This window comes from Aliivibrio sifiae (assembly GCF_002954715.1).
GTDB lineage: Bacteria > Pseudomonadota > Gammaproteobacteria > Enterobacterales > Vibrionaceae > Aliivibrio > Aliivibrio sifiae.
Genome location: NZ_MSCP01000002.1, coordinates 793,595 through 843,393 on the forward strand (window position 1 = coordinate 793,595; position 49,799 = coordinate 843,393).

The following is a 49,799-nucleotide window of genomic DNA, read 5'->3' on the forward strand; positions in this document are numbered from 1 at the left end:
TTCCTGTCAATGAGATATGTCGCTATTTAGTTGACTGTGGACAAATTACGCCATTGTTCCATGGTTGGATGGGAATTAGTGAAGATGCAAATAATAGTATACAAAATGCATCATGTAACGGACTTGGTTGGTTTGATTTTAATACCGTATGGATAAAACCTAGCTTTTAATCATTAACATTGGCGCTTAATAAATAATTGGCCAATGATATGAACTTTTAATACATCATTGGCTAATTTATCTTTGTTTATGCTTTTTTCTGATAAAATTCACGAATAGTTTGAGCCAGCTTTGCTTTTGTTTCTGATGTTATTGAGCAAATACTTTGTTGTGGTAATGCCTTTGATAACTCTAGCACAAGCGCATTTATTGGCTCAGGAGATCCTGCTTGCCAAGTATCCAATAAATCATGATTGATATGAGAAGGCAGAGAACCTAATGTACCGACATCGTTTTGGTTATGTACTAATAACCCTGCGGTAGTTCCTTTATCTAAGGTTAAAACTTGATAAAAATAGAGGGTGTGATAATCCAGCTGCTGTTGTTTTTGAGCCTCAGTTGGAGAGGTTGCAGATACCAAGTGGGAGCATAAGATATGGGTATAGGTATTAATAACCTTTGTTACAAATTGATGAGCAAATTCAAGACCATCTTCTTCTATAGGATTAAATTCCTCTAAGTAAAAATGACTGACTCCTCTGCGCTTATTTAATGCTGGTATATCAAAGTATTGATTGCCTAGCTTTGTTCCTTGAGAGTAATATCTTTTCGACGCTACTTTTAGTGTTTGGTCAAAATATTCTTTATCGTCTTTATCAAAATGGGATGGATTGAGATCTGCCATTATTCTCCAATAACTAGAACCATCCTTGAGCACAGTCCAACTAAAATGCATATGTATAGAAGGAGCAAGTGGGTGTGATGGATGAATTATCGTAGAAAGGGCAGTTGCGCTGTCATAATGCTTGTCTGTTTGGTTTTCATAATGAATTTGTGACACATTAATGGATGCTCGATTGAATAATCCACCGTCAAGCGCCTCAAAACGTTTGCCACCACCATTAATTCCATTATCTCTTAACCATTCAACAGGGGTAAATTCAGTATTAATTGAAATCAGATTACTTGCTTTGATTAGTTCTGTTTTAAAATAGGATTGAACCTCAGTCAGAAGATGTAATATTTTTTGAGCTTGAGGGTGTTGAGCATAAATTCGCATGGAAGATCCTATAAAAACAATAAACCAAAAAAGGTTGAGGAATTGAGTGTAAGATAAAGTCCTTATCGATAGCAACCTGAGAGCTTGAAATTATAGATGGCAAAACCAAATAAAAAAGGTCCAACAAAAACGGTGCAGATTTATTGTTCAAAATGCAGAGCTTTGCTTTATAAATATAGGAAGGGAGGTAAGGGGGCTTTGGTTAAGTGTTTTATCGAACGTATTGTTGAAGATCATACTAAAGCGGTGTGTATATGCCCAGAATGTGATGTTGTATTTGGCAGAGAAATGTTAATAAGAGGGACGCCAGCTTATAAGATAATTGGTGGAAAAGTAACAATGAAGTGACATAAACTATTCGTATTCCAACTGATTTATAATATACTGATTAAATTGATCTTTATTTTTACTGTATTTCATAGGACTCTCTGTTGATAGATAAGCGCTTGCTATTTTCTTTGCTATTGATGACAAGCTTCTCTTCACATGCTGTGAGTTTAGCTACAAAAATCGATAGCTTTAAAAAAGCGTTTAAAAAAGAACAAGCTGTCGAAATATATGACATTCGCCTGATACAAAAAGAATATCCCACAGTATTATTGTCTCCAGATACACTTTTGCCACAAACGGCCTCATACCCTTATAGTCAACTGCAACAATTATATCGAAATGCTCAGACTTGCACTGGGCCATGGCCGGTTAGTCCACTTGTAGGGGAGCCGTTAGTCCTTATTCGTGCATTATGTAAAGGAATTAAATTACCAACAAGTTGGTTTGCTCGATCTGGAATGATCCATCCTGGTGGTGGTTCATATGCTTATCGTTATGTTCAGATCCATCCTAACCGTTTGGGTCAATTAGAACCCTATATGCATATTAAAGAGCGGACGTTAGGGGCTGAAGGGACACTATTACATCATTTACAAGAGATGGATGATACGGCTATCAGAGCTATTATTAGCGGTTCAGATACTATCATCGCTGATAAATTGCTGTGGATAAGGAAAGGCAGTCGATACTACTTGTATCCAATGAACTTAAAGCAAAAGAACTTAGATAAGTTTGAACTGGATATGGTTGAGTTTAAAGAAGGTGACAACTGTTACGTTCGAAATGGCAATGTGTGTTGGCAAGAAGAAAGTAACTCTAAAACGCTTTCTTACATTGTCTTGTTTTTAGTGTTTGTAAATTTATGTTTAGCGGTTGGTTGGGGTATATCTCAATGGAACGGTAAGCGAAGAGAAATGAAAAGTCGAATGTTAGTACTTCAAATACTAACACATGAACTAAGAACGCCAATTGCGAGTTTAGGCTTAACGGTTGAAGGTTTTAGAAGACAATTTGAATCATTACCTGAATCGTTGTATGACGAGTTTAGACGATTATGTGAAGATTCTAGACGGTTACGCCAATTAGCAGAAGCAAGTAAAGATTACTTACAATCAGACGATAAAGGATTTGCAACAGAATGGATCCCTTCGGTTGAAGAATGGCTAAGTTACCGATGTATGGAGTATAGCCAACCAGTACAATTTAAAATAAATAAAGACTCAGCCATAAAAGTAAATATTTATTGGCTGGGCAACTGTATAGATAACTTAATTAGTAACGCACATAAATACGGTATTCAGCCTGTAATTCTAAGTGTTACTGTAGAGAATAAAAACTTAAAAATTGAAGTCATTGATGGCGGACAACTAACAAAAGCAAATTGGAAAGAATTAAAAACACCTTTTGTTAGCAAAGCAGGGTTAGGTTTAGGTCTAACGATTGTCGAATCAATGATCAAAAGAATGGGCGGCACCATGACTCTTCAAGGGCCACCAACGACTTTTATACTGGAGATTCCTTGTGAAACAGACAATCCTACTTGTTGAAGACGATAAAAATTTAGCTGATGGCTTAATCGTTAGTTTGGAAGAAGCGGGATACCACTGCCTTCATTCAGAAAATGCAGCAAATGTATCAGGCTTATGGGGTGATGCCGATATTGTTATTCTCGATCGTCAATTACCAGAAGGAGACTCATTAACTTGGTTACCTCAATGGAAGCAAATTAAAGATGTTCCTGTGATTCTATTAACCGCATTAGTATCTGTTAGAGATAAAGTGACAGGTCTAGATTCTGGTGCAAACGACTACTTAACTAAACCTTTTGCTGAAGCTGAATTGTTAGCACGTCTACGAGCGCACTTACGCTCTCCAGAATCTGATGATGCTAAAACAAAATTGGTTGTAGGTAACTTATCAATAGACACGTCGACAAGAGATGTTATCAATTCGGGTGACAACGTCACGTTAACAAGAACAGAGTTTGATTTACTGCTCTTTTTAGCTACAAATTTAGGCAAAGTGTTTACGCGAGATGAATTACTAGACCAAGTATGGGGCTATAACCATTTCCCAACAACGCGAACGGTTGATACTCACATCCTTCAATTACGTCAGAAGATTGTAGGAATAGAGATAGAGACGCTTCGTGGTGTTGGCTACAAAATGAAAGCATAGTAATGGTATTGCGTCAGCTTCCACAAAAAATAGCCATTTTTATTATAGGCTTTTTTTGTTTATCTCATGGAGCCGCAGCAAATTCGGCAGATTGGTTTAATGAACAGTCTGCACTTTTTACTGCCCATAAACAATTTCTTGAAGGAAAGACGCTAAAAGGCTTTTCGACTGCGATTGAAGTGCTACAAAGCTCAACAGATGACAATATTATTCAAAATATTGATAAACTCATGGGCGTCGCTATTTCAAATAATTGTGGTCGTGATCTCTCAACAATAGTGATCCCTAAATGGTTAACATCGTTGAGTGTTCAAAGAGTTATAATACAAAGTCCAGGCCGATTGCATCACCGAATGATGGTTCAGTTTGATAGTGAAAAAAGCATTTCATCTATTTCTTTTATTAAATGGCCAGATGAAGAATTGCTAATTAATCCATCAATAAAAAAGGTACCGACGCAAGACGAAGCTGTGACGCAATATATCTATGCGAGTGAATCACTTAATAATCGAGTAAAGAATGGCTTATATAAGTTAATTATTACCGCTGATGATAAAGAAAAAACGCAATGGGAAACATGGATAGTACTAAGCACCCCTAAAACAGAAATGGCAGTATCTTGGTTAGGTAAAGAAAAATGGAAAACAACACAGACAGGGTTATTAAAGTCGAATTGTCCATTACCTGAAATGTCAGTCGCTATTTATGACCATCAAGACAATGAATACATAAAGTTGTGGGAAGAGTCGTATGAAGAGAAGTTTCCTAAAAGCTTACCTTCAACGAATGTATTACCAGGAAGCTATATTTTAAGTGTTTCATTTAACCATAAACGCTTTCAAGGTCCCATTTCGATTCAAGAAATACAAGCAATAACTAAAGTCATCAATTTTGATGCACCAGAAAATGTAGAGAGCAACTAATGTTAGATTTACCAACGTTAACTCATGAAGAGCAACAACAAGCGGTAGAAAAAATCCAAGAACTAATGCGTCAAGGTGTTAGTAGTGGTGAAGCCATTAAAATGATTTCTGAGCAGATACGAGCAGAAATAGCAGAGAAAGCGAAGAAATAAAATGAAACCGAGGCATAATGTCTCGGTTTTTTATATCCATTCATGATTTGTTTGTATTCTTCTTATCTATTTTTAATATGGATATAAATAGTTAATTTCCCCTAAAGTTACAATGGATAGAGTCGATAAAGAATTAACTATCTTTATTAGGCTTATAAAAATGAAACAGTGGATAAAAATTGGCTTACTTTCGTGCGCAACAGTAGCTTCTTCATCAACATTAGCAACTAACTTTAGTGTTGATGGTCGTATTGATGCGATGGGTGGGGCTGGTACAGCGTCTGCTGATTATCTTACTGGTGTTTTTTATAACCCAGCATTAATTGCTATTTACAGTCGTAAAGATGATGCTGGTCTTCTGCTACCAAGTTTTGGTCTTCAAGTCGTTGATAAAGACGATATGATTGACGATCTTGATAAATTAATAAACGCTTACGATAAGATGGATGTTCCAGGGGCAACTAAAGCCCTTTCTGATTTATCAGGAGATACGGCACAAATACAAATGGGGACAGCAATTGCAGTAGCTATCCCAAATCGCTATTTATCTATGAACTTTTATGCAAAGGCCTCGTTAGAGTCAGTTGCTATAGCTGATGTAGAGAGCCAATCTTATGGTACTTTACCTGACCCAGCACTGGCTAATGTGCTTGATATATCATATGCAACAGTGGATGCCGCAGCTATTGGCATAACAGAAATTGGGGTTGCTTTTGCTGGGTATACTAATTTTTTAGGGCAAAACTTAACTATTGGTATCACTCCTAAAATTCAACAGAGTTACACGTTTAATTACAGCGCATCTGCCGTCGATTTTAAATTTAAAGATATTAAAGACAATTATGAAACTGGCGAAACTAACCTTAACTTTGATGTTGGTACAGTATGGTTTAATGGTCCGTGGCGATTTGCACTTGCTGGTAAAAATTTAATATCACAAGAAATTAAAACAAAAGAATCATCAATAACTTTCGGTTTATCTGACGCTGAAATAGGTAAACTTATTGGTAACTCTGGTTATACTGGTGGACCAGGAAAGCAAACTCGTATGACCCAATATACGTATAATATGGAACCAATCTATACTGCTGGTATTGCTTTCATGACGAATTACTTCATTTTGACTGCTGATGTTGATCTTAATGAACAAGAGCGTTTTATTGAATTAAACGATAATATGCAGATGCTAAGAATTGGTGCTGAATTTGATTTGCTTTATCAAATGCAATTACGTGGTGGGTATAAAACGGATTTAGCGGGTACATATGATGATGCATTTACTGCTGGTATTGGTTTCTCACCATTAAATATGTTTCATTTAGATCTAGCAGCAATCTATTCGGTCGATTCAACTTATGGTGTATCAGTCAATATGGCTTACGAATACTAAATCTGTAATAATGGGGTACCTTACTTCAATAAGAATTCATTATGACTAAAAAAGCAAAAATTGGCATCGTAACAGTTAGTGATCGTGCTAGTGTTGGTATCTACGAAGATATTTCAGGCCCAGCAATCATTGCAACACTGAATGATTATCTAACGTCAGAATGGGAACCAGAGTACGTAGTTATCCCAGATGAACAAGATGTGATTGAAAAAACACTGATTGAATTAACGGATGATAAGGGGTGTTGCCTAGTCGTAACAACAGGCGGAACTGGACCTGCTAAACGTGATGTGACACCAGAAGCAACAGAAGCTGTGTGTGACCGCATGATGCCTGGCTTTGGTGAGTTAATGCGTGCAGAGTCATTAAAGTTTGTTCCTACTGCAATTTTATCGCGCCAGACGGCAGGTTTACGTAAAGATTCGTTAATCGTCAATTTACCAGGTAAACCAAAGTCTATTCGTGAATGTTTAGATGCTGTTTTCCCTGCTATCCCATATTGTATTGATTTGATGGAAGGTCCATTTCTTGAATGTAACGAAGAAGTGATTAAACCTTTTAGACCAAAAGCAAAGTAACGATCGTATTTAAAAAATGTAAAGCCAACATACCTGTGTTGGCTTTTTTTGTTAGCAACCTTTTTCTTTTCGTAATTTCTTTAATGCCTTTTTCTCTTTAAGTCTCTCTTTATATTCTTTTCCTTCACTAAAGCTCAGTAATTTATTCACGTGAATAAGGGTTCTATTGAGAGTCTCGCAGCGCTTTGGTTGGTGCTCTTGATAATATTTTTCAACACTTTTAGCAAGACTAAACGAAGAAAAGAGTAATAGGAGTAAAACACTAATAGTTTGTTTCATAGTTACGCTCAAAATGAGTTAATTAATGATAAAGGATATCGTATTCGAAAGATAAACATCTCTTCATTATCATCGTTTTAAGTTCGATATAAAACATTCAAGAAATTAATGGTAATTGATAAAAAGATAACTGTTACAGTGATCACTTTGTCGATTAATTATTTCAAATCAAATGAACCGTATGGAGTGTTTTTAGTTATACTGTTGTTCAGTAGCCTAGTTGATAATATCAAATAGCGCATCTTTAGATTTGATGGGAATTTCCTCTAAATTACGATTCCATTAGACATTACTCCTAAAGCATAAATGTTGATGTTAGAAGGGAATATTAATGAAATGGATAGAAAAGGTATCGCTACGGAGGCGATTATCCCTGCCAATTATTGTATTTACCGCCAGTCTATTCATTATACTGCAAGGGTATAATTACGTATCGACTTATGAAACTCAAAAAAAGAATCTGATAAATAGAGTTAAAGTATTATCTAACGGTGTCAGTATTAATTTGCAATCCTCTTTACAGAGTAATGACAAAGTACTAGCAACGGAAATTCTACATGCTTTCAGTGTTGATGATGAAATTTTACAAGCGGTGTTAATTAAAAATGATGGGGCTTTATTCGCAGAGTTTCGTAAAAATGAACGAACTATTCAGGAGCCAGAGCCACTAGTACAAGAAAAAATAACAAAGAAGGGTTATGTTATTGGGCAGGATGCCATTTATGTACTCATGCCAGTGGCATTAAAAAATGAAAAAGTAGCTCAGATACGATTGATTGTTTCAAAATCAGAACTGGATACGACAAGTAGGCAGGCTTTGCAGGTTACGCTTATCTTGTGTTGTCTTATTGTTGTATTTTGTTATCTCTTTATATCAAAAATAAGACATTGGATAACGACGCCTGTAACTAACCTTAATAATGCAATGAGAGGGATTATTGAGCGTGGTGAATTTAATCAACGTCCAGAAGTTACAACTCAAGATGAACTAGGTGATCTTACATTATCATTTAACAGAATGGCAGGTAGATTAGAAGATCGTCAAAAACAATTACGCTTTGTTCTTAATAAAGTTGAACAAGAACGAGATTTTGGAAAACAAATTATTGCAGCAGTTCAACATGGACTTTTTGTTGTTGATAAAGAAGGGAAAGTTCTTCTTTCTAATGACGCTTCTAAAAAATTATTTCCTAAAATAGCTAGCGAGACTAAAGTTGATGTCTATTTTCTGGATATTTTAAATCCGCTAGAGAGAAACACGTTATCCCATATTCTTCAAACAGTTAATGAGATAGATGACTTACTTGTAAAAACGTTTGATGGTTATACATTACAAATCACGGTAAGAGTCTTGTTAAATAAAGGGCAACTATTATTCTCAGTGGTAGATGTAACGGAATCCGTTAAAAGTCGATCTCAGCAAAAGCTAGCCGCTAATGTATTTAAAAATAGCCAAGATGGTGTTTTAATTTTTGATTCATCAGGTAGCCTAACGTTAATTAACCCTGCATTTACGGATATTTTTGGTTATGAACCAGAAGAACTGATGAACTTATCGATGCAAGAGCTATTTGATGGGCATCACTTTTCGATATCTAAGGAATTAATTACTGAATCGATTTATCGTTTTGGACAGTGGCATGGCGAAGTATTAGAAAGGGATAAGCAAGGCGAAGAGTTCCCCTTGTATATCAAAGCAAGTAAAGTTATTGATGGCGATCAACATGGTGAAGAGAGCTACATTTTTATTTTTACCAGTTTATTTGATACTAAAGAGAAAGAGCGATTAGATTATTTAGCGCATCATGACACATTAACGGGTTTACCTAATCGTTCTAAATTTTATCAAACAGCAAATAAAGTCATTACGATGAATCAAGGCTCAGTAGGGAATATTGGTTTATGTTATTTAGACTTAGACGGATTCAAAGCGGTTAATGATACTCACGGACATGATGCTGGAGATGAAGTGTTAAAAGTGGTGGCAAAACGACTTGAACACTCGATAAGAGAGAAAGATCTTGCGTGCCGATTAGCTGGAGATGAGTTCGTTCTTTTTATAAATTCAGTCATTAATAAAGACCAACTTGCTGAATTATCAAATCGTGTTATTGAATCAATTCAACAACCTATTTACTATCAAGATAATATATTGTCTGTTGGTGCGAGTATTGGCATTACTATTGCGAAATACAGTGATAAAAAAGAGGTCGATTGTTTATTGAAAGAGGCAGATAGCGCTATGTATGAAGCAAAGCTTTCTGGTAAAAGGCAATACATCTTTCATAATAATGAAAGAATGTTTACAAAGTTGAATTAAAGCTATTTATATTCTTTTTATTGATGGTATATTAGTCAGGTTGATTACTTAATACTAAATAGGACAGGTTAATGGAAATTTTATTGTTAGTTGCATTCGTTATTGCTGGTGCGATTATGGTAAAAAAAGAAAAAGCAGAACAATCTAAATAATATAGATAACCCTTTTAAAAACATTTTATATCTATATAGAAACCAAGATAAATTAGACATTTATCTTGGTTTTTTTTCATTTATGCCAATTCATTTAACTGAAGGTACATTTCTACAATGCCGTCAGCCATTTGTACATCAATATTAAACCCAAAGTGCTTAGCTAAACCAATCATTCCTTGATTTGATGGCATTGTCATTCCCGTCATTACCTTAATACCTTGCTCGCGACAGTAACGAATAATTTTATCCATCAAAATCTTTCCTAGTCCTAGTCCTTTTAAATCAGATCTGACTAATACCGCAAACTCAGTATTGTTATTATTGGGATCGGATAATGCTCGTGCAACAGCAAGTATGACTTCTTCACCTTCAATTTGCTTTGTAGCGACAAAAGCCATTTCTCTATCGTAATCAATTTGGGTGAAATTGGCTAAAGCTTCATGGTTAAACTCTCCAACATCAGAAAAGAATCGTTTATATAAATCTTCATGCGAAACTTGAGAAATAAAATCAGCATGTTTGGGCTCGTCTTCAGGAAGAATAGGGCGTAGTAACACAGTGCTGTTATCTTTTAGGTGTGCAAATTCTTCGAGTTCATTAGGATAAGGGCGGATAGCCAAGCGCTTATGAATATCCCCAGTGAAGTGTTGTACTTTCATTGATGAGTCTATGATAGTGAGGTCCATACCAGAAATGAGCAATGGATGAATATCCAGTTCAACAATTTCAGGACAATCAAGTATCATCTGAGACAGACGTACAAGAAAGGCACTTAGATCAAACAGACTCATTTTAGTTGGGGAATTTCTATTTTGAATGATGTTTTCTTTAATCGCGTATTTTATTAAATTTTCAGCTAACGCCATGTTAAGTGGTGGTAAAGCTACCGCAGCATTGTTATTGAGATCCCACTCAGATCCGCCTTCCCCTAATAAGATCACAGGTCCAAAGACAGGATCTTGACACACTTTAATTCTCAGTTCTTGTGATCCTGCTCGCTGAGCCATTTTTTGTACGCTTAGTCCTGAGATCCTTGCCGCGGGGTAACTCAGAGAAACTCTGTCAATAATAGACTGTGCCGCTGAGATCACTTCTTCTTTGGTATTTAGATTAAGCATTACCCCTTGAACGTCTGATTTATGAGCAATATCAGGTGAGCGAAGCTTTACTGCTACAGGGTAACCAATACTTTCTGAAATATAGCCAGTTTCAACTGGCTCCTCTGTGATCCAAGTATCTAAGGTTTTAAATCCATAACATGAGTAGAGCGCTTGTGTTTCATGCGTATCTAATTCGACAAGATCATGAGATACACAATCGTCTAGCCACTCCCTTGCCATTTGTGCATCATGCTTATTAATATGACCAGAGGAGACGGGTGTTTCAATTAATAGTTTTTGATTTCGGTTGTATTCAACTAAATGGAGAAAAGCAGACACAGAGCTTTCAGGGGTTCTATAGGTTGGGATACCTGCTTGAGTAAAGCTTAATCGTGCTTCTTTTGAAGAGGTTTCCCCTGACCAATTAGTTAATATGGTGAATTTTGATTTTCGTTTATGATTTTTAATTAACTCAATTAACTTAGACGCGGTTCTACTTGCATTCGATATAGCTGAAGGACTGTGCATGATTAAAATCGCATCGCAATCGTCACTGTCTAAAAGCGCATTAACAGTATCGCAGTAACGTTGTTCATTTGCGTCACCACCAATATCGATAGGATTAGAATGCGACCAATTCTGTGGCAATTTTTGATTAAGTGTTTCAATTAATGGTTCTGTTAATTGTGCTAGCTTACCACCTTGTTGCATTAAACTATCGACCGCCATAATGGCAGGACCGCCGCCATTAGTAACAATGGCTAAGCGATGCCCTCGAAAAGGGATAGGATGAGCAAGAGTTTCTACTGCTGCAAATAATTCATGGGTATTAGATACTCTTAACATGCCAGCACGTCTTATTGCTGAATCATAAACCGCATCTAAACTTATTTCTCCATTAGTATGCAGTTGGGCTGCTTTACTTCCCGCAATAGAACGGCCGCTTTTTACAACTAGAATTCGTCGGTTTCTAGCTGCCGCTCTTGCAGCAGACATGAAGCGACGAGCGTCTTTGATTGAATCGATATAAAGTAAAATTGCGTCGGTTTTAGAATCAATGCATAAGGTATCGAGCAGCTCACTAAAATCGATATCAATTCCATCACCAAGAGAAACAAAGGCGGAGAATCCAATCTCTTTTTCTTTAGCCCAATCTAAAATAGTGGTACAAACCGCCGCAGATTGAGAAATAAATGCAATGTTTCCTTTATTTGCATTGATAGGCGAAAAAGAAGCATTAAGGTTCACCCAAGGAAGAATAATCCCAAGACTATTAGGGCCTAAAATTCGCATGTTATATTCAGACGCAATGCGTGCTGCTTCGTAAGGTAAAGGTTCTCCAATGCCACTACAATGCAAGTTCATATCAGAAGAAAGGATAATAACAAGCTTGACGCCTTTTTTTCCTAATTGCTCAAGTATCTTTATATTTTCTCTTGCGGGAGTACACAAGATTGCAAAATCAGGAGTAATTGGAAGTGATTCAATATCGTTATAAGCTAATATCCCACAAATAGAATGATAATGTGGGTGGACTGGCATTATCGGGCCGTCAAACTCCCCATCAAGTAGATTACGCATAACAATATGCCCAGCTCGATCTTGATGGATTGAAGCGCCAATTACCGCAATAGAGCGGGGCCGTAACAGTGTTTTTAAATCCGACATTGTGACTCCCTTAATCCTTATATAAGAATAAGATAGCTGAGATTAAATAATTTGGCTTTATAGAGTCATATAAACAAAAGCTAGCGCACAAAAACACACCATTTATCGCTTATTGGAGATAAATTCTGGAGTAATTGAACAGTTACAAGGCTAAACACTTGATTGTCAGTTATATCAGGTGCAGAATTAGGAAATCAGCATGACTATAAATTGTGAATTAAAATGAAAAGAATCATTCCTATTACGTTAACCGCGCTGCTAGCAGGATGTACAAGCAGTTCGTATACCACAAACATTACGGCAGAATCTTCGGAAGAAGTGTATCAAGTAACTCAGCCTATTGAGCAAGAAGACACTACTTTCCAAGAGACTGAAGTTGCTGTAGTTGAGCAGACTGATGCAGAGAAACCAGTTGTTAAACTAACTCCAGAAGATACAACAGCCGTTGCTGAATCTGATGCCGCAATTAAGATTTTGCCACCAACACAAAAACAGCAAGAAATGCATAACCGTTATGGTTACACATTACAAATTTTAGCATTGAGCCGTAAAACAGATCTTACTGCCTATGCAGAAAAACTTGCAGGTGAACAGCCTGTATGGATGAACCGTAAAACAGTAAATAATATGCCTTGGTATACCATTTTATACGGTGATTTCGCTACACCAGCAGAAGCTCGTGAAGCAATTAAACAATTGCCAGCAGACATTCAAGCATATGGCCCGTTTGTACGCAGCATTAATAGCATTAAAAGTTCAGACAACCCTGAATTACATAAATTAAATTAATATTGAATCGGTGTGCATATAAGCACACCGATTGTTTTTTATAGTGAATATTATGACTCATATCCTTTTACTTTGTGGCGGTAGTGGTACTGAACACGAAGTTTCATTGGTTTCTTCAAAGTACATATCTCAGCAGCTTTCTGAATTAAATACCTTTCAAATTACGCATTTAGAAATTAAAGATGGTGCTTGGTATCATATTGAATCAGGTTTAAAGTACGAGTTACGCTCTGATAAATCATTACTTTGTGGTGATGATAATTTGGGCTTAGTTGATTATGTTATTCCTTGCATTCATGGCTATCCTGGTGAAACAGGTGACATTCAATCAATGCTTGATATGTTTGGTATTCCCTACCTAGGATGTGATGCTGAATCAAGTACAAACAGTTTTAATAAGATCACATCTAAATTGTGGTATGACGCACTTGGTATTCCAAATACACCTTATTTATTCTTGACTGAAAATAATGATGAGACACACCAATCAGCAGTAGCTGCATTTAAAGAATGGGGTGGATTATTTGTTAAGGCTGCTTGCCAAGGTTCATCAGTTGGTTGTTACAAGGTAACGTCTGAAGATGAGTTATCGCAAGCAATCAATGATGCGTTTGGTTATTCTCAACAGGTTCTGGTTGAAAAAGCAGTAAAACCAAGAGAATTAGAAGTCGCAGCTTATGAAATTGATGGACAGTTATTTACCACACCTCCAGGTGAAGTAACAGCTCCAGATGGTGCATTCTATACGTATGATGAGAAATACGGCAGTGGCAGTCATTCAACGACGAGTTTAACAGCAACAAATTTGTCTGATGAGCAAGTGGCTCTGATTAATAAGTACAGCCAAAAAGTCTTCACTCAAATGAAATTAAAAGATTTATCTCGTATTGATTTCTTTTTAACTGAAGATAACGAAATATTCTTGAATGAAGTGAACACCTTCCCAGGAATGACGCCGATTTCTATGTTCCCGAAATTATTAGAGCATAATGGTGATTGCTTCAAAACATTCTTAGAAAAAGCGATTTTAAACGCAATAAACTAAGAATAGTTTGCAGTTAATTATAATTAAAGCCTGATACTTATCAGGCTTTTTTAGTTTTAAAACGAGACTTTTGTCGTTCGGAACGTTCAATATTACCTATGTATTGATTTGGCATCGCAGGGCTTACCCATCTACCCATTTCTTGTATCTCATGGATAGAATATCCACTTTTTGCGAGTTCTTTTGTTGCACCTACACGTGCAGATAATCCTGAAAACTGAATATCTAGATCCAATAATTCATTAGCTCGGCGAAAAACACGATAGATTGACGAATCGTTTAAATGTTTGTCAGATAGATTCTGATGGCGATCAATCGCTCTAAATAAATACCCATTAGTTATTTGTGATGCGTTAATCCAGTTTATAAGAAGGTGACTTGTGCCTTTCGAGAGTGGGTAATAACATTCCTGCAATTTTACCACCCCATTATTAGCTTCATCAAAGCACACATCAGTTAATTGTAAATCTCTGAGTTCTCCACGTTTTAGAAGTAGCTCAAACATTAAATGCCAAATACATAAATCACGAATATCTTTTAATTCCACAGAATGAGAAAGCAAAGCTTCTAATTTATCGAGCATTACACTTGTAATACCTTCAGTTTGTTTATTATCATCTTTTTTATCTAAACGTATTTTGCCTAAAGCTACTTTTACCTGTGCTGTTTTGGTTGGATCTTTAAAATCAAATGCAGTGTGTATGTGAGAAATAGAAACAAGTGAGCGCTTAATAGAGGATAGTTTTTTATCTTTTGCTTGTTTCTCTATAAAGATTCTAATTGCGGTGGTGGAGGCGGGCAGTGCAACTACATGGTGTAGTTGACAAAATAGAACAAAGTTATTCCAGTCATTTTTAAATGAGAGCAAACTATTATGTGAATATCTCTTGTTCAAATGAGTATCTAATGTCTCGACATCTAACTCAGTTGAAAGGAATATGCTTTTTATCATCCTAATGCACCATAACTTATTTTTTATAGGCTAAACTATACCATAATAAAATTGACATAAGATCACGAAATTTAAGTTTTTAACTAGTATAAAAGAATGAAATAATCGAATCTAGTTACTAGTAATCAGGATACGACAAAGAGTAATAAGTATGAAGAAGTCATTGTACAGAGGATTCTTTATTGAGAATAAAACCGACATTCCTGATGATTGGAAAGTATTAATAAAAAACAAAGTATTGCATGGCCATTTAAGTGCAGTAAAGAAAAGTATCGATTGGTGGAACGATACCGGTTCTATTATTCAGCCTAAAGAATTTGGTGATATGGGTGAAACTGCCGTTAACGAACAAAAAAATAAAAGCCAAGCTGAAGAATATAAAGGGTTTGCCATTAAAAATGATACTGGCGAAGCGAAGAATTGGTATTGTTTATATCATGGTAAGTTAGCGAAAGGTTCATTGCCTGCAATAAAAAGGTTTTTGGATAAACACGAAAAATAATTTACAATTCCACATTATTAAAAAAACGAGATTAATTATGTCTTTAGTATATTCAACGGATGTCGGCCGTATTAAACAAGAAGAAGTAAAACAAGAGCGCCCTAAAGGTGATGGTATTGTTCGCATTCAACGTGAAACCAAAGGCCGTAAAGGTAAAGGTGTCTGCGTGGTTACTGGACTTGATATGGACGATACACAACTTAAACTTCTTGCAGCACAACTTAAAAAAGTATGTGGTTGTGGCGGCGCTGTAAAAGATGGAGACATTGAGATCCAAGGAGATAACCGTGAAAAGATTAAAGACTTTTTAATCAAGCAAGGCCATACAGTTAAACTTGCTGGCGGTTAGTCTTAAAATGAATGCTAATAATCAAACGATGAATACGAAGTATTATTGAATGATTATTAGCTATTTTATGGTAAATAGCGTTATGGTTAAATTACTTGCTATTAGAAAGAATTAATAAAGAAAGGGAAGCTGGATAAATAAAATCCTTAGCTCCGTCATATCTCATTTAACATAATATAAATAATGCGCACTTCAAGGTGTTTGTTATCAAGACTAACGTAGTCTTGATAACTCTACTTATTTTCTATTAATGTGAATGTCCATTGCAGTTTGAGCTTTCAAATAAATCAAAATGTGGCATTGAAAGATTTATACTATGACTTAAATGACCATTAAAAGCATAAGCTGTACCAACACTTAATCCAAGTACTACTGCTATTATTAACAATGTTTTCTTCATTATTTATTCCTTTTTTATGCAGATTATTTGCTTCATATTCATTATGTACGATATTTTTCTGCATAAAAACGTATTTACCTTGGTTTACATAAGAATGAGATTTCTTGTCAAAAACTGAAAAAATTAACCGATTTACTTCATCTAGTTTACTAATTTGAAAACCATCGTTTACCCATTAGATACCAAATGCAAAAGTTATTGGAAAAATTACAGTATTCTCACCGCTTTCCTTTTTCTTGTGGTATAAACTTGGCATAATACAATCACAACTAAACAAACAGGCATACATAATTATGAGCACTGCAAAAACTCTATTAACTCGCTGCGATTCTAAATGTGAACTATGTGGTTCAACTAACTCTCTAGCACCATTCGCAGTTCCGCCAAAAACTGATATCAATGTTGATAACTGTGTAATGATCTGTGATACATGTACTGCACAAATCGAAGACTCAGCAACAATGGATGTTAACCATTGGCGTTGTCTAAATGATTCTATGTGGAGCCAAGTACCTACAGTTCAAGTTATGTCTTATGTTTTACTAAGCAAACTAACGTCTGAATCTTGGGCTCAAGATGCTCTAGATATGATGTACGTTGAAGAAGATGTTAAAGAATGGGCTGAGAAAGCACTTCTTTCGGACGGTGAAAAACCACGTGACATTAATGGCGTTGAACTTAAAAAAGGTGACGACGTAACTGTTACTAAAGACCTTCCAGTTAAAGGTACTAACCAAGTTATTAAACAAGGTACAGTTATCCGTGGTATCAACCTTACAGATGATCCTCGTTTAGTTACAGGCAAGGCAAATGGCGGTCAATCTATGTATGTAATCGCTGAATTCTGTCGTAAAAAGTAATTCGTTACTTCATAATCTGACAGACAAAAAAGACGCTTGAGTGCGTCTTTTTTTATACCTAATATTTATTATTAACTTAATCCCTACTCCATTCATACACATCTTCATTACCTTTGTTTTTGAAAAAGTTAGAATGCTGCTGTACGAATTGATCTTTCTTTAATTCTTTAATTGGCCAATTTGAAAAATCTTCTGATGATGAGAACTCTGCCGTTTCTATTTTAAATTTTGAGAGCTTTTTGGCTGTAGTTCTAAATAAATACGACTGCCCATTGTCCTCACACACAAATTCTACGTTATTAATTGTTCGGTGGTTCAGCTTTACAGTTGCTGACATTATTGATTTTGGTTGGCAGTTCTTCTCATGAATTACAGCAACTTCAAACGTGTTTGTGTAAGTTACATCAACATAAGTAGCAATTTTATTGTTCTTATCAACACGCCTGAATAAAAGTTGTTTGGTATCATCGGTTCTTGCAGTTTGAATACCATTAGAAAATGGCTCATAGTAAAGCCAAGACCAACTCCATTCCATATTTCGTGCTAAGTAATTAAGCTGCGATGAAGAGTGCTGCCATAAGGCACTTAATATTAAAATTGCGCTCGTTATGATGATAATAGAAATGGCTTTTAGCATTAGAGTTACCGCCAGATAGGTGAAAGCTAGATCTTAACATAGGATGACGTTACTAACTATTTTATTCACCATTATGCATGGTTAATCAAAATATTTTGTATTACCCGCGAAGATTTTCTAACTAAATGAATATTTATTGTAATTTTAATTTTCAAATGTAAAAAAGCCGAGATAAATAATCTCGGCTTTTTATTAAATCAGACTAACCATTAATACAAAGATTAAAGGTGCTTACTGATCTCCACACAACTTTCTTTAGCATCACCGAAAAGCATCTCAGTGTTTTCTTTAAAGAACAATGGATTTTGAACACCAGCATAACCTGTGTTCATTGAACGTTTAAATACGATAACGTTTTTCGCGTTCCAAACTTCAAGTACTGGCATGCCAGCTATTGGGCTGTTTGGATCTTCCATTGCTGCAGGGTTAACTGTATCGTTCGCACCAATAACAAGAACAGTATCTGTATCAGATAAGTCATCATTGATCTCGTCCATTTCAAGAACGATATCGTAAGGAACCTTAGCTTCTGCAAGTAATACGTTCATGTGTCCAGGTAGACGGCCCGCAACTGGGTGAATACCAAAACGAACATTAATACCTTGCGCACGAAGTTTTTCTGTAATTTCATGAACTGGATATTGAGCTTGAGCTACTGCCATGCCGTATCCAGGAGTGATAACTACTGACTTCGAGTTTTTAAGCATTTCTGCTACTTCTTCAGCTGTTGTTTCACGGTGTTCACCTTGCTCTTCATCAGAATCTGAAACAACAACATCTTGACCGAAGCCACCAGCAATAACACTGATGAAAGAACGGTTCATTGCTTTACACATAATGTAAGACAGAATCGCACCTGAAGAACCAACTAACGCACCAGTAACAATCAGAAGATCGTTTGATAGCATGAAACCTGCTGCTGCTGCTGCCCAACCAGAGTATGAATTAAGCATAGAAACAACCACTGGCATATCAGCGCCACCGATTGAAGCAACTAAATGATAACCAAATGCAAAGGCAATTAAAGTGACTAAGATAATTGCGAACATACTGCCTTCAACACTAACAAAGTAGTAAAGAAGTGCTGCAGAAGCAATTAATGCGATTAAATTTAATTTATGACGGTGTGGTAACTGAAGTGCAGACGAGCTGATCACTCCGCGTAATTTACCAAATGCAACCAAAGAACCTGTAAATGTTACAGCACCAATGAAGATACCTAAGAACACTTCAACTAAATGAATATTTAGTAATGCGCCTGTAAGCTCACCATGATCGATATAACTGTTGTAACCAACAAGTACGGCCGCCATACCAACAAAGCTGTGAAGAATTGCCACAAGTTCTGGCATTTCTGTCATTTCAACTTTCTTCGCATAATAAATCCCAATTGCGCCACCCATTGCCATAGCAACGATGATCCAACTTGTACCCGCCGAATCAGGACCAAAAATAGTCGCGATTAAGGCAATAGCCATACCAGTAATACCGTAGTAGTTACCGTTACGTGCGGTTTCTTGTTTAGACAGACCGGCTAAACTCATGATAAATAGAACGGCAGATACAATATATGCTGCTTGAACTAATCCTGCTGACATTATTCTACCCCTTACTTATCTTTACGGAACATTTCAAGCATACGCTTGGTTACAGCAAATCCGCCGAATATGTTAATACTCGCGATTAGAACTGCAATAAATGCTAAGAATGAAACGACACCATTGCCCTGACCCACTTGCAGTAACGCACCTACAATGATGATGCCTGAGATCGCATTAGTTACTGACATTAACGGAGTATGTAGTGAATGACTAACATTCCATACTACATAATAACCAACAACACATGCCAAGATGAATACCGTAAAGTGAGCTAAAAATGCAGCTGGAGCAACTGATGCTACCCAACCAAATGCAGCAATACCTGCACCGATCATTCCGAACTTTTTAACAGGAGACATCGGTTCTTCAACTTTCGGAGCTATCTTAGCTTTTGGTGCTGCTTTTGCTTGAGGCTGAGCTGAAACTTGAATTGGTGGTGCAGGCCATGTTACTTCGCCTTCTTTAACAACAGTTACACCACGAAGAACGACGTCCTCAAAATCAATATTGATGTTACCGTCTTTTTCTTTACATAAAAGTTTAAGAAGGTTAACTAAGTTGGTACCGTAAAGTTGCGATGATTGCGTTGGTAAGCGACCAACCATATCGGTGTAACCCACAATTTTTACGCCATTTTCAGTTGTGATTACTTGGTCTTTTACTGTGTACTCACAGTTACCACCATTAGCGGCTGCCAAGTCAACAATCACACTGCCCGCTTGCATACTATCAACCATTGCTTTAGTAATTAACTTTGGTGCTGGGCGACCAGGAATAAGAGCGGTTGTAATGATGATATCAACATCTTTAGCTTGAGCAGCATATAGCTCTTCTGCTTTTTTGTTAAACTCATCAGACATTTCTTTTGCGTAGCCATCACCAGAACCAGAATTTTCTTTGAAATCAACTTCAAGGAACTCTGCACCCATTGATTGCACTTGTTCTTTAACTTCTGGACGAACATCAAATGCACGAACAATAGCACCAAGGCTACCCGCTGCACCGATAGCCGCAAGGCCAGCTACACCAGCGCCCGCAACAAGTACTTTAGCTGGTGGAACTTTACCTGCAGCCGTAATTTGACCTGTGAAGAAGCGACCAAACTCATGCGCAGCTTCTACTACTGCACGGTAACCTGCGATATTAGCCATAGAGCTTAAGGCATCTAACGCTTGTGCACGAGAAATACGAGGAACAGAATCCATCGCTAGAACGTTAATGTTCTTCGTTGCTAATTTAGCAAGTAACTCTTCATTTTGAGCAGGCCAGATAAAGCTAACTAAGCTTGCGCCATCTTGAAGAAGTTCAAACTCATCAACACCGGTTTCTGCGTTAACTTGAGGAGCATTAACTTTAAGGATAAGTTCTGATTTCCACACATCATCACAAGACACAATTACTGCGCCTGTTTTTTCAAATGCAGAGTCATCAAAGCTCGCTAAAATACCAGCATTAGTTTCTACAGCGACTGTAAAACCAAGCTTTAAAAGCTGCTCAACCGTTTTTGGAGTGGCAGCAACACGGGTCTCCCCCGCGAGTACTTCTCTAGGTACACCAATTTGCATAGTTATTCCTTGGCTATTGGCATGAATTGATTCCTTCGTTTTATCGAACAAAAGGGATTAATTCAAGTGTTTTGTAATAAAATGACATAATTTCATTACATTAAAATTGATATCTGCTTATTCTCACCTCTATTAGGTAAAAAAACAACATTTTGATGACAAAGCAGAGGTCGAACCACTTTTTGTTACTGATTGATTTTGAAGAATAAGTATAGAGTAAAAAACAAACGATATTCTAATTCATATCAATTCTATTACGTTTATTTAAAGATTGACTCGCCCATCTGATCAATTAACATTTTTGTTTTTCGCAGCATTAATTCATCAGCATCGTTTTTCGATGAAATAACATCAGAACGAATAAAACGGTGTTCTTTTAACTCTCCATTTATCTCTTTTGTTACTTTACCAGCGATGCGAAATTGAGAGCCATCGGCCTCTGAATTAGGATAAATAAGAAAGGTTTTATATTCGATTGCTTCGATGACTGGTTCTTGCTTAGGTGAAGAACCAAATAGACGTGAAAAAAGCCCCATTTCAGTTTCCTTTTTGAAATAAGGCTTAGTATACCCCAACAGTAAGCGATTTAAGTAACAACTATTTCGTTATAAGTTAGGTGATATTGATACCAATGACTCTTAGTATTTAATCGTTATTCTTTTTCGTCAAACATTTCGCTGATTGGGGTGATACGAATTTCAATACGGCGATTTTTTTTACGTCCATCGGCATTCATATTAGTTGCAATTGGCTCTGCTTCCCCAAAACCATAAGTATTAATTCGATTAGAATCAACGCCCTCTTTAGTTAATAAATCGAGAACTGAATCAGCTCGTTTATTCGATAATGAAATATTAAATTTTTTACTACCTTGACTATCAGTATGTCCTGCAATAAAGACTTCTGATTCTGGCTTATCTTTTAATAACTTAGCCAAGTTTGATAAGACATTTTTACTTTCTTCTTTTATGGTTATACTGCCTGAATCAAAACTTTTATCGCCATTAAGAAGAAGGATAATCTCATTATTAGTTTGAGCAATACTTCCCATATCACTTGTGATGAATTGATTTAATTCTTCATTGTGATAATCAACAAAACTTTCGATTGTCGGTGTTTCTTTAATTCCAGCGGTTTCATCTTCGGATGTGCTTTGACAGCCAACTAAAAAGCTTGCCGCAATAATCAATCCCAGTATCTGTTTTTTCATTATATAAATCCCTAGTCCAACTATGGGATAATCTAACAAACTTCGATTACAGTTTCCTGCTCAGTAAAAATGAAATCGAGAGACTTCAATTTGATGTGAAATTGTGCTGTTACTCAGTATCATAATTAAGATTTATTTCGTTTACTGATAAAAAACAAAACAGCATAAAGTAGGCACAATCCATAAAGTCCGCTTATATTAAACAGCACACTCGGTAAACCAGCACTCTGTTGGTTTAATTTCAAAAAGCCATTGATAGCAAAACCACTTGGTAGCAAATGCATTAGGTCAGTGATTAAGCTAGGAATAAGCTCTGTAGGCCAAATAAATCCAGCACTAAAAACAATAGGCATAGAACTAAACAGTACCAATAATAGAAGGCTTTCTGGTGTTGGTAACCATCGAGCAAGTAACATTCCCAATAGGATGACGGCAGAGATAAATGGAACTAATAAAATGATTAATTCTAACGCCGTGGCAAAGCGACTAATATCATAATGATTAAAGACAGCCCCAAAGTAGAAACATGCCAGTATTAATTCAGAAAATAAAAAAATACCAAAACGTACAGCTAAGTGTGACATCGTATTTTCAGATACCTTGCTCGCTTTTTGTCTTACCCCAACAGCCATCAACAACGTTTGTTGTAAAATCAGCACAAAGACGGCAGGCACAACATATTGTACATAACCCATATTGTGATTAAATACAGGAACATAATTTGATTTAAAAGGTTGGAATGTATCTATCGCTGTATTAATGGGGGTTCCATCAATAGTCATGTGTGCGACACGATATTCAGCTGCAAGGGTTCCCCCTGCTTTCATTAAACCTTCAATAATTGTTCCGTAAATCAAAAAATACGATGCATCACCAGCATAAGCAACCGTTGGTGCTTGGCCAAGTTGTAAGTTAGCTGAAAAGTCGTAAGGGATAACGAGAAAGCCACTCACTGTATTATCTAAAAATTGTTGCTTTGCTTGATTTATGCTTTCAGCTTGTTCAACGACATTAAGTTGTTGAGATTCATTGGCCATACGAATAAATTTTCGACTTAAGTCTGACTTATCCATGTCGACAACGGTGATTTTTTGCTCTTCAGGGCTTTGGTTTAAATAAGGCAATGGGTATAAGAATGCGTAAAATAACACACCACCTATCATCGCGAGTACAATCGTACTATTACTAAAGATAGCTTTTGCTTCATTTTTAACTAACGTGAGAAATGACATGAGTTACTTCCTTAGTCGCGAAATAAGCAGTAGTAAAGGCAATGTAAATAACAAAAGACTGCCAACATGAGATAATGTTTGATTAAAAACATAGCCATAATTAGCTTGTTCAATTTGAGAACGAACAAAATGGCTTGCTGGTAAAATAGAATGCCAGAATGTAGCTAGGCCGTTCATATCGGTAACCGGAAAAGTAACGCCAAGAAAGGCAAAACTAGGCGCAGTATAAGCGCCAGAAATGCTCATCGCTTTGACTATATCGTTTGTACCATAGCCAATAGCAGTACCTAAACTAATACATGCGAGTGTCATTGCACTCATCGTTATAAGGAAGGTGCCTACTTGTGCATCAAAGGGGAACTGTACAATACCATACAAGAAGTAAAACAGAACGGCTCCTAATGACATCCCAATAATAAAATACACAGCGATAAACTGCGCGATACTGCTCAACGTTTGTGAATCAAACCATTCTCTGATATTTTTTTTATTACTGAGCATCATTTCATTTTTCATTGCCCAAATCATCCCCACAATAATAGCCATTTGCCAAATCGCAGGTAAAATTGCGGAAACCAAAAATTGATTATAACTACTGCCTAAATTAAAAAGAGGCGTTACTTGGACTTTGATCGGTACTGCCGAATTGATTGCATGAGTCCACGTTGATTTCTTGGTACTTAATGTTTTAACGGCTGCTAGTTTCGCTTGAGTCGTCATATCCGTTTGCATTAGCGCTGAACTGATTTGCTTTGCTATAAGAATAAACTGCCCGTTATAAAATCCAGACACTTGTGGACTCTTTCCTAATAACACATCTCGTTCAAAATCTCGTGGAATTACGATATAACCATAATTATCACCATTCTTTAGCGCTTGATTTGCTATCAACGTATTCGGCTGAATAGAGCGAACAGCTAATGTTGGGGTTGCATCGTAATCACGAGTTATCATTCTTGATAAACTTGATTGGTCAAGATCCACCACATCAATGGGTAATTCTCGGACGACAGATGCAGAGAATACCCACCAAATAATCAACGACAAGACTAATGGTAAGCCAAAAGTAACAGCAATTACCCATGGATTTGAGCAATAAGAACGCCAAAATTCTTTCATAAAAAATCAACTATAACCGATTGATGTACTGAGTTAATCAAGTTTAACTATGGCACTCATTCCTACTCGTAGATTAGGAATTTCATTCATAGGGTGCGCTTCAATCTCAAACGTTTTTAAATCGAAGCCTTGGCTATTATCAGTCGCACGCCACGTTGCATAATCGCCCATCACTGCAATATGTGTGATCGTAAACGGAACGGTTTGGTCTAATGCTGGCAAATAAACGTCTATTTGTTGGTCTTTTTTGTAATTTTTCAGCTTATCTTCACGGACATGAAAGACAGCCCATGCTTGTTTTATATCAATCACACTAACAACAGGAAAACCTTGAGGTGCAATTTCACCTGCGTTAAGCATTACTTGAGAGACTTCACCGTTGTACCAGCTGTCAATCTTTGTATCTGCTACATAGGCTTCAACTTCAGCAACTGAACCCATCGCCATTTTCACTTTTTCATTAGCGGCGCGTTTTGTTTGAGATCGTGCCCCTTCTTTAGCCATTTGATACATTTGATAAGCCGCACTTTCTGTGTATTTTGCAGCTTGCCACTGAGTATATGTCTCATCTTTTTTTTGCTCAGCAACGACGCCGTCTTTATATAAATTATTTACACGTGCATAGGTTTTTTCAAGCAACTTATTTGCTGCTTTTGCTTTTTGCCACTGATCTTTTGCTGCCGCTACTTGTTGTGTTCTCGCGCCTTGTTCTGCTTCTTCAGCCAGTGCACTTGCTGCAGCCTCTCCTGCTTTCGCTTGAGCTAGCTTAGCCTCAATTTCAGGGCTATATAATGAGAATACGGCTTGTCCTTTTTCAATCATCTCGCCTTTTTTAACGTATATGTTCTCTATACGACCAGGGACTTTAGACGATATATTATATTGTTCAGCTTCAATTTGACCTTGAAGTAGTTCTGGTCGAGGTTGATATGCAGCCCAAAAGCTATAACCTACCCAGCCGATAACACCAATAACAACACATGAACCTAGAATCTTTTTTGGCGAACTCATTATATTACCCTTGTCTTGCTTGAAGTTGATATTGAATAAACGTATCGGTTTGGTTGCTTAATGCCAATAATTTAACCAGTGAAATAACATAATTAAATGAAGCTAATGAGCGTTGAGTTTTAATGCTGGCTAAATATAACTCTGCGTCTACGACATCCAATGACGTTGATAGTCCTTGTTTAAATGCCTTCTCTCGTAAAGTGACATTTTCTTTCGCTAATTCAATACTAGACGCTAAACCATAATATTCATCTATTGCTTGAAGCGCTTCTCTATATGTTTTTTCTACAAGTAAGGAAAGATCTTGTTTTGCTTGTTTTTTCAGATATTGAACTTGTTGAATAGCGCTATGGGCTGCGACTACTTTTTCTGAACGACCTTTGTTATCCAATAAAGGAACATTCATTCCTATCCCCACCATCCAATCAGGTGCAATTTCTGCAGACAAGCTATCTCCTTCATATAGATTATAGTTACCATACAGATACACTTCTGGGTAATATCGACCTTTCTCAGCTTTAACTAAACTTTTGGCTTGAACTTCTTTTGCATCCAATAATGCAAGACCTGGATACGTGTCTAGTGTGCTATCAACAAACGAATTAAGTTGTGGAAGTGTTTTATTAATAAATAATGTGGTTTCAGGTGTGACAGCGTCACTTGTTTGCAACATTCGTAGTAACGCCGCATTTGCTATATCGCGATCTTGCTCTGCTTTACGTAAATCAACTTTTGCTTTGTCATAAGAGGCTTCAGCTTGTAAGCGTTCAACTTTCGCAATTTGACCTTGTTGTTCTAATTTAATGGCGTTATTACGATGTTTTGCAAGACCCTGCTCTACTTCACTGTAGGTTTTAACGACTTCACTTGTTAAAACGACACTAAAGTAATACTTAGCTAGATCTTCATAAGAGGCCTGTTGCTTCATTAGTAATTGATTACGAGCTTCTTCTGTTTTCCCTTCCGCTGCACTTTCTGCTGCGGAAATACGGCCACCAGTGAAGATTGGCCAAATAGCACGTATTGAGCTAGTGAAAATATCACGTTCAGTTAACGTTGACGTAACGGGACCCACTAATTGACCAAGAATCCCTGCTACTGCTGGGTTTGTGTTCGTACTATCAATAAGCTGTTGGCCAGAAACTGTAACATCATCATCTAGGTAAGTATAATTTGCACTTAAGGTAATAGAAGGAAGATTAAGATCAGAAGTGCCAGAGGCTAACGCTTCCTGACGCTGAACATTAGCGCGCTCGGCAGCAATACCATTATGATTTTTGAGTACATTTTGCCATGCGCTGTCGAAATCGACGGATTTAGCGCACACAGACAGAGAAAGTAATGTTGTAAATAAAGCAGATATTCGTGAAATTTTTAGCATAAACCCTCCAATTAATAGAGTATAAACTCTAAATGGTTTAGTATGCAAAAAAAAAGCTCATCGAGGGCATCGATAAGCTTTTAAAAAAGTAAATAATATTACTTCGTCATACGAATTAGAGATAGGCCTATTAGCCATTCTAGATCTTTACGGCTTTCTTCGCCGTATAAATCTTCAACCATTCCGTATAAACGCTCAATACCATTACTTGCAAATTCATGTGCATTTGCAGAAGTAACAATATGGTGGAATAAAAGACGTAGAATTGCGCGGAATTGTTCATCTTCTAAAGAAGCTATCCAGCTATCGATAAACGCTTGTTTATCACCTTGCATTTCAAGACGTTCAGCAAACAAACGAAAAATACGGCCATCTAATGCAGCGGTAAAATCTGTTTTCTTTGGAAAGTGATGGCTGATACCTGTTCTTGACACGCCAGTTTGTTGGCTTAGTGTCGTATATGACATCTTGTCATAGCCTAAGCGTAATAGTTGATCAATAACCGCATCCATGATTTTTTGGATAGTGATTTCAGTATCTTCTTTACTTCTTTTTGGCATAATAAGCTCTTCTAATGTGATTAGTCCATTAAGAAATCAATCATAAAAATTAACTCAATAGAACATAAGGTTAATTTATAAGATTCAACTCCATTTGTATTATTTTTTTATAAGAATTTGCACGATAAACATACACCGTAATCTGACTGTTAATTGCTTCTCAAAATTAAGAATCGTTGTTTTAACCGAAGTTCAGCTTACCCTTTATTCATGCAACCAGTTGTTATGTATGTATTCTCCTTTATACAGTATGGAATTACAATACACCACTCTGGATTCTGACAAAGATTTGTCATAAAGGTTCACATTTTGAGATTTCCATCCCAAGTAATCGCACTGTAATGGAAAATTTAATCAATTGTTACTAGATGGTATTTGATCATAATATTACTTTAAATGATAGTTTTCTGATACAAAGAAGCATAATATAAAGACATTGTAACTATTGAGGATATAAGAATGACTTCTGAAGTTGAGCAAAACGTACCATGTGATGCTTGTGGTTGTAGCGCAGAAATGGGTTTTGTTATTAAAGAAGGCGATGATGTTGCTGAAGTAAGCATCTTTGCAGAGAACAAAGCACAATTAGAAACCGAATTCGCAAATTACTTATCTCTTGCAAAAGAAGTATGTGACGAAGTTGAACACAGTATTAAACTATCTGAAGATGAAAAAGAGCTACACGCTCGCTTGAAGTTTTCTTGCAGTGCTGAAAAATTAATTTATGAATTGAAAACACGCTCTCTTACTCGATAAGAGAGGTTGTTAACATCTTAAGTTAGAAAAAAGGCTTTCGATTACGAAAGCCTTTTTATTAATTTGTTATGCCGATTAAGCAGCGTGGATATTGCTTGCTTGAGGGCCTTTTGGACCTTGTTCAACATCAAAAGTTACTGCTTGGCCTTCTTTCAACGTTTTGAAACCTTCTGATTGGATCGCGCTAAAATGTGCAAACACATCTGGTCCATTCTCTTGAGCGATAAAACCAAAACCTTTCTCTTCGTTAAACCATTTTACAGTACCAGTTGCTTTAGACATTACGTCTCCTTAACCTTTAAAAGTTGAATTACTTGCGACTTTATTTATCGCGGCGGTATTAAATACCAAATTTTACTATATCAAATGTGTTTTCATAAAAAAAATGTAAAAATAGGACTCATATCACTGAACTGAAATTAAACTTATTTAAGTTTTAGCCGATAACAAAGTAAGCCATTAATACTAAGTTGCCTTTATATGCCTAAATTAAATACTGCTCTCATTATCTTCTTGATGTCCATAGTTATCTCTCCACTGTCAATGGCTGAAATGCTTAATAAACATCGCCTTATTAATCATATTGATAGCTATGGAAATATAAGCTTAAGAAATACAAATTATACAGAGCTACCAGACGGTCTAGAGTTAAAAGGTAACGTAAATCTAGCCAATAGTAAGATCATTAAATTACCTAAAGGCCTTATTATTGATGGTAACCTTAATCTAGCAAATACCACGATTAAAACAGTCCCTCGTGGAACTCAAGTCAAAGGTTATCTAAATCTGGCAGGTACAACTCAGCTTAAGCGCTATACTAGTGGTATTAAAGTCGCTGGATTTATTAACTTTGCAGGTTCTGGACTTACGGAATTGCCACCACGCTTAACCGTTAATGGGGATTTAAGCGTGATTAGAACACCTCTTGCTCTATTACCAAAGCAACTAACAGTGAAAGGGAATTTATATCTTGGATATTCGAAAGTTACTGCCCTGCCTGACGATATAATCGTAAAAGGGAATATCTACCTTGGTGGCCAGCAAATTACTGATTTTCCTGAATCAATAAAAGTAGATGGTTATATTTTTAAGTAGTATTACAATAGAGTAATCATTTTTCTTTAGGCGCGATAATGTTAGACAATCTACATCAAATGGTGATCTTTGCAACGGTAGCTAATGAGCTAAATTTTACTCGCGCTGCTGAGAAATTAGGGATATCAAAATCTCACGTATCTAAACAGATCAAAGCATTAGAAACCCGTCTAGATTGCCAACTCGTTCAACGTAATAATCGCTCGGTCTCTATTACAGAGTTAGGCCAACAATACGCTGAATACAGTCAAAAACTCATTGATACCGCTTATGAAGCCGATGCGTTGCTTGATGCTCATCATGGTCGCATCTCTGGAGTATTTAAAGTCGGTATCGCACAATCTTTTGGTAATCGTCATATTATTCATGCGTTAGCTGATTTTCAGGCACAATTTCCAGAAGTAGAATTAGAAGTGAGTCTTTTTGATCACAAGCCCAAATTACTCGAAGATGGATTAGATTGTTGGATAGCCATTCACGATAATATTCCAGAAGGCATGGTGGCACGTAAAATTGCTGATTGTCGCTTCATTGTGGCGGCGTCTCCTAGTTACATTGAACAACATGGCCTACCTTCTCGCCCCGCTGATTTAGCACAACATAAATGCATCGCTTACCAAAGTAATGAACGTAAATTTAATGAGTGGGAATTTACTCGAGATGGTGTTCATCAAGTGGTTAAGATCCAAAGCATTTTTAAAATAGATAACGCCTCAGCCATTTTAGATGCTACAAAAGCCGGTGCTGGAGTTTCGTATTTAGCGAGTTATTTATTAGAAGATGAATTTGAAAACGGAAGCTTAGTTCGTCTATTAACGGAATGGAAAGCGGACATGGTGTTACCAATTTACGCGGTCTACCCTAGGCGTCAGCATTTGCCTCCTAAAGTTCGTACCTTTATTGACTTTTTATCCCAACAAGTAGGTAATCCTCCTCATTGGGATAAAAAGCTATTTCTTTAATTTTGCCGTTATTACTGTGCGTTTTTTACTGGGTTAGCATAAAGCGCACGTAAGAATGGTTGTTCTTCTAAAGATAGTTGTGCCAGTTTCTCTTCTAGCTCACGTTTAACTTCAGCAGTAATGTCATCTGACTCACTATTTGCAGCAGCATAGTTGATTGGGAATAAACGATAATTTTGATTAATCTGTTTATCCATTGCTTCAGCTAATTCATCTGCTGACTCCGGCGCAGATGTGACAACGTCACCAAAGTGAATATGGATACGTTTTTTATGACCAATAATGCCTTTAATAATACTGTCTATGTCCTCAAACTCCCCTTTTTCATAAGAGCCAAGTGTTGCGACTGCATTTAGTTCTTTGGCTTTTTGAACATCTAATGGATCATTTTCGTAAGAGATAGATACTGGAACAATTTTTAGGCTATTCATGTAATCAGAGAAGCTTTCTTTACGTTTTCTACCTTCTACATGGAACATTTTTAAAATGGCTGGATCAGTAAAGTCATTTCCATCTTTCGCTCGACCTTCTTTTTGAGCAATCCAAATTGAGTTATTTGTCTCTAATGAATGCTTAATATAAGAAGACAGCAATCCAAGTGCTTTTAGCATTTGGCGTGGTGCTTTAGCAGAACGTTTTACAATGAAGCTTTTGTTTAACTTCATTAGTTCGGTGCTGCATGATTTCTTCAGTAAGTTATCACCAATTGCAATTCTTACTGTTTGCATCTTATTGTTATATAAAACCCAATTCATTAAAGCTGGGTCCATTGCGATATCACGATGATTAGAGACAAACAAATAAGCTTGATTCGGGTCTAGTTTATCTAACCCTGTATAGGTAATGCCGTTAGTTGTCTTTTTAACTGTCTTATTCAAATAAGATGCAACATTTAGTTGAACATCTTCAACGGTTGTGATTTTTGACAATGAACTGCGTAATTTATAACGAAGTAACGGTGCTAAAAACCAAAATAGAAACTTAGACGCTGATGGAAACTTATAATGCAGAATAGCGGTAATGAATTCATCATCAGAAATTAAACGCTCAATTGCAGCAGGAACTTCATCATCACTATACGGGCGAATTTCTTGATAGATATCTTGTGTGGTCATTTTTAGACTTCTGGTTACCGAAAAAGGAAGTAAGGCCGTATTCTACTTGATTTTATCTCTCTTGTACGTGATCAATTACAGAGGTCATACCATTGCTCACTAAATATCGTGCTTATCGCAGAGAATCCGTTGATTTTTGAACGAAAACCAGTAAAGTTACGAGCTTAAATTTAGAGGTTACTATGAAAAACGCAATTACGTTTCAGTCAGAGACACATTCACATCTTCTTTATACGGCTCGTAAGAAAAAGAATCATTATGAGTTGATTTCGGTACAAACCGGCGCTGTTCTGGTTCGCCTGGGAAAATGGGAATATTTAGTTATGCCTGGCGAGTCGTTCTGGTTACCTTTTGATGCGCTAAGTGCAATGACCGTTGTTCCAAACTCTACGATTTCATGTGTTCAATTTTCAATTAGAACGCGTGAATCATTGCCTCATCAAGGTGGTTATGTAGGAATGACTCCTCTTCTTATTGCGGGTTTGAATAAACTTCAGTCATTAACGATGTCAGAGCAAGCTCAACAGCGTTTGTTGTCGGTTATCCAAGATGAGCTATTGGAAGCGTCTTTACATACAGATTTATCTGAAGAATCGAAAAGCATTAATGCTTATTTATCGGCATTAACAGAAAACAAAACGACCACTGGGTATTCAGTATCTCCTGATATGATGATGGCGTTAAAAGTACGAGAAGCAGATAAAATGCGTAAATCAGGGGTAAAAAATGACATGATTGCTGCACGATATTTCTCTGGGAATGTAGATTTTCTTTTGCAGGCTTGTTCTATATTAGCTTAATCAGAAATACTATTGTTCGTGAAAGACTAAAATAAGTTGTTCACGAACAAGGTGTATTATTGGAATGGGATTTCAAACTGCATAAATACTTGATCATCAGCACTGTCATGCCAGCGATAATCAATACGAAAGCGAGGCGTCTTCCCTTCTTCTTCCCCGCCAAACGCTAAGCTTAATTGCAAACCATAGCTTTCTAACCACTCCCCGTAAGATTTAAACTCTTCAATTTTCTTATCGTAATACTCTTCCGGTTGCCAAACTGTAAATCCTACTGCGCTATCACTTAAATACCCCGTTAATAATGGGGCATCACCTGTAGTATAGGCCCATTTATCCCAATAACTTTCTTCAAAAAGATCGTCTTCAATCTTTTGGGTTATATCAGTTAACTGGGTAATAAATTGATTAACTTCAAATAAAGGGATTAAACAATTTGAATTACTTGAATAAATTTGACGAGAATAGCTGTCATAACTTTCTTGAAAACAAGTCGCTTTATCCTCTGCACTCGCATGCAGTGGTATAGCAATCATCAAACTTAATAAGCTGACTTGTCTTTTCATAAATAACTACTCGTATAAGCGGTGCGTAGAAATATAGTTTTGTACGCCCTTTGTTGTTAAGTGAGAAATCGACTCACCGTTTTGTATTGCTGTTCTAATGTCTGTACTTCTTACTGGTAATGTTTCAGGGCAGGCCATCACACTCCAACGTTTCACTATTTCATCGAACTTATAAAACTTACCGAATTGAAGTAAGTTATCTGGTCCGATAATAAAAGTAATATCGGCACCCTGATTTAATTCTTGAAGCTTATTTAACAAAGAAAATGTAGTCACACTTTGGTCTGGAATGTAGATCTCCTTTTCAAGGGTTGATAGCTCTACATTAGTCATATTAAGTTCATCCACAAAAACAGACACCATTTCAACTCGTGCTTCGTAGGATAGCATCGTTTTACCCCAAGCATGGGAAATACTAGGAACCAACAATACTTTATCAAAATGGTGTAACCGCTCTATTACGCTTTTATGTCCAAGGGATGGCGGATTAAAAGCACTACCAAACACAGCTATCTTCATTAATGCGTCTCTTTACTTTCGATATTATTAATTAGCATAAGTGAAAATTTTGTCGATGACCATCCCATAACGCTATTAAACTGTCATTAATTGGTTAAATTCAGTATGATTATTCCAATTAAGTGTGAACTGTCTCAATAGAGTAAAGGAATGAGAATGCAGCAGCAGATTGTTGAAGAAATGAAAGTAAAAGCGTTAATTGACCCGACTGAAGAAATACAACAACGTGTCGACTTTATTAAATCTAAGCTTATTCAATCTAATTGTAAATCTTTGATCCTTGGGATCAGTGGTGGTGTTGACTCAACCACGTGTGGCCGTTTAGCACAAATTGCAGTGGATGAATTAAATAAAGGATCTCAATCATCAGACTATCAATTTATCGCTGTTCGTTTGCCTTATGGAATACAACAAGATGAAGATGAAGCTCAGCTTGCTCTTTCTTTTATTAAACCAAATCACTCTATTAGTATCAATATAAAAGACGGTGTTGATGGGTTGCATACTGCAAATCATATTGGACTTGAATCAACAGGCTTATTACCAACAGATAAATCTAAAGTCGACTTTGTAAAAGGCAATGTGAAAGCCAGAGCGCGTATGATTGCACAGTATGAAGTGGCTGGTTATGTCGGTGGTTTGGTATTAGGTACAGATCATTCAGCTGAAAATATTACTGGCTTTTATACTAAATTTGGTGATGGTGCGTGTGATTTAGCGCCTTTATTTGGCTTAAATAAACGTCAAGTTAGAGAAGTTGCTGCTGCACTCGGTGCACCAGAGCAACTAGTCAAGAAAGTGCCAACTGCAGATTTAGAAGAATTAGCACCACAAAAAGCAGATGAAGACGCACTTAGTGTCACTTATGATCAAATTGATGACTTTTTGGAAGGCAAAAAAATTGATGCCGAGGCAGAAGCAAGATTAATTAGAATCTATCAACTGTCTCAGCATAAGCGCCTACCTATTCCAACGATTTACGATTAGTCACTAAGAACAGGAAGACTTCCAGTTTGATTGACCAATGCTTCTTTTGAGGCTTTGGTCATTTTTTTTATACGGTATTCATATCGTAGCGCTAATGATTTTGAGTCGACTTGATATGACCACTCTAGCGTTAAAGGTCCTTTACCTCTTAAATATTTCGCCCCTTTCCCTGTTTGGTGCATTAGAAAGCGACGAGATAAGTCATTAGTAATACCGCAATATAGAGTATCCAGTCGAGTTCGAACTAAATAGATACTCCACTCTGTATTTGTTTTAGTCACTTTAACTAAGCTAAAACATCGTTGATTAATTGCTTTAGTTCTGCGACTTCAGCTCGTAGTGCAGTCACTTCTTGTTCTAGCTCATCGAGTCTTTGTCCATTGTCATTATTGACTTGCTCTGAATGAGTGTGAGTATGATTTACAACAACACTGTCTTCTATTTCGCCACAGAACAAATGGCCGTATCTTGCTTCTCGTTTTCCTGGTTCTTTCTCAAGTTTCACGACTTTTGGTGATACTTCTTCTGAACATAATCTATTTAATACACTTTCCACTTGAGCAACGTTGTCAAAATCACACAGACGTTGAGTTCGAGTGCGTAATTCCCCCGGAGTTTGAGGACCACGTAAAAATAATACGCACAAAATAGCAATTTCTTGTTTTGATAACTGAAGGCTACCAAATTCAGTATTGCAAAAACGATGCTGATATTTAGCCACTCTTGCATTGCCGCGAGTTTCATCAGTAACCAACCGATCGTTAATTAATGAATTAACCGCATCAAGAACCTCTGAATCTGTCATTGAAGTGACAGGGTCACGATTGCTTTTTTGATTACATGCCGTTGCTAATGCATTGAGTGTTAATGGATATTGTTCTGGTGTTGTGATCTCTTTTTCAATTAAACAGCCAATAACACGAATTTCTGCTTGGTTTATAATTCTCATTCTCTACTTCCTTCTACTTTAATCGATTATGCATACGATAAAAAGTGTGAGCTCTGTTACCAAATACTACTGTTAACCCTGTAATTAGTAGCTATCCTCTGTTCTATTCATGATAGTATTCTTTCGTTAGTTTAATATCAATTGGAGAAACACACATGGGCCTTTTTAGTAGTCGATCTACCTCTGCCTCTTTATCCATCATCGCCAAAGGTTGTCGTACTATTGGCAATATCGAATCAGAGCAAAGCATTCAAGTCGATGGTTTCGTTCAAGGGAATATCATTACAGATGCAGAAGTAATAATTACTCCGACAGGTCGAGTACAAGGTGACATCAAAGCAAGATTAGTATTAATTAATGGGCTAGTTGAAGGCACGTGCCAAGGCGGCGAAGTAAATATCCAACCTAAAGGAAAGTTTAAAGGCACAATGCAAACTCAGCAATTAACTATTGAAAAAGGTGGATTGCTTATCGGTGAAAACCGTGAGATTGTGGAAGTTGAAAAAGTGACAAAGCTTTCTCCAAACAACCAAGAAAATGAACCGAAAAGTAAAGCCAGTTAATAAGCGGCTTAATTCAATTTTTTTAGCACTGTATTGATCTTGTTATTGTTTTCATTACTGCATTTATGATTTAATCAAGATAGTAGCTATTAAATATTATAGGAAATTAAAATGAACAACGTTTTTGAAATCATTAACCAAGCTCGTCGTAAAAATAAACTAAAACGTGAACTACAAGACAACCAAAAGAAAATTCGTGATAACCAAAAGCGTGTGACATTGTTAGAAAACATGCTTGATTATATTCACCCTACTATGTCTACTGACGAGATCATAGCTGTTGTACAAAATATGAAAGCAGATTACGAAGACCGTGTAGATGACCACATCATTAAAAGCGCTGAGATTTCAAAATCTCGTCGTGACATTAGCCGTAAGATCCGTGATCTTACAGAAGCTGATAAAAAAGCAAACAAGTAGTATTGAAGATATAAAATGGAGGCTCATAAGCCTCCATTTTTTTATTGATTCATTTTTTCAGCTAACGCTTCAGAAGTCACATCTTCCACAGCAAGAAACATTGATTTTATTTCCCCTGTTGTACTTCTCATAGGGTTTAACGTGACGTTTTGATACATGAATTCACTTTGTTGAGTAATAGGTCTTACATTACGACAACGGAATAGATAAGGTCTTTGTCGCCAAATAACGAAACTACGCGCACCCAATTCAAAAACAGGTTTCGATTTCGCTTTAAACCAATTTTCATTAATTTCAGGAAATACATCAAACAATGATGTTCCCATTACATCGTGTGCTTGTTTACCACTATGATGAGTCATAAACCCATTCCAAAGATGAATATTAAATTCTTTGTCTACCACAATTAAGCCAACATCAACATTCTGTACCATGTCGACCATCCAGTGAAATTGCTCAAACTCAGCAGGAATACCATTCATTATTCATCATCCAATAAGTAAGCAAGTTTGTTGTCTAATATAGGCAAAGATTCATCAACTATCATCAATAACATGTCGCATTTAATGTTAGTACCATCAATATTGTAACTGACTTCAAACGCCATAATTCGATTAAATGAGCCTTTTGTTGATTCAACTACACTATCAACGGAAATATGTTGTCCAAGTAATACAGGGGCACTTTGGAAAAAACGAACCTCTGCTTGTTCGCCTATCCCTTTTAGGAATGCACCGACTAGAATGTTAGAGACATCCATTAATAACTCTAACTCTAAACTGGTATCATCTGACTCTGGGTAATCCATTAATTTCAGGAGGTCATTCACACTTGAGTCACTTAATAATACTAATGCTTCCCCTGCGATCCCTTCACCACTAAATCCTTGACAAACACCCGACATATCCTCGTTACTGGCTAAGTGACGCAGTGTCATTTGTAATTCACTCATTTCGAATAAATTAACGTTAGGCAAAGGCATATGAACAAAAACATCAAAATGGCGTGCTAAAGAATCTGCAGCACGACCAATTGCGACGTTCGCCACTTCTAAATAAACATCTCTACGACGTAATTGAATTGGCATTACAGGTTGTGGTGAATACGTTAATTGACGCTCTGGATGGATCCCGATTGATGTTAATGTCGAGATTAATGTTGCTTTATCTACTGGTTTTTTTATAAAGGCTTTTGCACTAAGCTCAGAAACTCGCAATTGTGCTTTTGGTTGAATATCACCTGAGACAACAACAACTTGAGTGTTGATCTTGCGGATATTAATTTGCTCTAACGTACCGTAACCATCAAGTTCTGGCATCGTTAAATCAAGAAGCAAAAGATCGTATGTATCAGCTTCAAGTTTAGCAATTGCATCCCAACCATGGTGAGCAAATTCTATTTTAGCTCCCCACGATGAAGGTATAACTCGTGCAAGTTGTTTGCGTGCTAGTGCTGAGTCATCACAAATTAAGATGGAAATAGCCATCTGGGAACCCTTTTTAAATAAAACTATCAATACTATAACAAGAAATCGAATTTATAGATACGGTATAGCATAATACAAAAACTAAAAAGAGGAGCCAAAGCTCCTCTTTTTAGTTTGAAATCGTTGGTTTAACTTAAGCTATCTCTCGACGCTTTTTAAGTAATGGTGCTGATATTTTCGCATCTTTAATTCTAAACCAAAGATAAGTTGCCACAATAGAGAAGAATAAGTAAGACACTGAGAAAATAAATGGCGACGTAATTAAATCCGCTTCCATACTAACGACAACACCAGTAATCGTTACAGCGATCTTCGCAAATAAACCTAACATAAGAAGTAGTAGTGCCATTTGTGGGTATCGTGTTGTTCTAAACGCAAACCAATGACAACAGCCAACTGCTAAAGAGGCAATACTTAAGCCTAAAATAAAAGAATGAAAATGCTCGGCAGCAGCAACGCCACCTAATGTTGATACTAAGAAGATAAGGAATAATTTCATAATACACCTCTAAGATTAATTGAGAGCATCCCTTCAATTTTGGAATCTTTGTTTCCGGTATATTCTATCGCTTTTCTTTTTTAATTCAACTATATGCAAAATATGGTAATGTAATAAATATGTTACCAAAATACTTTTTTATACTTTAAAAAAATAATAAGCTAGACACTGCCTATTCATTTCTTAAAAGTGGTACGCAAAATGTAAGCGGATTGTTAAATAAATTTAATTTTCGATTAAAAAATAATTTTAAAAAAGTCTCTTTTTTATGAACTGACACAAAAAAAGCACTCAAAGTGAGTGCTTTTTAATAACAAAGTAAAATTTAGAAATTAAGCTTGAGAAGCTGCTACATAATTTTCTAATTCTTCAACTTGTACTGTTGTGATGTAGTTACCATCTAAATAGAAAGCAACGTTATCGTCCGTTTTCTCACCACGCAGAACTTGTTGAGTACCATCAAGTAATGCAACATGCATTTCTAATGTATTTTCGTCGATTTGTTTAACCGATGTGCTTTTTACATTATTGTTCACTTGAAGTGGCGCAATTGGTGCTTTAGTCATTGACGAGTCAATTTTGTCATTCACTTTAAATACAGCGCCACCAACATCAGTATCAACAACTGCTGGGCTTTTACCTGTAATGATGTTTTTACCTGTCCAAAATTCAATTGAGTTAAAGATGAAAAGGTCAGCAAATGCAGCTACACCGTATACCGGTGCTAATAGGATGTATAAGCCTTCACGAGCATAACGGTTATCTACTGCTTTAAGGTTACCAAAAGCAACAAGCTTAGACACGCCCATTTGGCCCATACAGCCTGTTAATGTTGTTACGCCTAGTGCCACTGCTACTGCTATTTTAATCTTTTTAATGTTCATATTTTTCTCATATTTATAGTAATGTTTTTACGCGGCGGATATTAGCAAGCAAACGATGATAAAAAAAGCCCTAAGATCAGAAATTTACATAAATCTGACAATAAAATGCCGCCAGGCGCCAATTTTGTGACGCTGTCAAATTTGCAATATTAGATTGAAAAAATGTGGTGTAATTTTCGTACAAACTATTCCAATACCTATGAAGTGCTGATAAACTCCGCGCAGATTTACGTGACGAACGTCATACTTCTAAGAAAGAACCATAAAAAACATACATTTACTTGTAATAAACTTTCAACTCACTGAGATTGCGATGAAAAATATCGATAAAGCAATGCGTATCCTGCTAGCAGGCTTCTGTATTAACCTATGTTTAGGAATTCTTTACGCATGGAGCGTATTCAACAAAGCTCTTGTTACTGATATGGGCTGGACCGCTTCACAAGCGTCTCAACCTTATGCGACTGCAACAATCACTTTTTCTATCTGTCTTTTAGTTGCAGGTATTCTTCAAGATCGCATGGGTCCACGTTTAATTCTTATCTTCGGTACAATTTTAGTTGGCCTAGGTATGATCGCATCAAGCTTTGCTGATACAGTGTTTATGCTGAACTTAACGTTTGGTGTAATGACTGGTGCAGGTATCGGTTTTGGTTATGCATGTCTTGCTCCTTCTGCTATGAAATGGTTCCACCCTTCTAAGAAAGGCATGGTTAATGGTTTAATCGCTGCAGGTTTTGGTCTGGCTGCTATTTACCTAGCACCAGTAACGTCTGCTCTTATTTCAATGTACGGCATCCAAACAAGCTTTTTAGTTCTTGGTATTGCGATCCTTATTATTGCAGTTCCACTAGCTACAACGATTAACAACCCACCTGAAGGTTACCAACCCGAAGAACCAAAACTGAAAGCAGGCAAAGCCCCTGTTGCTACACGTAAACCAATGGACTTAAACTGGAAAGCAATGCTTAAAACGCCTCAGTTTTATTCTCTATGGATTATGTATGCATTTGCTGCTTCTGCAGGTCTTATGATCATTGGTAACATCACAACTATCGCAAGCATGCAAGCTAACCTTCCAAATGCAGTGTATTTAGCATCTCTTCTTGCAGTGTTCAATTCTGGCGGTCGTGTTGCTGCTGGTATGCTTTCAGATAAAATTGGTGGCGTTAAAACACTACTTATTGCATTTGTTCTTCAAGGCGTAAACATGGCTTTCTTCAGCATGTATGACAATGAAGTTATGCTTATCGTTGGCACTGCTGTTGCTGCTGTTGGTTACGGTACTCTTCTTGCTGTATTCCCATCACTAACTGCTGAATTCTACGGTCTGAAAAACTACGGTACAAACTATGGTGTTCTTTATACATCATGGGGTATTGGTGGTGCTATCGGTGCTGCTGTTGTTGGTTACTCAATGACACAAGGCGGTGATTACGCATTAGCATATACAATTTCTGCAGTAATGGTTGGTGTGGCTATCGTATTAGCACTAGTAACTAAACCTATCTCTGAGGAAAAAGCACAACAGCTAAGTCCTGTTACTGCTTAAGATATTCTCAATAAAATCAAGCCCGTTTGCCGTCAGGTAAGCGGGCTTTTTGTTTTTTCTTTTATTTATTATTACAATAAAGCTATCTCTTTATTTCACGGATGTGCTTATGCTTTCTAAACGCTCATTAATTATTTTCTTTGTCGTCATATTCTCTGGGTGTGCAACCTATGCAAGTTATAATTATGACCAATTGTTTGGTGAGCAAAATGTTCAACAAAGAATGCACGAGTATAATTCTCCAGAAAGCCTAAATTATTTAGCTGACATAAAGCCTCTTATTGATAAACGCTGCGTAGTTTGTCATGCCTGTTATGATGCACCTTGCCAATTGAAAATGTCTTCTGCAGAGGGGATAGATCGCGGTGCTCACAAATCACCTATATATCAAGGCACACGGTTAGTTGCAGCGAATCCTACTCGTCTATTTGAAGACGCTCAAACAACTCAAGAATGGCGTGATATTGGGTTCACACCTATTCTGAATGAACGAGAACAAGCAGAGATAGCGAATACAGATGCCAGTGTAATGGCTCGTATGTTAAACTTGAAACAAAACAACCCATTAGAAAAAGAAGCTCAATTAAGAGGCTATGATTTCTCTATCGATCGCGAACAACAATGTCCAACCATTGAAGAAATGGCAGATTATGAATCTCAATACCCAAGTTGGGGAATGCCTTATGGAATGCCAGAACTAAATAACTCAGAGCATGACTTACTTATGTCATGGCTTAAACAAGGCGCAAAAATGAGTGACATAGCGCCTTTAACGGAAGATGAAATTACAAAAATCACACGTTGGGAAGGATTTTTTAATGGTAATTCATTAAAACAGCAATTAACGAGTCGCTATTTATTTGAGCACCTATTTTTAAATAACCTTTATTTTTCAACAAACCCTAATACGTTGCGCTTTTTCAAATTAGTACGTTCTGCTACACCACCAGGAGAGCCTATTTCTCTTATTGCAACCCGTCGTCCTTATGATAATCCAAAAGTTGAGCGTGTTTATTATCGTATAACCGCAGTTCGTAGTACTACTGTCGATAAAACTCATATGCCCTACTTACTTGATCAGTCTCGATTCGATAAATGGCAAAAATGGTTTGTAAACTCAAGTTACACAGTAACTAAACTTCCGAGTTATTCGACTGATATTGCTGCAAACCCATTAACTACTTTTGTAGATTTACCTGTAAATTCACGCTACCACTATTTATTAGATGAAGCACAAGACACAATCCAAGGATTCATTAAAGGCCCAGTTTGCCGTGGGCAATTAGCTTTGAACGTTATTAACGATCATTTTTGGGTATTCTTTGTTGATCCAGAAAAAGCTGACAATCCAGGTGTCGCTAAATTTTACAGAGAGCAAAAAAATAACCTCACACTTCCTGCAGAATTAGACAGCACCACTGTACCTATCACTAGTTGGATCCAATATTCACGTAATCAAGCGCGTTATTTAGAGGCGAAAAATACTTATTTAAACCAAGTATTCAATAATGGACAACACTTAACGCCAGAACTTGTTTGGGGTGGAGATCAAGATAATGATAATGCAGCCTTAACCATTTACCGACATTTTGATAGCGCTTCTGTGATTAAAGGGTTAAACGGTCCTACACCAAAAACAGCTTGGATCATTGATTACGCTTTGTTAGAACGAATTCATTACTTATTAGTCGCAGGATTTGATGTTTATGGGAATTTTGGCCACCAGTTAATGACACGAATGTATATGGACTTCTTACGAATGGAAGGTGAAAGTAATTTCTTAACATTATTACCAAAAGAGATCCGTCAAGAAGAGTGGCAAAGTTGGTATCAAAATCCACCACCACAACTTAGTAAGTATATGCAGCGTGACGTTCAACCTTTTGATCAACCAACAAAGATTCAATATCTGACTGACAATCCTAAAGCTGAGTTGTTTTCTTTATTACGTAAATATATTGGTAATAATAACTCAAAACGTTACAACGTAGCAAATTCAAAATTAGAGAGTATTTCACAACATACGTTACAGAAAATAAATATGATTAAAGGTAATGGCTTACAGCATTTACCGCAAATCATTACGATAAAGATCATTGCTAATTCAGACGAACGAAGTGAATTTTTTACTCTGCTTAATACGAGTGCTCATAAAAATATTTCCTCATTATTTAATGAAGAAAAGAATCGCGATCCTACACTCGACCGTTTCTCAATTTTATATGGTGTTGTTGGTAGTTACCCTGCTGCCTTTTTAGAAATAAAAGAATCTCAATTAATTAACTTTGTTAGCGAACTTAGTCGCATTAGTACTGAAGAGGATTATGTTAAACTGCTCGATAACTTTGCAATTAGACGCAGCTCAGATAAATTTTGGGCTTATAGTGATGAATTAACCGAGTGGTATAAAGAACATTATCCGATTGAAGCGGGATTATTAGATTACAATCGCTTTGAAAATCGTTAATTCTTATTGTTGATCATTGAAAAGCAAGTGAACTCAGGCACACTTGCTTTTTAAAAAAGGAATTTTTCTTGTTAGAGTCGTTATTTAAACATTCTCTTGATGCGTTCAGTGATGATTACAAAGCACTGTGTAAACATCATTATCCTACGATTCATAATCGGGGTATGTCTCCTGCTCACCTAAGCTCGGCATTTCATCGTAGATTAACTTCTTTAGCTACGAGTGAAGGGAAGCAGGTTAATTGTTCACTATTTTTTCATGATGTCGATCATCATCTTTATATCTACACGCTATTAATCGACACTAAAAAAGTATGGTGCATTTATCCGTTGTTTCTTAATGCAAAAACGGAGGCTAAAACACAAATAATGCTTTCGATTAATAAGTTACTTAACGATGGCGATCTACATAAAGAAGATTATATCGCTGTATTATGTGATCACTGGTTTGATAGAACTCGTAGCAGTAAAACACTATACCACTGGTGGAGCGGTCACTTGCCTGTCACTTGCCAACCTTATGCAGAGCAAGGGATTCAGAATTTATCATCAGAAGAAAGTTTTGCAAACATACTTGAAGAGAAGTTCGAGCTAGCATGCCTTAATCACTCTATATATCACCCATTAGAGTCGAATCAACAGCATGCCTTACTTAAATACTTTCTTTGTTTTGCTCTTTTTCAATATTAAACAAACTTATATTGATATTACCCTAAAGGCTCTTTCTCTGATTCTTTAACGATATGCTCTAAGTTAATAACCCCTTTACAACCTAAATTTTCTATTTGGGTTTTATGTAACTGAGTACTCAAATAAAAGCCATATTGATAATGCGTTTCTCCTTGCTCTGTTTTACATTCTTTTCGGTAAACAATATCGCCAATCATACTTGGAAAAGAGCGTATTCTTAATTCACAGCTGCCTTCTTGCAATTTTCGTTCACTAGTAAATCCAAAGCCTTTTTTTGAAACATCCATCAATTTCACACTGACAAATGGCATTAAACGATGAGCCCAAAATATTTTCGCATTAACCGATTTCTTACATTCAAATCTAGGCCAACGGCGTTTCAGTAAAAATTCCACATATCACCCTGAAGAAGTCGCTATGCCCCTATTTTCAACAAAAAAGGCGGATAATTCAATAAAATTATCCGCCTTTTTGCACCGTATGGCATAATATATTTTGGTTCAGTCAGTAATTAACCAAATCCATACATACCTTAAATGTAAATAAAATAATTCATTATACGGTCTCGTTACATCCTTTTTATCTAATAAACTTGAGCTAACTCTATTGGATAACCTCTTTCTATTGCTAACCTTTCTGCTTCTTTTTCAATGTCTAACAATGTAAATGCCGGAATGTTAGACACCTTATTACTGAGTTTAAGTACACGTTCAATTTCTTTTGCGCATTCTATCGCTGAAGAGGCTTTAACGATCTCGGCTCTGAAATACCCATCTTCAGTATAAGAAACATTTGCAGCTCGTAATGTGACATCATCTCCTGGGATCTGTTGTGCACCATATAAAGGTTTACCAGCTGGAGTTGCTTCAATAAAGTCTGGCATAAATTGCGAAAGGTGGTTAATCGCCCTTTGGGTTCTCTCTGTTTGAAGAGATATATCCCACCCCGTAGTCAGCTTCTTATTGAATGCTTCTGGTAGTTTAGGCTGTGCTGATAGATCACAAGACTCAGATAACCCATCTTTAAATAGAGTGATTTCTTCCGTCATCCCATGAAGTTGAAAATAACCATTTGGGTATGGAGTAAACTGCGCCATACCTTGTGGTGTTCCACGCTCACCATGAAAAATAATTTCAGGCCATTTACCAAATTGGGGTTTATCCCATTGAGCCACATAAGCGGCTTTAAACTCAACTAATCTTTTCCGGTGCTTGTTTGCTAAGTCATCAATAATTCCTGTTTTAAAGCCGGCACTATTAATCACATAATCAAATTGACTAGAGTAATGTTGTCCTGAATACAAATAGCTTAAATCCCACAGAGAATGCTCACCTTCACGAATCACTTTTGAAAGTCTATTTACACTAGAAGAAAAATGTAAAGTGAGGTTATTTAGGCTTGATAGGGAAAGTTGTGCTGTGGCCGCCATACGGAAGACACTTAAACCATATTCTTGAACAAGTGCAATTGGGTATTTTAATTCATTTAAATCGACTTGATTTGCGAATGCGATTAACCAATCATCAAGAGACGTCGGTGTTTGTGTTGGTGTGCGTTGTGCTATTTGATCTAAATCTACTTTATTGTATGTTTTAAAATACTCTTCAGCAGGGCCAAAAACTTGGTTAGCACTGTTTTGTTCAATTAACTGAGCGTAAGTTTGTTGTAATAACTTTAGCCTTGGCAATAAATCTTCTGGTTGTCCTGGATCTTTTTTAGGAACGGCTATAACGGTAGGACGAATATTGACGGTATGAGGAAAATAACGAACGGTTTCAATAGACTCAGTTAATAAAGTAATGCATTGATCATCCGAAATCTCTCTATAAAGGTTTCCCCCAGCATGAAGATGACAAATAGGCGGCCCATTGACTAAACTAATGCCCTGCTCGAACACTTCAATATCGACGTCATATTGTGATAAATACATAGCAATACTAGCGCCAGCAATACCACCACCAATTATGGCTATTTTCTTACGTGGGTACGTTTTATCCATCTTATTTTTATCTATCCAAGGCTATTTTTTTATTGACTTCGCTATTTTACTTCGCGTCACAAAAAAATAATAGGATATAGTAAAAAAAAGCTTGCTTCATACCATATATATTTAATATTCAATGAGTTAAAGGTTTATTCAAATAGTTACCCACAGAAATTGTGGATAACTGTGAGTAACTATCTATCCCCAAAAGGTCAAATTTAAAATTCGAACTACAACACCTAGAAAGAATGAGCTAATGCCAATGCGGTACCATTTATGCTCTTGGATTGATAATTCGATTCGTTTAACAAATAAAATACAGGCACCACCCCAATCTGATGTCCTTTTTCCATATTGAGTGATAGCAAATAATAAACTGATAACTCCTATCCCGATTAAGAGGTTTTCCAAAACGCTCACAATAACATTCATTACGGTACTCCTTTACGTATTATTATCACTACTATGACCTGAAAGTCGTAAATATGTAAATTAGCCAATAGTCTTAGAGTTATTTTCAACATCAAGAGGAAAGATGTTCTTATTCTGACTGGGATTTTGTTATACTCCTCACAACTTTATTTGATAATGTGAATGTAATGGAACAGCTTGAAGCCAAACTAAAAAAATTAGAAAAAAGAAATTACCGTAGCTACACCTCTATTAAAGGTGAGTACGATTTTACCGACTTCACTTTGTATATTGATAACGTTCAATCTGACCCATATGCTCCGCCTTCTCGTCTTCGAGCGAAACGTGCTTGGTCATTAACTCACCTTCAGTGGTTACAAGAGACCTCTCTTGACTATCAACGCGCCGCTCGTGATTTCCTTGCTCGTCATTTTAGTGAATTACTTGAGAAAGACGCAACGCTATCTATTGCATTATCAGGACAAACTGTTTTAGACCATACTTCTGTTATTTTTGATGATGAAGGCATTGAACTTCGCTATAACATGAACTTGCCGGCAGATGGCCGTGAGATTTTAGCTAAGCGCGCGATTAATATTTTGACATTCCATATGCCAAAATACGTTCGTCGTACTTTGTTAGCTCGTGAACTGCCAATTGAAGAGCTTAAAGAACATTGTAAAGTTATTGTTGACCAAGTAGCACTTCGTCGTCAGCTTGCTGAACATAATTTAGTCGCATTCGTAGCTAATGGCAGTATTTTACCTAGAATCGCGGGTAACAATGATCGCCCTATGAAAGATGCGATTGCTTTCCAAAGCCCTGACTCTTTAGAAGTTGAATTATCGACGCCAAACCGTGGCCTAATTAAAGGTATGGGTATTCCTAAAGGGATCACGCTAATTGTTGGTGGTGGCTTTCATGGTAAATCAACATTACTGAATGCGTTAGAACGTTCTATTTACGATCATATCCCTGGTGATGGCCGTGAATATATTGTAACAGAAGAATCAACAACTAAAATTCAAGCTGAAGATGGCCGTTGTGTTCACAGTTTAAATCTATCGAACTACATTAATCATCTACCAATGGGGAAAGATACTACGTGCTTCTCAACTCAAGATGCGTCTGGTTCTACATCACAAGCGGCATGGCTTCAAGAGTCATTAGAAGCGCAAGCAAAAACATTATTGATTGATGAAGATACCTCAGCAACTAACTTCATGATCCGTGATGAGCGTATGCAAGCATTAGTAAATAATGGCGCTGAGCCAATTACGCCATTAGTAGACCGCATTGGTCAATTGCGTGATGAAATGGGCGTTTCGACTATTTTAGTTATGGGTGGCTCTGGTGATTACCTTGATGTTGCTGATACTGTAATTCAAATGCACGACTATCAAGCAGTAGATGTGACTAAAAAAGCAAAAGAAGTAGTTATTTCTCACCCGACGACACGTGTTAGAGAGGGCTCTGAACATTTACTTCCAACTCAAACTCGTCAACTAAATCGTTCATCTCTTCAGGCTATACTGCAAGAAGGTAAATTCCGTATTCAAGCAAGAAACAAGAATACACTGCGCTTTGGTCGTGAGTTAGTTGATATTACTGCAATGTCTCAGTTGCAATCATCTGCACAAGTTCACGCGATTGGCTGGATGTGGTTCCAGTTATCTCAAACTCCTGGCTGGGAATTAAATCCAGTTGAGTTTATTGCTCAGCAACTTCATGATAACTGGCACGAATTAATGCCTAAACATGGTGATTTGGCTAAACCTCGTGTAATTGAAGTAATGGCAACATTGAACAGAATGCGTGTCGCTGACTTTAAGTAATCTATCTATTAATTTAAGCTTCCGACTACGGGGGCTTTTTTTTGTATTTAATTCTTAAAATTTAACACATAACAAACAATGTGGTTGCATTTTCGACAAATCGCATTGATTAACATTGTATAAAAGTGAATAATTACTTTTTTTTAATGAATAGTATTCCACTTTTAAAAAAAACAGTGTACTCTCCATCTTACTGAATGAATACGGAAGTTTAGTGAATAATAATGCTAAGGATTAGCTTTTTATTAACTAGTAGTAATTTGAGAGATTTATGCAAAATTCAAGTGAGATACCCCAAATGAGTAAGAAGAAGAATCTTCTGATGTTTCTTATCCCATCGTTAATCGGTTTGTTCCTATTTATGGCGCCAATCACTTATAACGGTGATATCACAATACCTGTTGCTGTATTAGCAAAATCAATTCAGGTATTATTTGGTGACTATTTAGTTTCTATCGTTACAGGCATTGTTATGTTTATGTCTGTTATCACTATTCTTGCTAAGATAATTAAGCCTAGCCTTATCACAAATAGCACCTTTTTATTTGGTTTACTAAACCCTACCCCTCTTTGGTTTGTGGTTCGCTTAATTGGTGGCGCAGCTGCTGCAATGGTTTTTTTTCAGGTTGGTCCTGAAGCAATTTGGGAACCAAATACCGGTGGTTTAGTCCTTAACGATCTTTTGCCTGTTCTTTTCTCTGTATTTATTTTTGCGGGATTACTGCTTCCTTTATTACTGAATTTTGGTTTATTAGAATTATTCGGTGCTCTTTTAAGTAAAGTTATGCGCCCTGTTTTCAATTTACCAGGTCGTTCTGCAATTGACTGTATGGCTTCTTGGTTAGGTGATGGCTCTGTTGGTATCCTCCTGACAAGTAAGCAATACGAAGAGAAATTTTATACTCAACGTGAAGCGGCAGTTGTTGGTACGACATTCTCTGCGGTATCAATTACCTTTAGTTTAGTGGTTATTGCGCAAGTTGAATTAGAAAGCTACTTCTTACCATTTTACTTCACGGTATGCTTAGCTGGTGTTGTTGCGGCAATCATTATTCCTCGCCTCCCACCTCTTAGCCGTAAGAAAGATTTATTCATCGACGGTACTGAACGTGCTGCTGATGCTGAAGTTATTCCTCAAGGTTACACAACTTTCTCTTGGGGTCTTGAGCAGGCGATGAATAAAGCATCTAAAGTCACGTCTATTCGTAGTGTCTTTGGTGAAGGCGTTAAAAATGCAGTAGATATGGTTTTTGGCGTATTACCTGTCGTAATGGCGCTTGGTACTATCGCTTTAGTTATTGCTGAATATACGTCTGTATTTTCTGTATTAGGCCAACCTTTCATTCCTTTCTTGGAATTACTTGGTGTCCCTTATGCAGTAGAAGCATCTCAAACGATTGTTGTTGGTTTTGCTGATATGTTTATTCCATCAATCATCGCTGCTTCTATCGATAGTGAGATGACTCGTTTTGTTATCGCTGCGATGTCTGTAACTCAACTTATCTATATGTCTGAAGTGGGTGCACTGTTACTTGGTAGTAAGATCCCTGTGAATATCTTTGAATTATTCGCTATCTTTATTCTACGTACATTAATTACCCTACCTGTAATTGCAGGTATGGCGCATTTGATTTTCTAACTGATTCGTTTAATTAAGCGAACACATACCAAAGCGATCTCTGATGAGGTCGCTTTTTTGATTCTAAATTGTGATGCTATAAAAAAGGGCCTAAATTTCTTTAGGCCCTTTTTAGCTAG

At 36.7% G+C, this 49,799-nt stretch carries 54 protein-coding genes (1 of these 54 cut by a window edge); 26 read left to right on the forward strand and 28 right to left on the reverse strand.

Annotation, left to right across the window (positions count from 1 at the left end; all coding sequences use genetic code 11):
• Window positions 1-170 carry the final stretch of an SgrR family transcriptional regulator gene (locus tag BTO23_RS14700; RefSeq protein ID WP_060993770.1) on the forward strand. Its footprint begins 1,543 nt before the window's first position, so 170 of the gene's 1,713 nt are visible here — the last part of the coding sequence; the start codon falls outside the window, past its left edge; its stop codon occupies window positions 168-170.
• Between the two features lie 77 nt (window positions 171-247).
• Here the strand turns inward: BTO23_RS14700 and BTO23_RS14705 are convergent, their stop codons facing one another.
• Window positions 248-1,219: a coproporphyrinogen III oxidase gene (locus BTO23_RS14705; protein WP_105063872.1), complete on the reverse strand. Its 972-nt coding sequence runs from the start codon at window positions 1,217-1,219 to the stop codon at window positions 248-250.
• A gap of 96 nt (window positions 1,220-1,315) precedes the next feature.
• Here BTO23_RS14705 and BTO23_RS14710 point away from each other — a divergent pair, with 96 nt between their 5' ends.
• The 7 genes from BTO23_RS14710 (at window position 1,316) to mog (ending at window position 6,770) form a co-directional block, all read left to right on the forward strand.
• Window positions 1,316-1,567, forward strand: a complete 252-nt coding sequence (locus BTO23_RS14710) for a hypothetical protein (RefSeq protein WP_060993768.1) — start codon at window positions 1,316-1,318, stop codon at window positions 1,565-1,567.
• Window positions 1,568-1,650: 83 nt separating this feature from the next.
• Complete coding sequence (vxrA, locus tag BTO23_RS14715) at window positions 1,651-3,096, forward strand: sensor histidine kinase VxrA (RefSeq protein WP_060993767.1); 1,446 nt, start codon at window positions 1,651-1,653, stop codon at window positions 3,094-3,096.
• Window positions 3,071-3,727 carry a response regulator transcription factor gene (locus tag BTO23_RS14720; protein ID WP_060993766.1) on the forward strand — a complete coding sequence of 219 codons (657 nt, stop codon included), beginning with the start codon at window positions 3,071-3,073 and terminating at the stop codon, window positions 3,725-3,727. Before vxrA ends, BTO23_RS14720 begins: the two co-directional genes overlap by 26 nt.
• A gap of 2 nt (window positions 3,728-3,729) precedes the next feature.
• Entirely contained in the window at window positions 3,730-4,650 is a 921-nt protein-coding gene (locus BTO23_RS14725) for a DUF2861 family protein (protein WP_060993765.1), read from the forward strand.
• Window positions 4,650-4,802, forward strand: coding sequence for a YoaH family protein (locus tag BTO23_RS14730; protein WP_081091621.1), 153 nt, complete (start codon window positions 4,650-4,652; stop codon window positions 4,800-4,802). Before BTO23_RS14725 ends, BTO23_RS14730 begins: the two co-directional genes overlap by 1 nt.
• 160 nt (window positions 4,803-4,962) lie before the next feature.
• A complete protein-coding gene (locus BTO23_RS14735) occupies window positions 4,963-6,192 on the forward strand; it encodes a conjugal transfer protein TraF (protein WP_105063873.1) in 1,230 nt (409 codons plus the stop codon).
• A gap of 41 nt (window positions 6,193-6,233) precedes the next feature.
• Window positions 6,234-6,770, forward strand: a complete 537-nt coding sequence (gene mog, locus BTO23_RS14740) for a molybdopterin adenylyltransferase (protein WP_061005337.1) — start codon at window positions 6,234-6,236, stop codon at window positions 6,768-6,770.
• Window positions 6,771-6,821: 51 nt separating this feature from the next.
• Here mog and BTO23_RS14745 read toward each other — a convergent pair whose 3' ends face one another.
• Entirely contained in the window at window positions 6,822-7,049 is a 228-nt protein-coding gene (locus BTO23_RS14745; protein WP_060993762.1) for a hypothetical protein, read from the reverse strand.
• A 331-nt stretch (window positions 7,050-7,380) separates the two neighbouring features.
• Here BTO23_RS14745 and BTO23_RS14750 point away from each other — a divergent pair, with 331 nt between their 5' ends.
• Complete coding sequence (locus tag BTO23_RS14750) at window positions 7,381-9,369, forward strand: diguanylate cyclase domain-containing protein (protein ID WP_105063874.1); 1,989 nt, start codon at window positions 7,381-7,383, stop codon at window positions 9,367-9,369.
• A gap of 232 nt (window positions 9,370-9,601) precedes the next feature.
• Here the strand turns inward: BTO23_RS14750 and BTO23_RS14755 are convergent, their stop codons facing one another.
• Complete coding sequence (locus BTO23_RS14755) at window positions 9,602-12,292, reverse strand: bifunctional acetate--CoA ligase family protein/GNAT family N-acetyltransferase (RefSeq protein WP_105063875.1); 2,691 nt, start codon at window positions 12,290-12,292, stop codon at window positions 9,602-9,604.
• A gap of 222 nt (window positions 12,293-12,514) precedes the next feature.
• Here BTO23_RS14755 and BTO23_RS14760 point away from each other — a divergent pair, with 222 nt between their 5' ends.
• Both BTO23_RS14760 and BTO23_RS14765 read left to right on the forward strand, forming a co-directional pair.
• A complete protein-coding gene (locus BTO23_RS14760) occupies window positions 12,515-13,081 on the forward strand; it encodes an SPOR domain-containing protein (protein ID WP_060993759.1) in 567 nt (188 codons plus the stop codon).
• A gap of 52 nt (window positions 13,082-13,133) precedes the next feature.
• Entirely contained in the window at window positions 13,134-14,126 is a 993-nt protein-coding gene (locus tag BTO23_RS14765; protein ID WP_060993758.1) for a D-alanine--D-alanine ligase, read from the forward strand.
• Between the two features lie 40 nt (window positions 14,127-14,166).
• On the opposite strand, the gene BTO23_RS14770 is transcribed toward BTO23_RS14765, so the two are convergent.
• Window positions 14,167-15,078, reverse strand: a complete 912-nt coding sequence (locus BTO23_RS14770) for a tyrosine-type recombinase/integrase (protein ID WP_105063876.1) — start codon at window positions 15,076-15,078, stop codon at window positions 14,167-14,169.
• Between the two features lie 151 nt (window positions 15,079-15,229).
• Between BTO23_RS14770 and BTO23_RS14775 the strand changes: the two genes are divergently transcribed.
• Together BTO23_RS14775 and yciH are read left to right on the forward strand one after the other, a co-directional pair.
• Window positions 15,230-15,580, forward strand: coding sequence for a DUF3319 domain-containing protein (locus BTO23_RS14775; protein WP_060993756.1), 351 nt, complete (start codon window positions 15,230-15,232; stop codon window positions 15,578-15,580).
• Window positions 15,581-15,617: 37 nt separating this feature from the next.
• Entirely contained in the window at window positions 15,618-15,929 is a 312-nt protein-coding gene (yciH, locus tag BTO23_RS14780) for a stress response translation initiation inhibitor YciH (protein WP_060993755.1), read from the forward strand.
• A 247-nt stretch (window positions 15,930-16,176) separates the two neighbouring features.
• Here the strand turns inward: yciH and BTO23_RS21380 are convergent, their stop codons facing one another.
• Window positions 16,177-16,329, reverse strand: a complete 153-nt coding sequence (locus BTO23_RS21380) for a hypothetical protein (RefSeq protein WP_170066750.1) — start codon at window positions 16,327-16,329, stop codon at window positions 16,177-16,179.
• Between the two features lie 293 nt (window positions 16,330-16,622).
• Between BTO23_RS21380 and BTO23_RS14785 the strand changes: the two genes are divergently transcribed.
• Window positions 16,623-17,189 (forward strand): PhnA domain-containing protein, encoded by a 567-nt coding sequence (locus tag BTO23_RS14785; RefSeq protein WP_060993754.1) that lies wholly within the window; start codon window positions 16,623-16,625, stop codon window positions 17,187-17,189.
• 76 nt (window positions 17,190-17,265) lie between these two features.
• Here BTO23_RS14785 and BTO23_RS14790 read toward each other — a convergent pair whose 3' ends face one another.
• From BTO23_RS14790 to BTO23_RS14835, 10 genes are all read right to left on the reverse strand, one after another.
• Window positions 17,266-17,826, reverse strand: coding sequence for a hypothetical protein (locus BTO23_RS14790; RefSeq protein WP_060993753.1), 561 nt, complete (start codon window positions 17,824-17,826; stop codon window positions 17,266-17,268).
• Window positions 17,827-18,047: 221 nt separating this feature from the next.
• The gene (pntB, locus tag BTO23_RS14795) at window positions 18,048-19,424 is read right to left on the reverse strand and encodes a Re/Si-specific NAD(P)(+) transhydrogenase subunit beta (protein ID WP_105063877.1); all 1,377 of its coding nucleotides are present in this window, start codon (window positions 19,422-19,424) and stop codon (window positions 18,048-18,050) included.
• An 11-nt stretch (window positions 19,425-19,435) separates the two neighbouring features.
• Entirely contained in the window at window positions 19,436-20,992 is a 1,557-nt protein-coding gene (gene pntA, locus BTO23_RS14800; RefSeq protein WP_105063878.1) for a Re/Si-specific NAD(P)(+) transhydrogenase subunit alpha, read from the reverse strand.
• A 260-nt stretch (window positions 20,993-21,252) separates the two neighbouring features.
• The gene (locus BTO23_RS14805; protein WP_105063879.1) at window positions 21,253-21,528 is read right to left on the reverse strand and encodes an HlyU family transcriptional regulator; all 276 of its coding nucleotides are present in this window, start codon (window positions 21,526-21,528) and stop codon (window positions 21,253-21,255) included.
• Window positions 21,529-21,644: 116 nt separating this feature from the next.
• Window positions 21,645-22,202 (reverse strand): OmpA family protein, encoded by a 558-nt coding sequence (locus BTO23_RS14810; protein WP_060993749.1) that lies wholly within the window; start codon window positions 22,200-22,202, stop codon window positions 21,645-21,647.
• 125 nt (window positions 22,203-22,327) lie between these two features.
• On the reverse strand, window positions 22,328-23,434 hold the full coding sequence (locus BTO23_RS14815; protein WP_060993748.1) for an ABC transporter permease: 1,107 nt from the start codon (window positions 23,432-23,434) through the stop codon (window positions 22,328-22,330).
• 3 nt (window positions 23,435-23,437) lie between these two features.
• Entirely contained in the window at window positions 23,438-24,553 is a 1,116-nt protein-coding gene (locus BTO23_RS14820) for an ABC transporter permease (RefSeq protein WP_105063880.1), read from the reverse strand.
• A 33-nt stretch (window positions 24,554-24,586) separates the two neighbouring features.
• The gene (locus BTO23_RS14825; protein WP_060993746.1) at window positions 24,587-25,564 is read right to left on the reverse strand and encodes an HlyD family secretion protein; all 978 of its coding nucleotides are present in this window, start codon (window positions 25,562-25,564) and stop codon (window positions 24,587-24,589) included.
• Between the two features lie 4 nt (window positions 25,565-25,568).
• Entirely contained in the window at window positions 25,569-26,945 is a 1,377-nt protein-coding gene (locus BTO23_RS14830) for a TolC family protein (RefSeq protein WP_061037348.1), read from the reverse strand.
• A 98-nt stretch (window positions 26,946-27,043) separates the two neighbouring features.
• Window positions 27,044-27,505 carry a TetR/AcrR family transcriptional regulator gene (locus tag BTO23_RS14835; RefSeq protein WP_060993744.1) on the reverse strand — a complete coding sequence of 154 codons (462 nt, stop codon included), beginning with the start codon at window positions 27,503-27,505 and terminating at the stop codon, window positions 27,044-27,046.
• Between the two features lie 459 nt (window positions 27,506-27,964).
• On the opposite strand from BTO23_RS14835, the gene BTO23_RS14840 reads away from it, so the two are divergent.
• Window positions 27,965-28,261, forward strand: coding sequence for a YfcZ/YiiS family protein (locus BTO23_RS14840; protein ID WP_060993743.1), 297 nt, complete (start codon window positions 27,965-27,967; stop codon window positions 28,259-28,261).
• Between the two features lie 75 nt (window positions 28,262-28,336).
• Here BTO23_RS14840 and cspE read toward each other — a convergent pair whose 3' ends face one another.
• The gene (cspE, locus tag BTO23_RS14845) at window positions 28,337-28,543 is read right to left on the reverse strand and encodes a transcription antiterminator/RNA stability regulator CspE (protein ID WP_061005313.1); all 207 of its coding nucleotides are present in this window, start codon (window positions 28,541-28,543) and stop codon (window positions 28,337-28,339) included.
• Window positions 28,544-28,741: 198 nt separating this feature from the next.
• On the opposite strand from cspE, the gene BTO23_RS14850 reads away from it, so the two are divergent.
• Window positions 28,742-29,356: a hypothetical protein gene (locus tag BTO23_RS14850; protein ID WP_245922119.1), complete on the forward strand. Its 615-nt coding sequence runs from the start codon at window positions 28,742-28,744 to the stop codon at window positions 29,354-29,356.
• A 38-nt stretch (window positions 29,357-29,394) separates the two neighbouring features.
• Window positions 29,395-30,318: a LysR family transcriptional regulator gene (locus BTO23_RS14855; RefSeq protein WP_060993741.1), complete on the forward strand. Its 924-nt coding sequence runs from the start codon at window positions 29,395-29,397 to the stop codon at window positions 30,316-30,318.
• Between the two features lie 11 nt (window positions 30,319-30,329).
• Here the strand turns inward: BTO23_RS14855 and BTO23_RS14860 are convergent, their stop codons facing one another.
• On the reverse strand, window positions 30,330-31,433 hold the full coding sequence (locus BTO23_RS14860; protein ID WP_060993740.1) for a 1-acyl-sn-glycerol-3-phosphate acyltransferase: 1,104 nt from the start codon (window positions 31,431-31,433) through the stop codon (window positions 30,330-30,332).
• A gap of 182 nt (window positions 31,434-31,615) precedes the next feature.
• On the opposite strand from BTO23_RS14860, the gene BTO23_RS14865 reads away from it, so the two are divergent.
• Window positions 31,616-32,233: an AraC family ligand binding domain-containing protein gene (locus BTO23_RS14865; RefSeq protein ID WP_061013680.1), complete on the forward strand. Its 618-nt coding sequence runs from the start codon at window positions 31,616-31,618 to the stop codon at window positions 32,231-32,233.
• A gap of 56 nt (window positions 32,234-32,289) precedes the next feature.
• Here the strand turns inward: BTO23_RS14865 and BTO23_RS14870 are convergent, their stop codons facing one another.
• Together BTO23_RS14870 and BTO23_RS14875 are read right to left on the reverse strand one after the other, a co-directional pair.
• Complete coding sequence (locus tag BTO23_RS14870; RefSeq protein WP_105063881.1) at window positions 32,290-32,796, reverse strand: hypothetical protein; 507 nt, start codon at window positions 32,794-32,796, stop codon at window positions 32,290-32,292.
• Between the two features lie 6 nt (window positions 32,797-32,802).
• Window positions 32,803-33,315 carry a nicotinate-nicotinamide nucleotide adenylyltransferase gene (locus BTO23_RS14875; protein ID WP_061005305.1) on the reverse strand — a complete coding sequence of 171 codons (513 nt, stop codon included), beginning with the start codon at window positions 33,313-33,315 and terminating at the stop codon, window positions 32,803-32,805.
• A gap of 156 nt (window positions 33,316-33,471) precedes the next feature.
• On the opposite strand from BTO23_RS14875, the gene nadE reads away from it, so the two are divergent.
• The gene (nadE, locus tag BTO23_RS14880; protein ID WP_060993736.1) at window positions 33,472-34,302 is read left to right on the forward strand and encodes an ammonia-dependent NAD(+) synthetase; all 831 of its coding nucleotides are present in this window, start codon (window positions 33,472-33,474) and stop codon (window positions 34,300-34,302) included.
• Here nadE and BTO23_RS14885 read toward each other — a convergent pair.
• Window positions 34,299-34,583, reverse strand: coding sequence for a GIY-YIG nuclease family protein (locus BTO23_RS14885; protein ID WP_060993735.1), 285 nt, complete (start codon window positions 34,581-34,583; stop codon window positions 34,299-34,301). The two genes, nadE and BTO23_RS14885, sit on opposite strands and share 4 nt — an antisense overlap.
• Before the next feature lie 5 nt (window positions 34,584-34,588).
• On the reverse strand, window positions 34,589-35,251 hold the full coding sequence (locus tag BTO23_RS14890) for a YceH family protein (RefSeq protein WP_105063882.1): 663 nt from the start codon (window positions 35,249-35,251) through the stop codon (window positions 34,589-34,591).
• A 155-nt stretch (window positions 35,252-35,406) separates the two neighbouring features.
• Between BTO23_RS14890 and BTO23_RS14895 the strand changes: the two genes are divergently transcribed.
• A complete protein-coding gene (locus BTO23_RS14895; RefSeq protein WP_060993733.1) occupies window positions 35,407-35,814 on the forward strand; it encodes a bactofilin family protein in 408 nt (135 codons plus the stop codon).
• Window positions 35,815-35,925: 111 nt separating this feature from the next.
• Window positions 35,926-36,234 carry a DUF496 family protein gene (locus BTO23_RS14900; RefSeq protein ID WP_060993732.1) on the forward strand — a complete coding sequence of 103 codons (309 nt, stop codon included), beginning with the start codon at window positions 35,926-35,928 and terminating at the stop codon, window positions 36,232-36,234.
• Window positions 36,235-36,275: 41 nt separating this feature from the next.
• On the opposite strand, the gene BTO23_RS14905 is transcribed toward BTO23_RS14900, so the two are convergent.
• The 4 genes from BTO23_RS14905 to BTO23_RS14920 form a co-directional block, all read right to left on the reverse strand.
• Window positions 36,276-36,716, reverse strand: coding sequence for a PAS domain-containing protein (locus tag BTO23_RS14905; RefSeq protein ID WP_061005301.1), 441 nt, complete (start codon window positions 36,714-36,716; stop codon window positions 36,276-36,278).
• The gene (locus BTO23_RS14910) at window positions 36,716-37,720 is read right to left on the reverse strand and encodes a response regulator (protein WP_060993730.1); all 1,005 of its coding nucleotides are present in this window, start codon (window positions 37,718-37,720) and stop codon (window positions 36,716-36,718) included. The genes BTO23_RS14905 and BTO23_RS14910 overlap by 1 nt, the downstream gene beginning before the upstream one ends.
• Before the next feature lie 133 nt (window positions 37,721-37,853).
• On the reverse strand, window positions 37,854-38,219 hold the full coding sequence (locus BTO23_RS14915; RefSeq protein WP_060993729.1) for a hypothetical protein: 366 nt from the start codon (window positions 38,217-38,219) through the stop codon (window positions 37,854-37,856).
• 332 nt (window positions 38,220-38,551) lie between these two features.
• The gene (locus BTO23_RS14920; RefSeq protein ID WP_060993728.1) at window positions 38,552-39,103 is read right to left on the reverse strand and encodes a DUF3332 domain-containing protein; all 552 of its coding nucleotides are present in this window, start codon (window positions 39,101-39,103) and stop codon (window positions 38,552-38,554) included.
• A gap of 313 nt (window positions 39,104-39,416) precedes the next feature.
• Between BTO23_RS14920 and BTO23_RS14925 the strand changes: the two genes are divergently transcribed.
• From BTO23_RS14925 to BTO23_RS14935, 3 genes are all read left to right on the forward strand, one after another.
• Complete coding sequence (locus tag BTO23_RS14925; protein WP_060993727.1) at window positions 39,417-40,655, forward strand: L-lactate MFS transporter; 1,239 nt, start codon at window positions 39,417-39,419, stop codon at window positions 40,653-40,655.
• A gap of 109 nt (window positions 40,656-40,764) precedes the next feature.
• The gene (locus BTO23_RS14930; RefSeq protein WP_105063883.1) at window positions 40,765-43,122 is read left to right on the forward strand and encodes a fatty acid cis/trans isomerase; all 2,358 of its coding nucleotides are present in this window, start codon (window positions 40,765-40,767) and stop codon (window positions 43,120-43,122) included.
• A gap of 68 nt (window positions 43,123-43,190) precedes the next feature.
• A complete protein-coding gene (locus BTO23_RS14935; RefSeq protein WP_060993725.1) occupies window positions 43,191-43,811 on the forward strand; it encodes a hypothetical protein in 621 nt (206 codons plus the stop codon).
• Between the two features lie 17 nt (window positions 43,812-43,828).
• On the opposite strand, the gene BTO23_RS14940 is transcribed toward BTO23_RS14935, so the two are convergent.
• The 3 genes from BTO23_RS14940 to BTO23_RS14950 form a co-directional block, all read right to left on the reverse strand.
• On the reverse strand, window positions 43,829-44,206 hold the full coding sequence (locus tag BTO23_RS14940; protein WP_060993724.1) for a hypothetical protein: 378 nt from the start codon (window positions 44,204-44,206) through the stop codon (window positions 43,829-43,831).
• 188 nt (window positions 44,207-44,394) lie between these two features.
• A complete protein-coding gene (locus BTO23_RS14945) occupies window positions 44,395-45,810 on the reverse strand; it encodes an NAD(P)-binding protein (protein WP_105063884.1) in 1,416 nt (471 codons plus the stop codon).
• A 183-nt stretch (window positions 45,811-45,993) separates the two neighbouring features.
• Window positions 45,994-46,227 (reverse strand): hypothetical protein, encoded by a 234-nt coding sequence (locus tag BTO23_RS14950; RefSeq protein WP_060993722.1) that lies wholly within the window; start codon window positions 46,225-46,227, stop codon window positions 45,994-45,996.
• A gap of 167 nt (window positions 46,228-46,394) precedes the next feature.
• On the opposite strand from BTO23_RS14950, the gene BTO23_RS14955 reads away from it, so the two are divergent.
• Together BTO23_RS14955 and BTO23_RS14960 are read left to right on the forward strand one after the other, a co-directional pair.
• A complete protein-coding gene (locus tag BTO23_RS14955; RefSeq protein WP_105063885.1) occupies window positions 46,395-48,041 on the forward strand; it encodes an ABC-ATPase domain-containing protein in 1,647 nt (548 codons plus the stop codon).
• Window positions 48,042-48,312: 271 nt separating this feature from the next.
• Window positions 48,313-49,680, forward strand: coding sequence for a YjiH family protein (locus BTO23_RS14960; RefSeq protein WP_170066751.1), 1,368 nt, complete (start codon window positions 48,313-48,315; stop codon window positions 49,678-49,680).
• The last annotated feature ends 119 nt before the right edge of the window (window positions 49,681-49,799 follow it).

Excerpts from the sequence above, each read along its gene's own strand:
- BTO23_RS14890 (WP_105063882.1), bottom strand. The coding sequence starts at position 35,251 with ATGAGAATTATAAACCAAGCAGAAATTCGTGTTATTGGCTGTTTAATT.
- BTO23_RS14865 (WP_061013680.1), top strand. The coding sequence starts at position 31,616 with ATGAAAAACGCAATTACGTTTCAGTCAGAGACACATTCACATCTTCTT.
- BTO23_RS14920 (WP_060993728.1), bottom strand. The coding sequence starts at position 39,103 with ATGAACATTAAAAAGATTAAAATAGCAGTAGCAGTGGCACTAGGCGTA.
- BTO23_RS14735 (WP_105063873.1), top strand. The coding sequence starts at position 4,963 with ATGAAACAGTGGATAAAAATTGGCTTACTTTCGTGCGCAACAGTAGCT.
- BTO23_RS14755 (WP_105063875.1), bottom strand. The coding sequence starts at position 12,292 with ATGTCGGATTTAAAAACACTGTTACGGCCCCGCTCTATTGCGGTAATT.
- BTO23_RS14855 (WP_060993741.1), top strand. The coding sequence starts at position 29,395 with ATGTTAGACAATCTACATCAAATGGTGATCTTTGCAACGGTAGCTAAT.
- BTO23_RS14705 (WP_105063872.1), bottom strand. The coding sequence starts at position 1,219 with ATGCGAATTTATGCTCAACACCCTCAAGCTCAAAAAATATTACATCTT.
- BTO23_RS14770 (WP_105063876.1), bottom strand. The coding sequence starts at position 15,078 with ATGATAAAAAGCATATTCCTTTCAACTGAGTTAGATGTCGAGACATTA.
- BTO23_RS14730 (WP_081091621.1), top strand. The coding sequence starts at position 4,650 with ATGTTAGATTTACCAACGTTAACTCATGAAGAGCAACAACAAGCGGTA.
- BTO23_RS14910 (WP_060993730.1), bottom strand. The coding sequence starts at position 37,720 with ATGGCTATTTCCATCTTAATTTGTGATGACTCAGCACTAGCACGCAAA.
- cspE (WP_061005313.1), bottom strand. The coding sequence starts at position 28,543 with ATGTCTAAAGCAACTGGTACTGTAAAATGGTTTAACGAAGAGAAAGGT.
- BTO23_RS14960 (WP_170066751.1), top strand. The coding sequence starts at position 48,313 with ATGCAAAATTCAAGTGAGATACCCCAAATGAGTAAGAAGAAGAATCTT.
- pntB (WP_105063877.1), bottom strand. The coding sequence starts at position 19,424 with ATGTCAGCAGGATTAGTTCAAGCAGCATATATTGTATCTGCCGTTCTA.
- BTO23_RS14765 (WP_060993758.1), top strand. The coding sequence starts at position 13,134 with ATGACTCATATCCTTTTACTTTGTGGCGGTAGTGGTACTGAACACGAA.
- BTO23_RS14725 (WP_060993765.1), top strand. The coding sequence starts at position 3,730 with ATGGTATTGCGTCAGCTTCCACAAAAAATAGCCATTTTTATTATAGGC.
- BTO23_RS14790 (WP_060993753.1), bottom strand. The coding sequence starts at position 17,826 with ATGCTAAAAGCCATTTCTATTATCATCATAACGAGCGCAATTTTAATA.
- BTO23_RS14930 (WP_105063883.1), top strand. The coding sequence starts at position 40,765 with ATGCTTTCTAAACGCTCATTAATTATTTTCTTTGTCGTCATATTCTCT.
- BTO23_RS14915 (WP_060993729.1), bottom strand. The coding sequence starts at position 38,219 with ATGAAATTATTCCTTATCTTCTTAGTATCAACATTAGGTGGCGTTGCT.
- BTO23_RS14820 (WP_105063880.1), bottom strand. The coding sequence starts at position 24,553 with ATGAAAGAATTTTGGCGTTCTTATTGCTCAAATCCATGGGTAATTGCT.
- BTO23_RS14860 (WP_060993740.1), bottom strand. The coding sequence starts at position 31,433 with ATGACCACACAAGATATCTATCAAGAAATTCGCCCGTATAGTGATGAT.
- BTO23_RS14805 (WP_105063879.1), bottom strand. The coding sequence starts at position 21,528 with ATGGGGCTTTTTTCACGTCTATTTGGTTCTTCACCTAAGCAAGAACCA.
- nadE (WP_060993736.1), top strand. The coding sequence starts at position 33,472 with ATGCAGCAGCAGATTGTTGAAGAAATGAAAGTAAAAGCGTTAATTGAC.
- BTO23_RS14950 (WP_060993722.1), bottom strand. The coding sequence starts at position 46,227 with ATGAATGTTATTGTGAGCGTTTTGGAAAACCTCTTAATCGGGATAGGA.
- yciH (WP_060993755.1), top strand. The coding sequence starts at position 15,618 with ATGTCTTTAGTATATTCAACGGATGTCGGCCGTATTAAACAAGAAGAA.
- BTO23_RS14875 (WP_061005305.1), bottom strand. The coding sequence starts at position 33,315 with ATGAAGATAGCTGTGTTTGGTAGTGCTTTTAATCCGCCATCCCTTGGA.
- BTO23_RS14750 (WP_105063874.1), top strand. The coding sequence starts at position 7,381 with ATGAAATGGATAGAAAAGGTATCGCTACGGAGGCGATTATCCCTGCCA.
- BTO23_RS14760 (WP_060993759.1), top strand. The coding sequence starts at position 12,515 with ATGAAAAGAATCATTCCTATTACGTTAACCGCGCTGCTAGCAGGATGT.
- BTO23_RS14895 (WP_060993733.1), top strand. The coding sequence starts at position 35,407 with ATGGGCCTTTTTAGTAGTCGATCTACCTCTGCCTCTTTATCCATCATC.
- BTO23_RS14925 (WP_060993727.1), top strand. The coding sequence starts at position 39,417 with ATGAAAAATATCGATAAAGCAATGCGTATCCTGCTAGCAGGCTTCTGT.
- BTO23_RS14840 (WP_060993743.1), top strand. The coding sequence starts at position 27,965 with ATGACTTCTGAAGTTGAGCAAAACGTACCATGTGATGCTTGTGGTTGT.
- BTO23_RS14900 (WP_060993732.1), top strand. The coding sequence starts at position 35,926 with ATGAACAACGTTTTTGAAATCATTAACCAAGCTCGTCGTAAAAATAAA.
- BTO23_RS14905 (WP_061005301.1), bottom strand. The coding sequence starts at position 36,716 with ATGAATGGTATTCCTGCTGAGTTTGAGCAATTTCACTGGATGGTCGAC.
- BTO23_RS14810 (WP_060993749.1), bottom strand. The coding sequence starts at position 22,202 with ATGAAAAAACAGATACTGGGATTGATTATTGCGGCAAGCTTTTTAGTT.
- pntA (WP_105063878.1), bottom strand. The coding sequence starts at position 20,992 with ATGCAAATTGGTGTACCTAGAGAAGTACTCGCGGGGGAGACCCGTGTT.
- BTO23_RS14955 (WP_105063885.1), top strand. The coding sequence starts at position 46,395 with ATGGAACAGCTTGAAGCCAAACTAAAAAAATTAGAAAAAAGAAATTAC.
- BTO23_RS14870 (WP_105063881.1), bottom strand. The coding sequence starts at position 32,796 with ATGAAAAGACAAGTCAGCTTATTAAGTTTGATGATTGCTATACCACTG.
- mog (WP_061005337.1), top strand. The coding sequence starts at position 6,234 with ATGACTAAAAAAGCAAAAATTGGCATCGTAACAGTTAGTGATCGTGCT.
- BTO23_RS14745 (WP_060993762.1), bottom strand. The coding sequence starts at position 7,049 with ATGAAACAAACTATTAGTGTTTTACTCCTATTACTCTTTTCTTCGTTT.
- BTO23_RS14785 (WP_060993754.1), top strand. The coding sequence starts at position 16,623 with ATGAGCACTGCAAAAACTCTATTAACTCGCTGCGATTCTAAATGTGAA.
- BTO23_RS14815 (WP_060993748.1), bottom strand. The coding sequence starts at position 23,434 with ATGTCATTTCTCACGTTAGTTAAAAATGAAGCAAAAGCTATCTTTAGT.
- BTO23_RS14835 (WP_060993744.1), bottom strand. The coding sequence starts at position 27,505 with ATGCCAAAAAGAAGTAAAGAAGATACTGAAATCACTATCCAAAAAATC.
- BTO23_RS14775 (WP_060993756.1), top strand. The coding sequence starts at position 15,230 with ATGAAGAAGTCATTGTACAGAGGATTCTTTATTGAGAATAAAACCGAC.
- BTO23_RS14825 (WP_060993746.1), bottom strand. The coding sequence starts at position 25,564 with ATGAGTTCGCCAAAAAAGATTCTAGGTTCATGTGTTGTTATTGGTGTT.
- BTO23_RS14850 (WP_245922119.1), top strand. The coding sequence starts at position 28,742 with ATGCCTAAATTAAATACTGCTCTCATTATCTTCTTGATGTCCATAGTT.
- BTO23_RS14830 (WP_061037348.1), bottom strand. The coding sequence starts at position 26,945 with ATGCTAAAAATTTCACGAATATCTGCTTTATTTACAACATTACTTTCT.
- BTO23_RS14945 (WP_105063884.1), bottom strand. The coding sequence starts at position 45,810 with ATGGATAAAACGTACCCACGTAAGAAAATAGCCATAATTGGTGGTGGT.
- BTO23_RS14710 (WP_060993768.1), top strand. The coding sequence starts at position 1,316 with ATGGCAAAACCAAATAAAAAAGGTCCAACAAAAACGGTGCAGATTTAT.
- BTO23_RS21380 (WP_170066750.1), bottom strand. The coding sequence starts at position 16,329 with ATGAAGAAAACATTGTTAATAATAGCAGTAGTACTTGGATTAAGTGTT.